Consider the following 57,671-nt stretch of genomic DNA (forward strand, 5'->3'; position numbering starts at 1 on the left):
GCCGTCGGCGCAACACAGCGTCGCATCTGACCCCTGCCAAAGACGCCCGAATCAGGGTAAAATGTCGCGCTTCCCCACATCTCGGGTATGCCGATGCTGCGCATCCAGGCTGAAGCTCTCACCTACGACGACGTCTCCCTCGTCCCCGCTCATTCCATCATCCTGCCCAAGGATGTCAGTCTGGAAACGCGCCTGACGCGCGACCTGCGGCTGAAGCTTCCGATCCTTTCGGCTGCCATGGATACCGTTACCGAAGCCCGCCTGGCCATCGCCATGGCCCAGCTCGGCGGCATGGGCATCATCCACAAGAATCTGAGCGTCGAGCAGCAGGCTGCCGAAGTCGCCAAGGTCAAGAAGTTCGAGGCCGGCGTCATCCGCGACCCGATCACCGTCGGCCCGGAAACCACCATCCGCGACGTGCTGGCCCTGACCCAGGCGCGCAACATCTCCGGCGTGCCGGTGGTGGACGGCGGCGGCCAGTTGGTCGGCATCGTCACTCACCGTGACATGCGCTTCGAGACCGAGCTGGACGATCCGGTCCGCCACATCATGACCAAGAAGGATCGCCTGATCACGGTCAAGGAAGGCGCGGCCTCCGATGAAGTGCTGCAGCTGCTGCACCGCAACCGCATCGAGAAGATCCTGGTCGTCAACGATGATTTCGCCCTGCGCGGCCTGATCACCGTCAAGGACATCCAGAAGAACACCGATTACCCGAACGCCGCCAAGGACACCGCCACCCGCCTGCTGGTCGGCGCGGCCGTCGGCGTCGGTGGCGATACCGACCGCCGGGTCGAGGCGCTGGTCGCCGCCGGGGTGGACGTGCTGGTGGTCGACACCGCGCACGGCCACTCGCAGGGCGTGCTGGACCGCGTCAGCTGGGTCAAGAAGCACTTCCCGCAGGTGCAGGTCGTCGGTGGCAACATCTGCACCGGTGAAGCCGCACTGGCGCTGCTGGACAGCGGTGCGGACGCGGTCAAGGTCGGCATCGGCCCGGGCTCGATCTGCACCACGCGCGTCGTCGCCGGTGTCGGCGTGCCGCAGATCACCGCGATCGATCTGGTCGCCGAGGCGCTGCAGGACCGCATCCCGCTGATCGCCGACGGTGGCATCCGTTACTCGGGCGACATCGGCAAGGCGCTCGCCGCCGGTGCCTCCACCATCATGATCGGTGGCCTGCTGGCCGGTACCGAGGAATCGCCCGGCGAGACCGAGCTGTTCCAGGGCCGCTCCTACAAGAGCTACCGCGGCATGGGCTCGCTGGCCGCGATGGAGAAGGGCTCCAAGGATCGCTACTTCCAAGATGCCTCCAGCGCCGACAAGCTGGTGCCCGAAGGCATCGAAGGCCGCGTGCCGTATCGCGGCCCGGTTGGCGGCATCATCCACCAGCTGATGGGCGGCCTGCGCGCCACCATGGGCTACGTGGGCTGCGGCACCGTCGATGACATGCGCACCAAGCCGAAGTTCGTCAAGATCAGCGGCGCCGGCCAACGTGAAAGCCACGTCCACGACGTGCAGATCACCAAAGAGCCGCCGAACTACCGCGCCTGATGCGGCATGAGCAAAGAGGAACGAGGAAGCTGATTCCCGTTCCTCTTTCTCTATCCGCCGCCGGTAACGACGCTGTGTTTCCCGTATTTACTCCTGCATTGCCCGGGCACCATGACCAACATCCATAACGACAAGATCCTCATCCTCGATTTCGGCGCCCAGTACACCCAGCTGATCGCGCGCCGCATCCGCGAGCTCGGCGTGTACTGCGAGATCTGGGCATGGGACCACAACCCGGCCGACATCGCCGCGTTCGGCGCCAAGGGCATCATCCTGTCCGGTGGCCCGGAATCGACCACGCTGCCGGGCGCGCCCGCCGCACCGCAGGAAGTGTTCGACAGCGGCCTGCCGATCTTCGGCATCTGCTACGGCATGCAGACCCTGGCCGCCCAGCTCGGTGGCGCCACCGAAGCGGCCGACCAGCGTGAGTTCGGCCATGCCGAAGTCAACGTCGTCGCCCCCGATGCGCTGTTCAAGGGCCTGAGCGACCACGGCGGCGAGCCGAAGTTGAACGTCTGGATGAGCCACGGCGACCACGTCTCCGTCGCGCCCCCGGGCTTCACCGTCACCGCCGTGACTGATCGCATCCCGGTGGCCGCGATGGCCAACGAAGAAAAGCGCTGGTACGGCGTGCAGTTCCACCCGGAAGTGACCCACACCCTGCAGGGCCAGGCGCTGCTGCGCCGCTTCGTGGTGGATGTGTGCGGCTGCGAAACCCTGTGGACCGCCGCCAACATTATCGACGACCAGATCGCCCGCGTGCGCGAGCAGGTCGGCGATGACGAAGTGATCCTGGGCCTGTCCGGCGGCGTCGATTCGTCCGTCGTTGCCGCGCTGCTGCACAAGGCGATCGGCGACAAGCTGACCTGCGTGTTCGTCGATACCGGCCTGCTGCGCTGGCAGGAAGGCGACCAGGTAATGGCGATGTTCGCCGAACACATGGGCGTCAAGGTGATCCGCGTCAACGCGGCCGACCGTTACTTCGCCAAGCTGGAAGGCGTGAGCGATCCGGAAGCAAAGCGCAAGATCATCGGCAACCTGTTCGTGGACATCTTCGACGAAGAGTCCAACAAGCTGAAGAACGCCAAGTGGCTGGCGCAGGGCACCATCTACCCCGACGTGATCGAGTCGGCCGGCAGCAAGACCGGCAAGGCGCATGTGATCAAGAGCCACCACAACGTGGGCGGCCTGCCGGAACACATGAAGCTGGGCCTGGTCGAGCCGCTGCGCGAGCTGTTCAAGGACGAAGTGCGTCGCCTCGGCGTCGAACTCGGCCTGCCGCGCAGCATGGTCTACCGCCACCCGTTCCCGGGCCCGGGCCTGGGCGTGCGTATCCTGGGTGAAGTGAAGCGCGAATACGCCGAGCTGCTGGCCAAGGCCGATGCCATCTTCATTGATGAGCTGCGCAAGGCGGACCTGTACGACAAGACCAGCCAGGCGTTTGCGGTGTTCCTGCCGGTGAAGTCGGTGGGCGTGGTGGGCGACGCGCGGGCTTATGAGTGGGTGATTGCGCTGCGTGCCGTGGAAACCATCGACTTCATGACGGCGCATTGGGCGCATCTGCCGTATGAGTTCCTGGGTACGGTGAGCAATCGGATCATCAATGAGTTGCGGGGGGTGTCGCGGGTGGTTTATGACATCTCGGGGAAGCCGCCGGCGACTATTGAGTGGGAATGAGTTGAAAGAACGAGGGCGCCGAAAGGCGCCCTTGTTGTTTGCTGGTAGTTTCACGGCCAATCTTGCAGTAGTTATCAAAATGTGATGCTTATGAGATCATCCGTGGCGTCGTGATGGAGGGTCGGAAGATGAGGGGGATGGGCTGCAGTACGCAGCAATGCTGCAGGATGGGTGAATCGATCGCTTTTTGAAAGCCACTAGGGTCCCTTCAGAACTCTGTACCAACTGTTCGGCTGAAGAATTGCGACTGGGATAGCGCCGCTCTTCCCGCAGCCCGAGTGGTGCTGATGCGTGGTTGGCTCCGACTTGCTTTACAACGACTCTCAGCCGCGGCGGCTGGAAGGATTCTCATGCTGGAGAAGATTGAACGACTGTTGTGTGAAATCAACGACACCAGCAGTAAGTTGATTCTGTTGGTCGGGTCCGGCCGCAGTGGAAAGACTCGAATGCTGTGTCAGCTTGCCAGCAAGTTGGGCACGGAGCGGTTGAATGTTGGCCTCGAGCTGGGGCGAAAAATGGCTGTCCTGCCCAAGAACAAGCGCGGTTTCTCGGCCGGAGAGTTGCTTCGAGAGATTGCAGGCAAAGAGCGCACTGGAGATCCGCTGTTGCTCGATAACCTCGAGTTATTGTTCGAACCTGACCTTCAGATCAGCCCACTCGAAAGCATTAGGCGGCTGGCGCATTCCAAGCGCGTTGTGGCCGTCTGGCCTGGCGAATTGCGCGGTGATCGCTTGGTCTATGCCGACATCAGCCATCCAGAACATCGTGACTACAGCCGCGACGGCGTAGTCGTACTCGAAATTTGACATTGCAGGGAAGTGGGGACTAGATGAATAAGAACATGAAATACGGAGATCTGATCCAGTTCGAGCAGATCGAGTCAGTCATTCAGCTGCTCGATGCCGGGCGCCCGGACGAGGCCAAGAAGCTCGTCGCGACCTATGTCATCTCCGACGACATGGCCGAGCGGATCTCCAAACTCATGGTTCCCCAGCTCAGCTTTGACGACTCCGTCGATCACAAGGGCGTGCTGATCGTCGGCAACTACGGCACCGGTAAGTCGCACTTGATGTCGGTACTGTCGTTGGTGGCTGAAGACGCGGCCTACGCACCGATGATCCGCCACCCCAAGGTCGCAGAGGCGGTTGCCCCGATTGCTGGTCGCTTCAAGGTGCTGCGCATCGAGGTAGGCGGGCTGCAGATGCCACTGCGCCAGATCATCACCCTGCAGCTTGAGCGCTTCCTCGAAAAGATCGGCGTCGATTACACCTTCCCGACCGCCGACAAGGAGCTCAACAACAAGGACTCCTTCGAGGAGATGATGGCCGCGTTCGCGGAGAAATTCCCGTACCAGGGCGTCCTGCTGGTTGTCGACGAGTTCCTGGAGTACCTACAGTCCCGTCGGGATCACGAACTGGTGCAGGACCTGGCCATCCTCCGTCAGATCGGCGAGGTCACCAAGCACCTGAAGTTCCGCTTCGTGGCTGGTGTGCAGGAAGCCATCTTTGACAGTGTGCGCTTCCAGCACGTCGCCGACAGCATGCGCCGGGTCAACGAACGCTTCACGCAGATCCTGATCGACCGCCAGGATGTCAGCTTCGTTGTCTCCGCGCGCCTGCTCAAGAAGACGGCCGACCAGCAGAACAAGATCCGCGAATACCTCACGCCGTTCGCCAAGTTCTATGGCTCCATGAACGAGCGGATGGACGAGTACGTGCGGTTGTTCCCCGTTCACCCAGACTACCTGAAGACCTTCGAGCAGATCCACTTCACCGAGAAGCGTGGCGCGCTCAAGACCATCGAGGCTGCCATGCTGGCCATCCTCGGCCAGGAAGTACCCACTGACAAGCCGCTGTTCATCAGCTACGAGAATTTCTGGAACACCATCAAGGCCAACTCGGTCCTGCGCGCTGACCCCAACATCAAGGACGTCATGCGCGTCTCCGAGGTGCTGGAGTCGCGGGTCCAGCAAGCGTTCACGCGCCCGGCCTACAAGGCAATGGCGCTGCGCGTCATCAACGCGTTGGCCGTGCACCGTCTGACCACGGGCGGCGACATCCATGTGCCGATTGGCCCGACGGCTGCCGAGCTACGCGACGCCCTGTGTCTGTTCCAGCCGGGCGTAGAGGACATGCCGGGCGATCCGGCCGAGAACCTGCTGTCGATGGTCCAGACCGTCATGCGGGAAGTGCTGAGGACCGTCAACGGCCAGTTCATCTCCAAGGCACCGGACACCGAGCAGTACTACCTCGACCTCAAGAAGGACATCGACTACGACGCGCAGATCGAAAAGCGCGCCGAAGCCCTGTCCGACGACGCACTGGACCGCGCCTACTACAGCGCCGTCAAGGCGCTGATGGAGTGCAGCGACGACCTGCGTTACCCCGGCTTCCAGATCTGGCAGTACCAGCTCGAATGGCAGGAGCGACGTGTCGAACGCATGGGCTATCTGTTCTTTGGGGCGCCGAACGATCGGCCCACGGCCCAGCCTGAGCGCGACTTCTACGTCTACTTCATCCAGCCCTTCGACAAGCCGAAGTTCGCCGACAACAACCTGTCGGACGAGGTCTTCTTCCGCCTCACCGGGCTGGACGACGATCTCAAGCGACACCTGTCGTCCTACGCGGCGGTACTTGATCTGGCCTCCACCGCCAGCGGCGGCGCCAAGGCCATCTACCTCTCCAAGGCACAGGATTTCCTGCGCGCCATGAGCAAGTGGCTGCAGGAAAAGCAGATGACGGCGTTCGAGGTCACCTACCAGGGCAAGAAAAAGAACCTGCAGGAGTGGGTCAAAGGCGTGTCGCTGCGTGACCGGGCGCGGCTGGGCGCCGACGAACGCATCAACTTCCGCGATGTGGTGAACGTCATCTCTGGCCTGGTGCTGGGCCAGCGCTTCGTCGATCTCTCGCCGGAATATCCCACCTTCTCGGTGCTGGTCACCGAGGCCAACCGCAAGCAACTGATCGGCAATGCGCTGCGCGCACTGGCTGGCGGTACTCGCACCAAGGATGCGCTCGCCGTGCTCGATGCGCTGGAGTTGCTCGATGGCGACCGCGTCGACCCGGCCAACTCCCGCTACGCGCAGGAAGTGCTGAACCGCCTCAAGGCCAAGGGCCACGGCCAAGTGCTCAACCGCAGCGAACTGCTGTCGGGTACCTCGGACGTCGAGTATTTCGCGCCGATCAAGTACCGGCTGGAGCCGGATCTGCTGGTTACCGTGCTGGGCGGACTGGTCTACTCCGGCGACATCGTGCTATCGATCACCGGCGACAAGATCGACTCTGGCAAGCTGGCGCAGCTCGCAGAGCGTTCTCTAGACGAACTCAAGCAGTTCAAGCACGTCGAGGCGCCCAAGGAGATCAATCTCGCAGTGCTGCGCGCCTTGTTTGAGTTGTTCGAACTGCCGTCTGGCCTGGCCCAGAAGGCCAGCCAGGGCGATACCGAGCCAGTCATCAAATTACAGGAGAAAGTCAGCGCACTGGCACCGCGCGTGCTCAAGGCTGGCTCCGATCTGCAGCAAGGCAAGCTGGGCTTCTGGGGCCAGAACCTGCTGCGCGAAGAAGAAGCCAAAGATTGGCACGCCCGGCTGGATTCGCTGAAGAAGTTCACCGATTCGCTGGCGCCGTACAACACCGTCGGCAAGCTGAAGAACCTGCGCGTCACACAGGAAGACCTGGACGGCCAGAAGAAGAATCTGGAGATCCTGGCCGCCGTCGAGCGCCTGCTCGAACTGGTGATGGGGTTGGGCAGCACGGCGTCCTACCTCTCGCAGGCCGAGATGGTGTTGCCCGCCGAGCACCCGTGGGTCACGCAGGCCGAGACGGCCCGCAAGGCACTGCAGGAAAAGTTGAGTCAGGACCGTACAGCCGAGCACGCCGCCGAATACCGGCAAACGCTCAACCAGCTCAAGAAGGACTACATCACCGCCTACATCGCCAGCCACAGCAAGGGGCGGCTGGGCGTGGCCGAGGACAAGACGCGCAACGCCCTGCGCAAGGACGATCGTCTGCTGGCACTGCGTGTGTTGGCAGGCGTGTCGCTGATGCCCACCAGTCAGCTCACCGCGTTCGAGGAATCGCTCAACGGTTTGAAGAGCTGTTCCTCGCTGGATGAGCCGACCCTGGTCACGGCCGCCGTCTGCCCGCACTGCCAGTTCCGCCCCTCTGCCGAGCAGTTGGAACTGATCCCGGCGGCCAACCGCCTGCACAAGCTGGACGACGATCTGGATCAGTTGGTGGCCAACTGGCAGCAGACCCTGCTGGAGAACCTGGAAGACCCTTTCACGCAGGACAGCCTGGGTCTGTTGCCGCCCGCATCCAAGAAACTGATCGACGCCTTCCTGGCCTCACGCAAGCTGCCAGACCCGATGACCACCGAGTTTGCGAATGCAGTGCAGGAGGCGCTGTCGGGGCTGGAGAAGATTACAGTCAAGGGCGACGAGATCAAGCAGGCGCTGCTGCGAGGCGGCTCGCCGGCCACGCCGGACGATCTGCGCAAGCGCTTCGACACGTTCATGAACGAGCGCTGCAAAGGCAAGGATGCCACCAAGCTGCGCTTCGTGATCGAGTGACGCGACGTTATCACCCGACCATGACAACAAGAATTTGAGGGACGACTGAATGAATGATCTTTTCCAGAACCACGCGGCCAAGTCAGGTCCGGTTGAATGCCTCGGGCAGACGTTCCCGAGCGACGAGACTCGCCGCGAGCACTACCTGAAGCTGCTCGCTGAGAAACTCAAGGACCCTGAGTTCCGGAAGATCGAAGGTTTCCCTATTGGGTCGGACGAAGACATCCTGACGCTTTCAGACCCGCCGTACTACACGGCATGTCCGAATCCATTCATGGACACATTTGTCGAGGGACACTGCACCAACTATGACTCATCGACTCACTACAAGAAGGAGCCTTTTCTAACAGACGTTAGCGAAGGGAAGAACGATCCGATCTACAACGCACACAGCTATCACACCAAGGTTCCCCACAAGGCGATCATGCGGTTCATCCTGCACTACACCCAGCCGGGTGAAATCGTGCTTGATTCCTTCTGTGGCACTGGGATGACCGGCGTCGCGGCACAGCTTTGCGGCGATAGGAACGTTGTCGAATCACTTGGATATCGGGTGGAGTCAGACGGAACGGTCCTTCAAAACCTTGGTAATAACGGGAAAAATGAATGGGTGCCGTTTTCCAAACTCGGAGCACGAGCTGCACTCTTAAATGAACTTTCTCCCGCTGCATCTTTCATTGCGTCGAATTATAACTCTGAACTTGACGTAAACAGATTTCAACTAGAGGCAAAGCGGATACTTCAAGACGTCTCCGATCAGTGTAGCTGGATGTACGTGACGTCGCATTCTGATGGTAGGACGGTAGGCCGCATAAATTTCACGCTCTGGTCCGATGTTTTCAGTTGCCCTGACTGCGCTGGTGAGATTGTGTTTTGGGACGTGGCTGCAGACAAGGAGGCTGGAAAGGTTCTTGATAGGTTCTCGTGCCCTCATTGCACGACGGTTCTTGAGAAGAAAGGGCTCGATCGCGCCTGGATATCATTCATTGATGGTGCGACTGGACTCACTGTTCGCCAAGCAAAACAAGTCCCCGTCCTTATCAATTACACGGTTGGTAAGTCCAGGTTTGAGAAGAAGCCTGACCAGCAAGATTTGAACTTGATAGATCGTGTTCTGGCAGAGCCGATAACAGACTGGTTTCCTTCTGATCGGATGATCGAAGGAGGGGAGACTCGGCGAAATGACCCTGCTGGCATCACCCATGTACATCATTTTTATACCCGAAGGAACCTAATAGTTCTCGCTCGATTCCGAGAGCGGATATTCTCTATGCGAGGCACGGAGGCCAGCCCTGGGTTGGGCCTGTGGTTCACGTCTAGCCACGTTTGGGCCACCCGACTTAATCGACTGTTAGCCTCTAATTATTTCGGCGGCGGCGGCGGCGTCATCGGGCAAACATTACAAGGAACTCTTTACGTTAGCTCCTTAGCTGTCGAAACGAATTGCATTGAACGGTTTTCTCTTCGAACTAGTTCGGTTCCTTTCACCGCTCATGGGGGTTCCTCTCTGGTCTCAACCGGCAGCGCAGAGCGTATTTCGGCGCCTGATAACTCCGTCGACTATGTCTTTGTAGACCCTCCTTTTGGGGCAAACATCATGTACTCGGAGCTCAACTCGTTATGGGAAGCCTGGCTAAAGGTCAGAACAAATCCGTCGTCAGAGGCCATAGAGAGCAAGGCGCAGAAGAAGTCGCTCGACGACTACCGAGCGTTGATGACAAAGAGCTTTCGCGAGGCATTCAGGGTATTGAAGCCTGGTCGATGGATGACGGTTGAGTTTTCGAATACGAAAGCAGCCGTGTGGAATGGGATTCAAACTGCTCTTCAGGAAGCAGGATTTGTGGTGGCAAACGTCGCTGCGCTTGAAAAATCCCATAAGGGTTACAGGGCAGTCACTACTACAACTGCGGTCAAGCAGGATCTAGTGATATCTGCGTACAAACCAAATGGCGGGCTTGAAGAGCGATTTAGAGAAATAGGCGGGACAGTCGATTCAGTGTGGGATTTCGTGAGGACACACCTTGGCTATCTGCCGTCAGTAAGGATAAGGGCGGGAGAGCTTGATTTTGTGGCGGAGCGCGATCCGAGAATCATCTTCGATCGAATGGTTGCGTGGTTTGTCCGTCACGGTACGCTGGTGCCAATGTCATCGCAGGAATTCCAAGCTGGTCTGGCGCAACGATTCGTTGAGCGCGACGGCATGTTTTTCTTGCCGGAGCAGGCGGCGGACTACGATAAGAAGCGTTTGCAAGTCGCGACTGCACCTCAAATGGAGTTGTTCGTGTCCGATGAGCGCAGCGCGATTGACTGGCTGTCCGACTTCCTGAAGCGGCGCCCTTCCACCTATCAGGAAGTCGGCCCTGAATTTATGGGTCAGCTTGGTGCGGGTTGGAAGAAGCACGAAAGCAAGCCGGAACTCTTGGCCTTGCTGGAGGATAACTTTCTGAAGTGCGACGGCACTGGTGATGTGCCGAGCCAGATCCACAGCTACCTCTCGACCAACCACAAGGATCTGCGCGGGCTGGAGAAGAATAGTCCCGCACTGGTGGCCAAAGCCAAGGATCGTTGGTACGTGCCCGATCCGAACAAAGCACAGGACTTAGAGAAGAAGCGCGAGAAGGCACTGCTCAAGGAGTTTGATCACTATCGAGCGTTCACTGGACGCCGGCTGAAGGAGTTCCGCCTGGAAGCGCTGCGCGCTGGCTTCAGAGCCGCGTGGGGCAATAAGGACTACCAGACGATCATCGACATCGCGAAGAAGGTGCCTGACGAAGCGCTACAGGAAGACGAGAAGCTGCTGACGCTCTATGACCTGGCGCTGACCCGTACGGAGGACTGGATCTGAACATGGCCGGCGGCGGCGGGTTCACCATTGGCGATTGGTGCTGGTTCGCCCGGCAGGAATCGCCCTGCCGGGTGATCGAGAGGCAGGACGTGTGGGGCGAAGTGGCCTACCGGGTCTGGCTGCCCGCCAAGGACACGGTCGTCCGCGCGCGGTCGGTGGATCTGGCCTCGCTGGAAAGCGTGCGCTCGAGCGTGGAGCAGATCCTGCACACCACTGCGGCGGCCAAGCTGCTGGATGCGCTGGAGGACAACCTGCTGCTGGCGCCGATCCAATCCAGTGTAGTGCCGCTGCCGCACCAGCTTTACGCACTGAACCGCGCCATCAGTCGCGACCGTATCCGCTACCTGCTGGCCGATGAGGTGGGTCTCGGCAAGACCATCGAGGCCGGCTTGGTGCTGCGCGAATTGAAATTGCGCGGCCGGGTGAACCGCATCCTGGTGGTGGCGCCCAAGGGTCTCGTGCGCCAGTGGCAAGCCGAAATGCGCCTGCACTTCGGCGAGAAGTTCCAGTTCATCGAGCCATCCGAGCTGGCGGCCTTCCGCCTGTGGCGCAGCGGCGGCGCGGGCGAGGAAGAGAACCTGTGGCGCATGCACGACCAAGTGATCTGTTCGCTGGATTCGGTGAAGCCGATGGAAAGTCGGCGCGGCTGGAGCTTGGAGCAACTCAATACCTACAACCGCGAGCGCTTCGAGGACCTGATCGCAGCGTCGTGGGATCTGGTCATCATCGACGAAGCCCATCGCATGGGCGGCAGCACCGAGCAGGTGGCCCGCTACAAGCTGGGGGCGGCATTGGCCGAGGCATCACCCTATCTCTTGTTGCTATCGGCCACGCCGCACCAGGGCAAGACCGATCAGTTCATGCGCTTGATGCAGTTGCTGGATCGAGAAGCTTTCCCGGACGAGAGCAGCGTCAGCCGCGACCGGGTACGCCCCTTCGTGATCCGTACCGAGAAGCGCGCATCGATCAACGCCGAAGGTCAGCCGCTGTTCAAGCCGCGTGTTACCCGGCTGCAGGCGGTAGCCTGGCAGGCCCGACACGGCTCGCAGCAGCGGCTCTATGGGGCGGTGACCGACTATGTGCGCCACGGCTACAACCAGGCGATAGCAGCCAAGCAGCGCCACATCGGTTTCTTGATGATCCTGATGCAGCGGCTGGTGACCTCCAGCACGGCAGCCATCCGCACCACGCTGGAAAAGCGCCAGGCCTTGCTTGATGCGCCGCAGCCGCAGGCCAACCTCTTCGAGAGCACCAGCGCCGACGAGTGGGCGGACCTCGACGGCCAGTCCCAGGTGGATCTGACCATGCAGTCCAGCGGCTGGGAGTTGGAGAAGTCAGAAGTCGAGATGCTGTTGGGGCTGGCGCGGGAAACGGAGGCCGCCGGCACTGATGCCAAGGCTGAGGCACTGCTGGAGCTGATCTACAAGCTGCAGCAAGAGGAAGGCGACCCGGCCCTGAAGGTACTGATCTTCACCGAGTTCGTGCCGACGCAGGCGATGCTGGCCAACTACCTGGAGAGCCGGGGCTTCTCGGTAGCGACGCTCAACGGCAGCATGGACCTGGAAGCGCGCACACGGGCACAACAGGTGTTCTCCAAGGATGTGCGCGTGCTGATTTCGACGGATGCCGGTGGTGAAGGTCTGAACCTGCAGTTCTGCCACGTCATCGTTAACTTCGACATGCCGTGGAACCCGATGCGGATCGAGCAGCGCATTGGCCGGGTAGACCGTATCGGGCAAAAGCAGGTGGTTCGCGCCATCAACTTCGTGCTCGAAGACACCGTGGAGCACCGCGTGCGTCAGGTGCTGGAAGAAAAGCTGGAAGTCATCGCACTGGAGTTTGGCGTCGACAAGGCGGCCGATGTGATGGATTCGGTCGAAGCCGACCCCATCTTCGACGAGCTGTTCGTGCATGGCCTGCAGAACCCGGATGCCATAGAACAGGAGTGCGACGCGGCGGTGTCGCAGCTCCGATTCACACTGGCGGAGTCGAAGAAGAACAGCGATCTGCTCACCGCAGAGCACGATCTGGACGCCGACGATGCCCGCAAGTGGCGCGACCACCCTGCCCAGTTCTGGCTGGAGCGGGCCATCACAAGCGGGTTGGCTGCGCGCGGCGGCTCGGCAACGAAGGTTGGAAAGGCGTGGCGGGTGAAGTGGGCGGACGGCAGCGAGTCAGCACAGGCCTGCTTTGACGCCCGCACGGCGGATGAGAACTCGGAGTTGGAATGGGTCACGATGGAAGACCCACGCGCTCGGGCGGTGATCAGCGAGCTGCCGCGCTTTGTCGCCGGCCTGCCGCTGCCGGTGATCCGCGTGACCGGGCTGCCAGATTCGGTACGCGGCATCTGGTCGCTGTGGGAGATCAGTCTGTTGGCTGAAGGCTTGAGTCGGAAGCGCTTCCTTCCGGTGTTCATCAACGAGGAAGGCCGTCCCTTTATACCGACCGCCAAGCGAGTCTGGGATCTGCTGCTGACTGAAATCGTGGACATCCATGCCGTGACAGGTTCAGAGGAGTCGATGAAGTGGTTCGAGGCATCGCAGGCGGCTGCAAGCACCCAAGGTGAACGAATCTTCACCGAGCTGCTGACCGAACACCGCGCCCGGCTGAAGGATAAACGCGAGCGTGCGGTGTATGCGTTCGAGGCCCGAGGCCTGGCTATTGGGCGTATCGGCCTGCCCGCTGTGCGTGAGCACCGGCGCAAGCGGCTGCAACAGGAACACAACGCACGCGTGGCCGCCATCGATGACATGGGGGCCAGCGTGCCAGATTTGAATGCCGTGATGATGGTGCGCATCGGAGGTGATGCATGAGCCGTTGGACGGAGCGCATCCTGAGCCACTTCACGGCCGACCTCACCCGGCTTTGGGTGGCGTGCGACCCTGATGATGTGTTGCTCGACGAGAAGGTATTGACCGAGCTGCGCGGTCGCGGCTTCGAGCTGATGTTGTACGAAGACCCGTTTGTCTTCCGCGCGGAATATGAGGAACGCTACCGCGCGGCATGGGATCGCGGTGAGCAAGGGCCAGCGCCCTCGCTGGTGCTGCATCTGCGTAGCGCCGACGCGAATGCGTTGCCGTGGGACATCGTGCATCACGGTCGTGTGGTGCGCCTCAGCCTTGCCGATCTATTCCCAAAGCTGTCTTACAGCGCGGTCCAGCAAGTCGAGCCGGAGCATCTTGCGGGGCTGTTTCATGCCCACCAGACGGAATTGCAGAGTGCACGGGGCGAGAACGAGTCGAAGGACTTCATCCTGGAACACGTCTATCAACTGGCGCCGAGGTCGATTCGCAACCCGGTGGACTTCTGGCGTGAGCTGTTACGGCTTCACTTTGCCAACCGCTCGTTGCCACCCCTGTTCGCCCAGCACGCGGCAGACATCATTCAAGGTAAGGGACTGTTTACCGACCAACCCGTCGCCACCTGGCTGGCGTCAAAAAGTGGGCTGCTGCGCGTGGTGCAGGATGCGTGGTATCGCTACTTCAAGACACTTGGACTGGATGGCACGCGCACGGGCGAACCGCCACCGCCAGACTACGTCGCCAAGATCGAGATTCCGTTCGATCACTCCGATGTGCAGGTGTTGGTCGACTCCATGTTCCTCGACGGCAGCTTGCATCCGCTGGCGGTGCACAGCGTCCCGGCGGGGATGCCGAGTTGGATCAAGGCGGGGATTGTCCAGGACCCAGCGGCATTGCAGACTTTGGTACTCAAAGGCATTGATGGCCTGATCGAGACGACGCCAACTGCCGCGTCCTCGCACAAGGACTGGAGCGAGTTCGCCAAGCGTTACGGTGAGATCCTGGCCCGCACGCATAGCCTGCCCGGTACGGAAGGCAGCGAACACTTGCCTGCGATCCGGGATCGCATCAAGACATTGCAGGCGCAATCGGACGAGCGACTGCAGGCCTGGGTCGCAGCCAAGCACTACGCCGACCTGATTCTGCAGCCAGTGACCAAAGGCCCGGTGATGGTTCACCACGTACCGCGCTTTTTGCGCCATCGTCGGTCCGCAGGGGAAACCAAGGTGGCTCTGCTGGTCTTCGACGGACTGGCCTTCGACCAATGGGTACAGATCCGCGAGCGCCTTGTCGCTACCACCAAGCGATTCGCGTTCGACGAAGGAACCGCGTTCGCATGGGCGCCGACCGTGACGTCGGTTTCGCGCCAGGCGCTGTTCTCCGGCCTGAAGCCCCGCGAGTTCGACGACTCCATCGACCGGACGGACAAGGAGGAGTCCTTGTGGAAGACGTTCTGGCAGAACGAAGGCGTCAACTCGAATGAGGTGATGTACCGACGCGCGCTGCGCCAGATTGATCAACTGGACGTGCTTGAGGCGGACTTGAACGACCGGCGCCCGAAGGTGGTGGGCCTGGTCATCGATGAGGTGGACGATCGGCTCCACAAGGAGCGATCCAAGAAGGACGTGGCGATGTGGGTCGGCAACTGGCTGACGACCGGTTTTATCGACCGGTTGTTCTCCCTGCTGCTGGACAAGGGGTACCATATCTACCTCACGGCGGACCACGGGAACGTGGAATCGACCGGGATCGGCAGGCCCAACCAAGGCGTGATTGCAGAGACGCGCGGAGAGCGCGTGCGCGTGTATCGAAGCGAGCCACTCCTGGCCGATTCCGCCGCTGCTTATCCCTCCACAGTCAGGCTGGATATCGCTGGGCTACCCGCGGGCTTCATGCCTCTGTTTGCAGGTGGAAGAACTGCCTTTGTGCCGGAAGGCGAGCAGGTGGTGGTCCATGGCGGAGTGTCGGTCGAAGAGCTGATCGTGCCCTTTGTGAAAGTCAGTTATGTAATTGATACCGAATGAATTCATCAACCCCAAAAATTGGCTTTGATCGGTTCATTCAGCTTGATTGGGCGGCTGCTGCACTGAACGTTCGTGCAGGCCTGGCTGGACTAGCTGATCTGAATGCACTGCTTGATGCCGCCGAACTTGGAATGGAAGCCAAGAAGAAAACGCGCACTGTCCTGAATCGCCTGTGGCTGGAGCCACGCTCTGAACTTACTGACTTCGCGGATCGCGGCGCAGCCATACACGAGATGCAGCCAGACATTCCCGTCTCAGCGCTCTGCTGGGGAATGTCCGTGGCGACGTACCCTTTCTTCGGCAAGGTCGCCGAGTTTGTAGGCCGCCTGTCCGCTATTCAGTGCGACTGCGCGTCTGCCGAGGTCCATCGACGCATGAGTGAAGCTTATGGGGAGCGCGAAGGTACCCGGCGTATGACTAATATGGTCATCCAAAGCCAGGGGAGCTGGGGCGCGGTTGAGCGCGTGGAGAAGGGTAGGCGTGTGATCAGGCTTGCGCCTACTGTGATCGACAACGACGAAGTCACGGCATGGTTAATCGAGGCGGCAGTGCGCTACTCCAGTAAGCCAGTTTCGCTGTCCAGTCTGCAGTCGCTGCCAGTGCTCTTTCCGTTCGCCCTGACGCGACCACTTGGATACGTGGTGTCGAAGAGTGCCAACCTCAACATTTGTGCGGAGGGGCCTAGTGCTCAATTGGTTGCCTTGCGCTAGGGGCGCGATTACTCATGCGTCGGTTGATGCATCGAAAATCGTTCCATCGTCCGCGCTAGTGACCCAGCCCGGAAGAGCCGGGCCAGCGTAGAGTTGAGACTTCGCCCAGCATGAACCCTGTGGATCACAGGGAATCAGGCGATGAAGAAACCCCGTTTTGCCGGTGAGCAGATTGCCCACGCGCTCAAGCGGGTGGCGCTGGGCATGGCGATCGGTGTGCCACAAGATTGGCATTGCGGATGCGACGTACTACAGTCGATGGTCATAAAGAAGCTCCTATGCCTGCCCAGAAGCGTGCTTGGGTGAGGTGGCTGTAGGATCGATTTGGTAGCAGTGAGCGGCATGCGTTGCGGATCGTGTCAATGTCGCGCCCGGCATTTTCCTGAACGCCCAAGGTGCTTGACAGTAGTGCTATTCGTCGGTCGATGCGTCAGATTATTCAGGCACGGATTCACTACGGTTGTGAGCACGTGTTGGTGGTGCGGCGCCGGAAGGCTGGTGAGTCAGCCATAAGCGCCTGCATCTGATTTACAAGCAAGATGACTTGTCTTTACGGCGTTGCCGGCCGCGCAGCGGCCGCAGCAGCCGTCTCCGATAACCGATCATGGTTGCCACGGCACCCAATACCCTGCGGGGCATGGACATTGTTAATGACGTCCTGTTCGGTAGATGTCTCTTCCGGCGGCTATCGGTCTTGATAGATTCACGCTTGGGTTCCTGAAGATCGTCGTGGATCATGGAGATCGTCGTGGATCATTCCTTGCGTGCAGAAGATGTGGCCGAAGTGGAGGCGCGGCTGGTCGCTCATAGGTGCAGGCTGGATGCGATCAATGTAGACAAAGGCAGTTGGTTTTCCGGCAATGTCAAGACCCGGTGGGCTTATGAGAACGGCGTGGAGCTGGATTTCTCCCGGCGTGGTACGCCGACGGACAATGCGATGGTGAAAAGCTTCAACTGCCGACTGCGCAGGAATCTGAACGAGCGTTGGTTCTTGTGGCTGGCCGATGCAAGGAGCAAAATCGAAGCATGGCGGCGTTTCTGTAACGAGAAGCGCACCCAGAGTGCACTGGCATGGAAAATTCCTGCGGAATTCGCCCGAGCGCAAGGGTCCCACGCGAATTCCCTAGTGCCAAAACATGGCGGAATCTCTACCAGTTTATGGTCCTGCTATTGGGGGTGGCTCAAGATGGGCTAAATCTCTACCAATCGGTGTTCCTGCTATTAGGATGGTCAGTAATATATTGTCTCTACCACAGTGATGGCCGTCAGATGGGGTGCGATAGAGGTTGCACATGGGCAGAAGAGGAAATGGCGAATGCAGGTGGATGTCGACGCTGTTAAGGCTGCAATAATCGAGCAGATTGAAAAAGATCGCGCGGCTATCAACCGAACGATAAAGGAGATTCAAGAAGAGCTTTCAGTAGCACCTTACGGTGGCAAAGTTGCGCTCACGCATGAGCAGCGATATAGAAAGCTGGCGCTAACCTACTACCTCAAGAAGAACCAGTCAGCGATAACAGAGATCGATCGTTTCGCCGAATATTCCTTGGGGTTCGCGGTAGATTGCTTTCGGGAGAGTTTTCAAGGGGGCGTGGCAATCGCATTCGCGCTCGATCAGAGCTTGCTGTCATTGAACACCTTCCTGCTAGATCAGCTTAACTATAGCTATCGAAGACGTCGGACGAGACTTGATATCTATCACCCTGATGATTTGCAGGAGATTGACCATCGATTTCTCTCGTTGCCAGCTCCTGTCTATGCTGAAGTTTTTCCAGTAATCAAGGTCGCTTATCAGAATCGCCATCGCTCGGATGAGTACCTGGAGTTGGCCGAAACCTATATCGAGAGCTACGTGCTTCCCGCACTATCCGCGAATTCTCGCAGTAATGCTTATCTCTTTAGAAAGGCTGAGATCATTGATCATATCGTTGATCGGTTTGCAGTACGCGATTACATTTCGCTCTCTTATCTCGTTCCTCCGCTGATAGAGGGAACCTTTCATAGCATCTGCGGGAGTTTGGGGCTGCGCGCAGCAAAGCTCATGAAGGCTGCCCTGAATCAGATTGTCGAGCGTATCAAGGAGCATACGGATGCCATCGGCATGGAGTACCTTCTGTTCCTCATGCCGATGCGCCGAAATCTCATAGCTCATGGTCGCGAGCTCGATGTGACATATCGCGAATTCGCGGTTGGATTTTTGGTGGATATCGACCTGCTTTTGATGGTTGCCAAGCATCCAACCCTTCCATGGAATGCTCTTCTTTATATTGTGAGAAATCCGAGTGTTGGAGGGATTAAGTGTATTTTCACGTTCATGAATGAAGACTTGCCACTACACGTCTCAGACGAGTGCCGTAAGTTGGGGATTGGTTGGAGTCCAGTACGTTCTGGATCGAGTTGGACCTGCAGTTGACCGAAAGAGATATACGCCAGAAGGAGACAGAGCGATTCGTCAAGAAGTTATTGAGTCGATCGAGTGAATTGGCTGCACCAGATACTGCGTCAAGGATTACGGAACAGTGCCGTGGGTTTCTGAGAGAGACCCTGCCGGCGGCCAAGGTGCGCCTGGATGCCAAAAAATGCAGGATGGACAAAATTTATAAGACGATCAGAATTCAAATAAATCCCCAAGGCGTATGACAAATAGAGGCGTTGCCGGTCGCTTGACGTGCCCCGGAAGTCCATTATTTTTTTTGGAGGCAGGTCTCTAATTCGGGAATTTACCCGGCCCTACTGGCGAGACAACCCTCGCACTTGTGCTCTCGAAGGTTGAGGGTGGGCGGAGCCATTGGTCTGTGTTATTGAGGGGGCAAATTCGTGTCTGAACGGCAGCAGCTTCTCTGCCTCGCCGGTGCAGTAGGTAGAGGGGTAGTAATATCGGATTTCGACCCAAAGCGGACATTGGCACGATCACTGAGTCCGTTGTGGGGTCCGGTAATGCGCCGGCTTGTTAGTGGATCACTGCAGCTCTAAGATCGAAGAGCATCAAGGGAAAGCCCGGCATGCGGAACACTTTGAATAAGTCGTATGGCCTGGCTCTGGGGTCCTATCAATAGATGGTTAGAACTCATGGCAATCAAAATCAGCCTTCGTCGAGATACATCGTTCAGCCCGTTTCGGAAAGAGCTTATCGATCTTTGTCGAGCGCGCGGACTTGGAGATCTAATTCTCTGCTCCGGTTACATTTGGGAGGGAGGCGCTTACAGTGTCCTTGACGATGACCTGCTTGAAGCGATCAAGCTTGGAATTGGTTCCAATCAGGTAATTTGTGTGGCCGGCAAACTGGCAAGGAAGCCAATCGATTGGCACCTGCACTACAACAAATTTTTTTCTAAGATTAGTGGGGCAGGTATAAAAGTTGCTGCACATGTGGCGCCTAAGAGGAACTGGCATGCAAAGATTGCCATGCGTTTAGACACCAAAGGTCAACCCGTGGCCGCGATTGTGGGAAGCAGCAACCTTACAGGTCCGGCCTACGGCGAGAATAGGTACACGTGGAACTACGAGTGTGACGTTACCATGTGGTCGCCCGTAGTTCGAGGTGGCGAGTCCGGCATGGAAAGGAATGACGATCAAGATCCGTTCACTTTTGCAGTAGTGGACCTTGACGATAGTTTTTCGCAGCCCAGTATCGACTCGCGCCTACAAGTTTTATTCGATGACATTTTTAGAGAGCGCGAGTCATTTGTAGACTTGGCGAACTATTCTGGTGAATAAAGGAAATGAAGCCAGAGAGTTCGTTAAAGGCGGATTCGGTTTTCAGTTCTGCTTGATTTTGGAGCTGCGAACGCCCGCTCGTAGCCTGAAGTGGACAATGGGTTCGTTAGCAGGCATCTACGCTGCCAAGGGAAATCACTCCGGCCTAACCTCCCGACAAGCCCACTCAGCCAACACCCGGCAAGCCAAAAACAACCCATCAACCACCCCCTCATCCAAATGCCGCTCTGGCTCCGCTGCCACCCGGCAGCGGTCCGCCGAGTGCAGCACCTCCAGCACCGTCAGCAGCCCGACCAACGCGCGCTCGGTCTTCGCCAGGCTCACGCGGCGCCCGGGTGAGACGTCGTTCTCCGGCCAAGGCAGTCCATCGGCGCCCTCGCAGCCGCGCATGCGCTTGAGGATGCCGATGAGGGAGTTCAGATCGGGCAGGGGAGTGTCGTCGTTGATGGGCTCAACAACGGTGTACGAGGAAAAGGTGTCGGATTCGTTCATGGCGTTGGCTTCCGTGGCTGTGCTTAACAGCGCCACCGCGAAGAGGTGGCGGACGATGCGTGGCTGCAAACCGGGATGAAATAGCACCATAGATCGGTGGGCCCGAGGGCCCCCACGCACCGCCCGCCAGAAAGGCCGACGGATTGCCCGCCGGCACCGGTTAAGGACGGTGCCGACGGGCAAGCGCAAACTACAGGTGCATCTCTCATCACGGGTTTGCAGACCCGCTGCCAACCGTTTTCGGTGGCGCGCCATGTTGTTTACGCGGCCGCTTCGAATGCCAATAGAAATTCGCCAAGGAATCGTCGAATCCGAGAGCGAAGAACTATTGTTGCATGCGACATTCGTGCAGCACGCGACGCCAGTAGACGCATTCGCGCAGGTGCCCTGTCGATTGCGAGTCAAAGTGGCGCAATCGCCCATGCCACCAGCGAATAGCGCGACAGCCTTCTTTGCAACAGTTCTTAGTCCGCCTCCCCATGCAACGGCGCCCGATCAGCCGCGCATCCTGAAAAGCGGTTCAAACCCGAGATCGCCAGCGCGCCTCGCGGCCTCAACAAGTGCGATCCTCAACCGCATTCCCCACCAGCAACTCAATCATCGCCCGCGCCGCCGCCGATTGCCGTCGATGCGGCGCGTAGATCACCGAGAACGGTCTCGACCGCCCACGCAGCTGCGGCAGCACCTCCACCAGCTCCCCACGCAGCAACCGCTCCCGCACGATGAACTCATAGCTCTGGCAAATCCCAATCCCCTGTTCTGCCAGCGACACCACGCCCAGCACATCGTCGGAGGTCTCGATGGACGAACGCGGCAGCCAGTCCACGTCGCGCCCGCCGTCGCGGAAGATCCACGGCGCCAGCCGCCCGGTGCGCGGCATCACGAAGGGCAGGCACAGGTGCTGCTGCAGATCGTCCAGCGTCTGTGGCGTGCCGCGGCGCTGCAGGTAGTCCGGCGTGGCCACCAGCAGCAGCGGCGCGTCTTCCAGCTTGCGTGCCACCAGCCCGCTGTCCGGCAGCTGGCCCAGGCGGATGGCCAGGTCGAAGCCTTCGGCCACCAGGTCCACGTTGCGGTTGGTGATGTTCAGTTCCACCTGCACCTGCGGGTACTGCTGCGCAAAGCGCGCCAGCACGGGCGGCAGCCGGTAGTGGCCATAGGTGGTGGGCACGCTCAGGCGCACGCGGCCGGCCAGCGCGCCGTCCTGGCCCTGCACGTCGCGCTCGGCGTCGTCCAGCAGGCCGAAGGCGGTGCGCACCTGTTCCCGGTAGAGCCGCCCGGCGTCGGTCAGGCCCACGCGGCGGGTGGTCCGCTGCAGCAGCTGGCGGCCCAGCCGCGCTTCCAGGCGGGTAACCGCGCGGCTCAGCACCGAGGGCGTGGTGGACAGCGCCACCGCTCCGGCCGTGAACGAGCCGTGCTCGACCACCGCCAGGAACACCTCCACATCGCCCAGGTAGTCGAACTTGCGGCTCATTTGGCTCTCCGGGGAACAGATGTTTTGCGATGGGGCCAATTTATCGCCGCTGGGGCGATGAATAAAGTGGCGGCCATTCCCCAATAGGAGCTCCCGATGAACCTGATGACCCGGCTGGCCGCAGCGCTGGCCCTGACCCTGGCCGCCAGCGGCGCGCATGCCGCCAACGTGCTGGTGGTGCTGTCCGACGAAAATCACCTGGACCTGAAGGACGGCAAGGTGTTGTCCACCGGCTTCTATCTCAACGAGTTGATGCAGCCGGTCAAGCTGCTGCTGGACGCGGGCCACGAGGTGACCTTCGCCACGCCGCAGGGGCGGGCGCCGACGGTGGATGCGTCCTCGGTGACGCCGGCGTACTTCGGCAACGATGCTGCGCAGTTGAAGGTGCACAAGGACCTGCTCGAAAAGCTGGCGCTGACCTCGCCGACGGCCTCGCCGGTGGTCAGCCTGGCGCGCATCGAGCAGCAGGGTTACGCGCGTTTCGATGCGGTCTATATTCCCGGTGGCCACGCGCCGATGCAGGACCTGCTGAAGAGCCCGGCGCTGGGCCGGCTGCTGGCCGACTTCCATCAGCGCAAAAAGACCACCGCGCTGGTCTGCCATGGGCCGATCGCGCTGCTGTCCACGCTGCCGGATGCTGAGGGTTTCGTGGCGAAGCTGGAAGCGGGTGCGACGCCGGCCATGCCGAAGTGGATCTACAGCGGCTACCAGATGACGGTGATCAGCAACCAGGAAGAAGAGCAGGCCAAGCCGCTGCTGGGCGGCGGTGAGATGAAGTTCTACCCGCAGACTGCGCTGCAGCGGGCCGGTGCAAGGTTCAGCAGCAACACCACGCCGTGGACGGGGCATGTGGTGGTGGACCGCGAGCTGATTACCGGGCAAAACCCGGCTTCGGCGCTGGAGGTGGGGCAGCGGTTGGTTGAGCAGTTGAAGAGCAAAGAGAACTCGGCACTGGATTCCAGCAGGCACCAGAAGCAGGAGCCTGGCGGCCGGTCATAGCGCCATGTTGCACAGGCCGGTACACGCGCGTGCCGCAGCGTTTGCCGCCAACAAAAAACGGCCCGCAATGCGGGCCGTTTGTTTTGGTGCCTGTAAAGCGTCCGAGCATGCCTCGGACCTACAGACCCACCTCAGATATGCAGCGCATGCCCCAACGCACGCAGCGCCGCTTCCTGCACCGCCTCACCCAACGTCGGGTGCGGATGGATCGTCCCGGCGATGTCTTCCAGCGTGGCGCCCATCTCAATCGACTGCACGAAGGCAATGGACAGTTCCGACACCTGCACGCCCACGGCCTGCCAGCCGAGGATGCGGTGGTCGCTGCTGCGTGCGACGACGCGCACGAAGCCATCGGTGGATTCCAGCGACATCGCACGGCCATTGGCAGCGAACGGGAACAGCGCGACCTTGGTCTCGATGCCCTGTGCCTTGGCTTCGTCCGGTGACAGCCCGACCACCACGATTTCCGGATCGGTGAAGCACACCGCCGGAATCGCGGCCGGCACGAAGTGGCGCTTCTTGCCGCTGACGACCTCGGCGACCAGTTCGCCCTGCGCCATCGCCCGGTGCGCGAGCATCGGCTCACCGGCGACATCGCCGATCGCCCACACGTTGCGCATCGAGGTCTTGCACTGGTCGTCGATCTTGATCGCCTTGCCGGTCAGATCCAGCTGCAGCGATTCCAGATTGAAGCCGTCGGTCTTCGGGCGACGGCCGACCGCGACCAGGATCTGGTCGGCGTCCAGCGCGATCTCGTTACCGTCCTTGTCGCGCACGCGCAGCTGGCCGTTGTCGGCCAGGCCGAGCACGCTGTGCCCGGTCAGCAGCTTCACGCCGGACTTCTCCAGGTGCGTGGCGACCGGCTTGGTCAGTTCGGCGTCGTAGGCCGGCAGGATGCGTTCCTGGGCCTCGACCACGGTGACCTCGCAGCCCAGCTTGCGGTACACCGTGCCCAGCTCCAGGCCGATGTAACCGCCACCGACGACGATCAACTGCTTCGGCAACGAGGTCGGCGAGAGGGCTTCGGTGGAGGAGATGACCTTGCCACCGAACGGCAGGAACGGCAGTTCCACCGGCACCGAGCCGGTGGCCAACAGCAGGTGCTCGCAGGTGATGCGCAGCGTGCCGCCGTCTTCCGCGGCACCGGCGATCTCGACGGTCTTGCCGTCGACGATCTTCGCCCAGCCCTTGATCAGCTGCGCGCCGTTCTTCTTCAGCAGTGCGCTGACGCCACCGGTCAGCTTCTTGACGATGCCGGCCTTCCACGCGACGGTCTTGGCCAGGTCCAGCGACGGGGCCTGCACGCTGATGCCCAGCGGCGAGGTGCCTGCCGCATAGGCGGTGACCTTGGCGAATTCCTCTGCGGCATGGATCAGCGCCTTGGAGGGAATGCAGCCGATGTTGAGGCAGGTGCCACCCGGATTGACGCCCTCGACCACGATGGTCTTGACGCCGAGCTGGCCGGCGCGGATGCCGGCGATGTAACCGCCGGGACCGCCGCCGATGATCAGCAACTGGGTTTGAAGGGTATTGGACATCGCTTACTCCACGAACAGCAGGGCCGGGGTTTCCAGGCGCGTACGGATCGCCTGCACGAACTCGGCCGCATCCATGCCATCGACGATGCGATGGTCGAACGAGGACGACAGATTCATCAGCTTGCGCGCCACCACCTGGCCCTCGCGGAACATCGGGCGTTCGATGATGCGGTTCACACCGACGATCGCCACTTCCGGATGGTTGATGATCGGGGTCGACACCACACCGCCCACCGCACCGAGGCTGCTGATGGTGATGGTCGAGCCGGAGAGCTCCTCACGGGTCGCCTTGCCCACGCGCACGGCATTGGCCAGGCGCGCGATCTCGGTGGCGGTCTGCCACAGATCCAGCGACTCGGCATGCGCGACCACCGGCACCGACAGGCCGACCTCGCTCTGGGTCGCGATACCCAGCTGCACGCCCTCGTAGCGGGTCACGATGTTGGCCTGGTCATCAAAGCGGGCGTTCATCTGCGGGAAGTCGCGTGCGGCCAGCACCACGGCGCGTGCCAGCAGCGGCAGCAGGGTCAGCTTGCCGCGCTCCTTGGCCCAACGTTCGTTGAGCTTGGCACGCAGGGCTTCCACTTCCGTGACGTCGATTTCTTCCACATAGGTGATGTGCGGAATGGTCGTCCAGGACTGCTGCATCTTCTGCGCGATCTTGCGGCGCAGGCCGATGATCGGCACCTGCTGCTCGCCGGTGCGGCGCGCGTAGCTGCTGCCGCCGGCACTGCCACCGACCGGCTGCGCCTTGCCACCGGCTGCGGCGTAGGCATCAAGATCGGCCTGCAGGATGCGGCCGCCCGGGCCGGTGGCCGGCACGTAGCGCAGCTCGATGCCCAGGTCCCAGGCGCGGCGACGCACGGCCGGCGAGGCCAGCGGGGCTTCACCGGCGTTGAGCACGCCGTTGGTGACCGCGCCACGCGCGTCCTGCTTGGCGGCGCAGGCAGGTGCGGAGGCAGCGGCGGCCTTGGCCGGCGTCGCAGCCGGTGCGGCCTCGGCGGCGGTGGCAGGTGCAGCGGCCGGTGCAGCCGCCTTGGGCGCAGCAACCGGTTCGGCCGGCGCGGCAGCAGCCGGTGCACTGGCAGCACTGGCATTGCCGGCGCCTTCCACTTCCAGGCGGATCAGCTCGCTGCCGACGGCCATCATCTGGCCGGGCGTGCCGCCCAGCGAGACCACGGTGCCTGACACCGGCGAGGGGATTTCGACCATGGCCTTGTCGGTCATGACCTCGGCCACGACCTGGTCTTCGGCGACCGGGCCGCCGACCTCGACCTTCCAGGTGATCAGTTCGACTTCGGCGATACCTTCACCGATGTCCGGCATCTTGATGACGTGATGTCCCATGGTTCAGTCCTCCAGCACGCGCTGCATTGCATCGATGACCCGGGACGGACCCGGGAAGTAGTCCCATTCCTGCGCGTGCGGATACGGGGTGTCCCAGCCGGTAACGCGTTCCACCGGGGCCTGCAGATGGTAGAAGCAGTGCTCCTGCACCAGCGCGACCAGCTCGGCGCCGAAGCCGCAGGTGCGGGTGGCTTCGTGCAGCACGATGCAGCGGCCGGTCTTCTTGACCGAATTGACGATGGCGTCCAGGTCCAGCGGCCACAGGCTGCGCAGGTCGATCACTTCAGCATCGATCCCGGCATCTTCGGCGGCGGCCTTGGCCACCCACACGGTGGTGCCGTAGGTGATGATCGTCAGTGCCTTGCCTTCGCGGGCGATGGCGGCCTTGTCCAGCGGCACGTTGTAGTAGCCCTCCGGCACCAGGTTGTCCGGGTACTTGGACCACGCGGTGACCGGGCGGTCGTGGTGACCGTCGAACGGGCCGTTGTACAGGCGCTTGGGCTCCAGGAAGATCACCGGATCGTCGTTCTCGATCGAGGCGATCAGCAGGCCCTTGGCGTCGTACGGGTTGGACGGCATGACCGTGCGCAGGCCGGTGGCGTGGGCGAAGATCGCTTCCGGGCTCTGGCTGTGGGTCTGGCCACCGTAGATGCCACCGCCGCACGGGGTGCGGAACACCAGCGAGGAGGTGAAGCTGCCGCCGGAGCGATAGCGCATGCGCGCCGCTTCGGACACGATCTGGTCGTAGGCCGGGTAGATGTAATCGGCGAACTGGATTTCGGCGACCGGGCGCAGGCCGTAGGCGGCCATGCCGATCGCCGCGCCGGCGATGCCGTTCTCGGAAATCGGCGCATCGAACACGCGCTGCTTGCCGTACTTGGTCTGCAGGCCGTCGGTGCAGCGGAACACGCCGCCGAAGTAGCCCACGTCCTGGCCGAAGACCACCACGTTGTCGTCGCGTTCCAGCATCACGTCCATCGCCGAGCGCAGCGCCTGGATCATGGTCATCGGCGTACCGCCGGTGTTGTTCTGTTCAATCCCGCTCATGTGTTCAGACTCCCAACTGCTGACGCTGGCGACGGAGGTGTTCGGGCATGTCCTTGTAGACGTCTTCGAACATGAGGGCCGCGCCGGGACGGTTGTCGCTGCCGAGCAACCCGTGGGTCTCGGCTTCCTTGAGGGCACGCAGGATCTCGGCATCCAGTTCGGTGCGCAGTTCGTCGTGCTGCTGCTCGCTCCACAGGCCGCGCTTGATCAGGTGCTGCTTCAGGCGGTCGATCGGATCGCCGAGCGGGAACTGCTGGGCATCATCGGCGGGGCGGTACTTGGACGGATCATCCGAGGTCGAATGCGGCCCGGCGCGGTAGGTCACCCACTCGATCAGGGTCGGGCCGAGATTGCTGCGGGCGCGTTCGGCGGCCCAGCGCGAGGCGGCGTACACGGCCAGAAGATCGTTGCCGTCCACACGCAGCGACGGAATGCCGTAGCCCACGCCGCGCGCGGCGAAGGTGGTGTTCTCACCGCCGGCAATCGCCTGGAAGGTGGAGATCGCCCACTGGTTGTTGACCACGTTGAGCACGACCGGTGCGCGGTACACGTGCGCGAAGGTCAGCGCGGCGTGGAAGTCGCCTTCGGCGGTCGCGCCATCACCCACCCATGCGGTGGCGATGCGGGTGTCGCCCTTGATCGCCGAGGCCATCGCCCAGCCCACGGCCTGGATGTACTGGGTGGTCAGGTTGCCGGAGATCGAGAAGAAGCCGTAATCCTTGTACGAATACATGATCGGCAGCTGGCGGCCCTTCAGCGGGTCGGCCGCGTTGGACAGCACCTGGCAGATCATGTCGACCAGCGAGACTTCCTTGGTGATCAGGATGCCCTGCTGGCGGTACGTCGGGAACTGCATGTCGTCATCGCGCAGCGCCAGGGTCTGGCCGACGGCGATCGCTTCCTCACCCAGGCACTGGATGTAGAACGAGGTCTTCTTCTGGCGCTGGGCGATCAGCAGGCGGGCGTCGTAGGCGCGCGTCTTGAGCATGGCGTGCATGGCACGCAGCAGCACGGCGTCGTCGATGTCGGCGGCCCACGGGCCCACGGCGTCGCCGTTGTCGTCCAGCACACGGATCAGCTGGCCGGTCAGCGGTGCGGTCTGGCTGGCGCTCACATCCACGGGCGGCTTGTCGACCGCGCCGGCGGGGCTCAGCTTCAGATAGGAAAAGTCGGTGGCCTCGCCGGGACGGGCGCTGGGCTCGGGCACGTGCAAACGCAACGGTTCACGCGTGGCGGGGATCTGGGGTGATGACATGTCAGGGGCCTCGCTGGGCTTGGGTCATGGAGCTACAGGCATACCGCAGGCGGGGGGCAACGGTAATGGCGATGTTGGCGCGCCGACATCCGGGCGGGATCTCGTCGCGAAGCGGGTAAGGGCCAGCGCTTGCAAGGCGGCTGGGGCCATGGCGCATTGCACCCGGTGTGAAGTCTAGAGGCACAGCGGCTTATCGTAAATTTGTTTAATTGCGTATGAGGTATTGTTTATTCAGATATCTTCATTCCGTGGGAGCCCGTGCATGCAAATCCCCGCCAACATGACCCTGCGCCAGCTGCGGTACTTTGCCGAAGCGGCCGAGTTGGGGCAGTTTTCGCAGGCTGCGCGCAAGCTGCACGTCTCCCAGTCGGTCATCACCACCGCGGTCGCCCAGCTGGAAACCTCGCTGGGGCTGAAGCTGTTCGACCGCATGCCGCACGGGGTCGGATTGACCGCCGAGGGGCACCGCTTCCACCAGCATGTGCGGCACATCCTGGATACGTTGCAGGACGCGCTCAGCGAGCCGATGTTCCTGGCCAACACGCTGCCAGGCCGGGTGAGGATCGGCGCCTCCTACACGGTGCTGGGCTATTTCCTGCCGAGCCTGCTGGCGCGCTTCAAGCGCTCCTACCCGCAGGTGGAGGTGGATCTGGTCGACATGGACCGCGCGGCGATCGAACAGGGCGTCGGCAGCGGTGAGCTCGATTTCGGGCTGTGCATCATCTCCAACATGGCCGAGCCCTATGTGCTGCGGCGCCAGGTGCTGATCCGCTCGCGCCGCCAGCTGTGGCTGGCCGAGTCGCATCCGCTGCTGCAGCTGCCGGTGATCAGCCCGGCCGACGTCGAGCCGTACCCGTACATCATGCTGATGGTCGACGAAGGGCAGGAGTCGGCGATGCGCTACTGGCGCTCGGTCGGGCGCGAACCCAACGTGGTGTTCCGCACCTCGTCGCTGGAAGCGCTGCGTGGCATGGTCGCCTACGGCTTCGGGGTCAGCATCCTGTCGGACATGGTCTATCGACCGTGGTCGCTGGAGGGGCGCCGGATCGACGTACGCACCCTCACCGATGCGGTGCCGCCGATGGAAGTCGGCCTGGTCTGGCGCCCGGACGAAGACCTGTCCGCGCCGGCACGCGCACTGCATCAGTTCCTGGTCTTTGCCTGTGGCGGGTGAGCGCCGAGCGCATCGGCCAGCGCAGGCCGCGGATCGGGCAGCTCGCCCACGGGCGCGGTGAAGGCCTGCCCATGGCGTGTCCAGATCTGCCACGCCGAGTACGCCAGCAGCGGCACCACATAGGTGGCCAGGATCGCATACGCCAGCAGCCGGTAGCCCTTCGCGATCAGCGCGACCAGTCCGATCCCATCGGCCAGGAACACGGCCATCAGCAGGATGGCGGCAATGATCGCCACGCGCATGCCGCGGCCCGGGGCGGCGCCGGTACGTTCCTTCCAGTTGACGCTGATGCGGCCGTCCACCGAGGCCATCAGCGTGACGCCAGTTTCGACCAGCGCGACCATGATCATCAGCCGGAACAACCACTGGAACCATGGCAGGCCGAGCTGGCCGAGCATCAGGTCCGAGGGCAGCGGCGCGTCGGCGATGTCCGGCAGGAACGCGATCATGCAGACGTAGAACACGATCGCCGGCAGGATCGCCAACGGGCCGGCCAGGGCGCCGGCGATCACCGCATCGCGCCGGCACAGCAGGTGGCGCACCACCAGCAGGATCGAGACCGCCGCGAACATGTTGTAGCCGGCGTAGGTCACGCCGTTGAGCACCCAGTCCTGGCCGAGCTCATGCGTGTTCGAAAGCTGCGCCATCGCGCCGCCGCCGAAGCGATACAGAATCAGGCACGCGGCAATGGCGTAGACCAGGTACATGAACGCCGACATCAGCTTGAACATGCGTTCGACGGCGTTGGTCCCGGCCTGCACCACGCCGGTGATGATCGCCACCAGCACCAGCGTGCCGACGATCCGTGGCCAACCGAACATGGTCGCGGCGAGTTCGCCGGCGGCCGCGCCGAATACCGCCAGCACCACCACAATCAGCGCCAGGTAGGCCACTTCGAAGGTCCACCAGCCACGGCCCAGCAGATGCCGGAAGAAGGTGCGGTAATCGTTGGCCCGGATCGCCCGGGCCAACAGGAACGTCAGGATGCAGATCACGCTCCAGATCAGCATCGACAACACCATCGCGGCCAGGCCGCCCCAGGGGCCCGATGGCAGGAAAAACTCCGCCAGCTCACGGCCGGTCGCGTATCCGCCGCCGATCACGGCGGACTTGAACGCCAGGCCGGGCAACAGGTACCGCTGGAACCGGCTGGCGGCGGCGGTCACTTGCGCGCGGCCGTCGGCTGCAGCAGGTAGAAGTCGCGCACGGTGCGGGCGATCTCGGCGATCACACGCTCACGTTCGCTGCGCGGGGCATTGCTGGCTTTGACGAACACGGAGATCGCGAACTGGCTGCCATCGGGCAGGGTGACCACGCCGACATCATTGACGGTGCCGGCCACGGTACCGCTCTTGTCGGCCACCTTGGTGCCCGGCGGCAGGCTGCCACGCAGGCGCGCGCTGCAGGTCCGGCAACGTTCCATGATCTGCACCAGCACCTCGGTGCTGGCCGGGCTCAGGGCCTTGCCGGTGAACAGTCTGGTCAACAGGGTCGACATCGCGCGTGGCGTGGAGGTGTCGCGCGGGTCCTTGTCGAAGGCCTCGTTGCCGGCTTTCGTGCGCTTGACCACCTCCGGATCGAGGGTCAGTTCGGCGACGCGCTCCTTGGTCAGCGGCTCATCGCCGAGGCCGAAGATATCGCTCAGCAGCTGCCGGGTGTTGCGATCCAGGCGCTGGCCTTCGATGCCCTGCGCGCGCAGCCAGGCGGTGACCGCGGCCGGTCCGCCGGCCTGCGCCACCAGCACGTCGGTGGCGGTGTTGTCGCTCTGGGTCAGCATGACCTCCAGCAGGTTGTGCACCGACAGGCTCACACCGTCATGGATGAAGCGGTCCGCGATGACTTCCGAATCGACATAGAACGATTTCGGCACCGGCACCATCGTGGTCAACGCCAGTTCGCCGGCATCCACCTTGGTCAGGATCACCGCCGCGACCGCCACCTTGAACGTGCTGGCCATCGGGAACCCTTCATCGGGATTCAGATGGACCTGCTCGCCCTTGCCATCCAGGCGCCACGCCGAGACACCGACCTTGCCGTCGATCAGGGTGGCCAGCCGCGCGACCTCGGTTTCCACCGGGCTGGTCTTGCCGGCGCTGAACGCGGCGAGCGGGCTCAGGCCCAGCAACGCCGCCACGCACAGGCTCAAGGTACGGGATGTCATCTTCATGCGATGCAGGCCTCCAGCAGGCGGTTGAATTCCCCATCTTGCCGCATCGGATCGGCCACCGGCAGACCAAGACGCGCGCTGACTTCGGCGCAGGCGGCCGTTGCCGCGGCGTCGGTCATGCCATGGGTATTGAGACTGACGCCGACGCAGCGGATATCCGGATTGGTCCGGCGCCCGAGTTGCACGGTCAGCGCGATCACTTCCTCGATGGAGGGCAGCGGGTAGTCCGGATAGCCGAGCACATGCTTGCGCCCCGGCTGGTGGCAGACCACGAACACATCGGGCTGGCTGCCGTGCAGCAGGCCGAGGCTGACACCGGCGTAGGCAGGATGGAACAGCGAGCCCTGGCCTTCGATGACATCCCAGTGATCATCGGCCGCGTTCGGGCTGAGCAGTTCGGCGGCGCCGGCGGAGAAGTCGGCCACCACCGCGTCCATCGGAATGCCGCTGCCGGCAATCAGGATGCCGGTCTGGCCGCTGGCGCGGAAGTCGGCATCCACGCCGAGGCCGCGCAGGCCACGCGCCAGGGCCAGGGCGGTGTACTTCTTGCCCAGCGCGCAGTCGGTGCCGACGGTCAGCACGCGCTTGCCGGTGCGCTTGCGGCCGTTGCCGACCGGAATGCCACGCGGCGGCACGCGCACGTTGATCAGTTCGCGCCCATGGCGTTCGGCTGCGGCCGCCAGTTCCGGAATGTCACCCAGCTTCTGGTGCATGCCGCTGACCAGGTCCAGCCCGTTTTCCAACGCATCGACCAGGGCCGGCAGCCACTGCGGCGGAATCACGCCACCGCCGTTGGCCACGCCGATCACCATCGCACGTGCACCGGCCGCGCGCGCCTGGGCCGGCGTCATGCTCGGCAGGCCGGTGCTGATCGGGCAGCCCGGCAGGCTCCACTCGGCCACGCACACTTCCGGGGCCCAGTCGTGCAGGCCGATCGCGGTCTTGGCGAAGCCGGCTTCGGTGGTGTCGCCCAGGAACAGCAGGTACGGCTGGGGGAGGGCGGCAAGGGCCTGCACGGCGGCAGTGGGCGTCGAGCTCATGGCGGATCCAGTGGTCGGGGGAGAGAAGAGAGCAGGGGAAGCATTCACGAGGGGCTCGCTGTTGTTTGACCTGGTTGGATCTGTATAAGTCCTAATCAGAGAATATGCAACCTAATTAGGATTATTCCATTTCTCTTCCGACGGGTGGTCCGGCGGCAGCTCGGGGCGCCGCCATGGCAGGTGGCTGGACTCAGTAGCGATAGTCGATGGACATGCCGATCGTGCGCGGCTGCAGCGGTACGCCGGTCACCGCGACATAGCGGTTGAGCGCGTCTCGCACCGAGCCGGTGGAGACGTACGCGCGTTCGTCGGTGGCGTTGCGCGCATACAGGCGGACCGTCCACGTCATGTTGGTCAGCTCGGCATGCAGGTCCAGCGCGTTGTAGCTGTCGATGTCGTACGCCCCGGCCACGCGCTCGCCGGTGACCCGATAGCCGGCACCGACCCGGCCCCGCCACTGGTCGCTCACATCGACGTCGTAGTCGATCGTGCCCGACCAGCTCAGCCGCGGCGTCATCGGCATGCGGCTGCCCGAGACCAGGCCGCTGGAGGCCGGTACGTCGCCGATCGTCGAATCGATGTAGGCCGCATTGAGGCCGAGTGTGAGGCGCTCGGCCGGCCGCACCATCAGGCTCAGTTCCGCCCCCTGGCTGCGCGCGCTGCCGGCGTTGCCCATCCAGCTCAGGCCGTTCTCGGAGACGCGCACCTGGATGTCGTCCCAGTCGATCCGGAACAGCGCCAGGTCGATCATCGCGCGGCGGTCCCAGAAGTGCGATTTGAAGCCGAGCTCCAGGTTGTCCAGGGTGTCGGCCTTGGTCATCGGCACCACGCCGGAGGTCGATACGTTCGGTCCGCCCGGGCGGTAGCCGGTGGCGTAGCGCGCGTAGATCATCGTGCTGTCGTTGAGGTGCCAGCGCGAGGCCAGCTTCCATGTGGTCACGCTGTCATCGGCGGAGTCGGCCAGATCGATCGGCCGCGGGCCGTACAGCAGGCCGGTGCTGTGCTGCTCGAAATCCTGCTGGTTGCGCGCATGCCGCACACCGGCAGAGACATCGACGCGCGGGCTGAACTTGTAGGTGACGTCGGCGAAGATCGCCTGCTCGTCATAGGTGCCGGGCAGGCTGGCGGTGCCGGGATTGAACGGCAGCGGGATGCCGTTGGCATCGTAGGCACTGACCTGCTGGCGGTTGGCGTTCTTCTCGCCGGTGAAGAAAGTGCCCAGCAACCATTCAAAGCGCTCACTCTCCTTGGAGCTGAGGCGGAACTCCTGGGTCCATTTGCGGGTGCCGAGAAATACATCGAACTGCGCCTGGCCGGCCGGGTACGGGGTCAGCAGCGGCCATGCCACGCCATAGACCAGCGTGGAGTCCTGCACCTCATCCATGCGGGTCTCGGAGAAGCTGGTCGCGGAGACGAAATCAACGTTGCCCAGATCCCAGTCCAGGATCGCCGAGTAGTAGTCGGTCTCCATCCGGTACGGGGTCGCCCGCTGCAGGATGCCTTCGAGCGGGCCGCGGATCGGCTCCAGCGTCGGATAGGTCAGGCCCACCGCGCTGGAGTTGTCGGCATCCACGATCTGCGACAACGCCTGCACGCGCAGGTTGGCGGTGTCGCTGATGCGCCAGGTCAATGCCAGCCGGGAGGCGAGCTGGTAATAGCCGTTGCTGTCCTTGGCGTTGTCGCCGGTGAGGTCGGGCTGGTCCACATAGCCGGGCGTGCCCTGGCGCGACAGGCTGGCACGCAGCCCCAGCTTGCCTTCGATCAGCGGCACGTTGAACGAGGTGCGCACGCCGGTGCCCACGTCGCCCGCTTCCTTGGTGGCGTTGACGTCCATGCCGGCGCGGAACTCGAAGCCGTCCGGATCGGCGGCCTTGGTGATGTACTTGAACAGGCCGCCCATCGAGCTGGCGCCATACAGGGTGCCCTGCGGGCCGCGCAGCACTTCCACGCTCTGGATGTCATACGGCAGCAGATCCAGCGCGTAGGTGGTCGCGCGCTGCTTGTTGCTGCTGGGGCCGATCGGGGTGTCATCGATGTAGGTGCCGATGATCGAACCGCCGCCGAGGGGCGCGACACCGCGCAGCGCCATCGTGGTCTGGCCCGGCGCGCCGCCACTGTCGACCTGGAAGCCGGGCACGTAGGCGGCGAAGTCGTTCAAGCGGGTCGCACCGAACGCTTCCAGGCGTTCTTCGCTGATCACGCTCACGCCGGCCGCCACCTCCATGACGTTCTCGCTGCGCTTCTGCGCGGTGGCCACCACGCGGTCCAGCTCCACGACATCGGGGGTGCTGCGGCTGTCATCGGCGTCGGCATCCTGCGCCATCGCGGTGGTGGCAAGGCCCATGCAGCACAGGGTGATGGTGGAGGCGAGGATCGAGCGGTTGATCGGCTTGCGCATGTGGCGGTCTCTCCGGAATCAGGGACGGGGTCAGGCAGAAAACACGGTCGCCAGCCACGGCTGGTACAGCCGCGTGGCGTCAGTCCGCAGGGGATTGGGTGGGGGCTGCGTTGTTGGCGAGCAGTGGCCGTGCCCGACGCTCCAGGCGCAGCAGCAGGACCGCAACGAACAAGCAGGTGCCCGCCATCAGGGCGAAAAACACCGTGCTGGAAAGCGTCGACCACAGCGTGCCGACCGCGCCGGCCAGCAGGTTGCCGCCGAACGAGGCCAGGAACCAGAACGCGATGATGGTGGCACCGAAGCCCACCGGCGCCAGGCGGGCGAACAGGCCCAGCCCCACCGGCAGGATGAAGAGCTCGCCGAAGGTGAAAATCGCGAAGAACAGCGCGGCCCACAGCCAGCCGACCTTGGCCGACGGTTCACCGCCGAGCACCGCCACCAGCGCGAACGACAGCCCGACCACCGCGGCACCGATGGCCATCTTGGTCAGTGCGGCCGGCTCGCGGCCATCGCGTGCCTGGCGCGTCCAGCGACGCACCAGCAGTGGCGTGATCAGGAACACCAGCAGCGGATTGAGCGAGAAGAACCAGGTCATTGGCAGGGTGAAGTCCGCGGTGAGCACGCGGTCCACCCCGGTGTCGAGCCAGATCGCGATCGTGTTGCCGATCTGCTCGTAGGCCAGGCGGAAGATCACGATCAACCCGGCGATCATCGTCATCAGCTGCAGCAAGGGCCGGTAGGCCGGCTGCCACAACGCCGAGAACGGCAGCGTGGCGCGTTCGCTGCGCGGCGGATCCGGCGGCAGATGGCGGCGGCCGGTGATGTAGATCACCAGGCCGAGCAGCATGCCGATGCCGGCCGCGGAGAAGCCAACGTGCCAGCCATACACCTCACCCAGCGTGCCGCAGATCAGCGGGGCGAGAAACGCACCGAGGTTGATGCCCACGTAGTACACATTGAACGCCGAGCCACGGCGCGGATCATCGCGCTGGTACAGATCGCCGACCTGGCCGGGCAAGGTCGGCAGGAACAGCCCGTTGCCGAGCACGATCGCCAGCAATGCCGGATACAGCAGTGCATCGAAGGCCATCAGGAAGTGGCCGAACGCCATGATCGCGCCGCCCAGGATCACGGCCCGCCGCTTGCCCAGCCAGCGATCGGCGAGCATGCCGCCGAACACCGGGCTGAGGTAGGCCAGCGCCGTGTACAGGCCGTAGACCATCGAGGCCTGTTCCTGCGAGAACAGCAGCTGCTTGGTCATGTAATAGACCAGCAGCGCCCGCATGCCGTAATAGGAGAACTTCTCCCACATCTCGGTGAGGAACAGGATGGTCAGGCCTGGCGGTTGCCCGAACCAGGCCTTGCGCGGTGCATCGAGGGTCATCGGGCAGGGCGTCCGTAGGTCAGAGCTGCAGACCGGTGCTGATCAGGCGCTGGGTAATGGCGACGAACGCCACCACCAGGCCTGCCAGTGCGACCACCCAGGCACCATGGCGGCGCACACGCGGCCAGCTGGCCGGCGCACGGACCGCCACCCACACCAGGGCCATGGCGGCGAACACGCTCAGCCACGACAGCGCCTGCACCAGGATCAATGGGCCGTTGGTGTACGACGAGATCGCGCCCGGGCCAGCGATCGATTTCACATACAGCGCCCAGGCGACGACGGTGCCCAGCTGCGTGGTGATCGACAACGTCTGCAGCCAGCGCAGGCCGCGGCGTTCTGCCGGCGCGCCGACACGGTAGTAGCGGCGCACGAACACGCCCCCGATGCGCAGTACGGCCGACAGCGTCAGCAACCCCAGCGCGACGAACAGCGCCGGGCGCAGCCACGCCGGCGAACGCCAGCCCGGCATCGGTTCAAAGCCGAACACCGAGGCGAACGGGCCACCGGAGAAGTACACCGGCCGGCCGTCCTTGACCTTCACTTCCAACAGGCCGCGGCCGTTCTCCTGCTGCCACAACCACGGCGACACCTCGCGCCAGCGCAGCAGCTGGCCGTTGAGGCCCTTCTGGCCATCGACGGTGATCGTGCCGTCCTCCTGCGGGTGCACACGGATCGGTGCAAACAGCGTCAGCATGCGCAGATACGAACTGTCCGAACGGCGCGTGCTCTGCCAGCTCGTCCCGGCCAGCGCAGCGGCGTGCTCGCGCGCCATCGCAGCATCGACGCCCGGGCCGGCGCGTTCGATCGGCAGGGTCGGCAGGAAATTCTCGACGAAGCGCTCCCACACCTGGGCGCGCAGGGCAGAACCGGCCGCATCACGCCCCACGCTGTTGGTGGAAACGAAGACGCCGATGTTGCGTTCCGGGATCATCCACAGCCACGAGTAGAAGAACAGCATCGTGCCGCCGTGCGAGCGCGTGTCGTAGCCCCCGGTGTCCGAGGCCATCCAGCCCAGGGCCATGCGCGGCAGATGCGGCAGGATCGCCGGCTGCGGGGTCAGCATCTGTGCGTTGGTCTCGGCGCGCATGATGCGCTGGCCGTCGAGCTCACCATGATTGAGCGTGGCCATCATGAAACGTGCCATCGCCGAGCCGGAGGCATACAGACCGCCCACGCCCGGCGCGGTGTTCTTCTCGGCCGGGTAGCTTTTGCCCGAGCCCAGCAGATAGCCCTTGGCGGCGTGCGGCAGCAGCTCGGCCGGCAGCTTCTGTTCGAAGCTGGCGTACTGCATGTCCAGCGGCTGCAGGATGTGCTGCCTGGCGTAGTCCTCGAAGCGCTGGCCGCTGACCCGCTCGACGATGTACGAGGCGATGCCGGTGGCGTAGTTGGAATACGCCGGCGTGGTGCCCGGTGCGGAGATCTGGTTGGGCACCCATTCCTTGAGGTAGTTGTCGCGGTTGGCCGGATGGTCCGGGCCGAGCACGATCAGGTAGCGCATGCGCTCTTCCAGACCGCTGGTGTGGGTCATGATCTGGCGCAGTGTGATCGGCTCACCCTTGGCCGGGACCTTGATGTCCAGGTAGGTGTTGATGTCGGTGTCCAGGTCCAGCTTGCCCTGTTCCACCAGCTGCATCACCGCGGTCCAGACGAACAGCTTGGAGATCGAGCCCGGGCGGAACAGGGTGGTCTTGGGATCCACCGGCGTGCGCTTTTCAACATCGGAGAAACCAAAGCCGCGCTCGGTGACGACCTTGCCGTTCTCGACCACGGTGACCACGGCGCCGGCGAGATCGCCCTGCGCCATCAGATAGGGCACCAGGCCATCCAGGAACGTATCGACACGGGCCGCATCCAGCGTGCCGGTGGCGGCCGGTGCGGGCGTGAGGGTGTCCGGCGTCTCGGCAGCCACCGGTGCGGCGGGTGTCGCGACGGGCGTGGGTGCCTGCGCATGCAGCGGCGAGAACGCGGCGGTGGAGGCCAGCAGCAGGCCGCAGATCAGGGGGCGCCAGAGACTCATGCCTGCACTCCCTTGCCCCACACGGCATCTTGGCAATGCACCAGGCCCTCGTCGTAACGCAGGCCCGGCACGCGATCGTCGCGCAGGAACAGCGGGCCATCCAGATCCACCACGTCGCAATGCTGGCCCACGATGAAGGCCGGGCCCATCGCCCAGCTGCTGCCGATCATGTTGCCGACCATCACCTGCATGCCCAGCGAGCGCGCCTTGCCGACCATCGCCAGGCTTTCGGTGAGGCCGCCGGCCTTGTCGAGCTTGATGTTGATGACGTCGAACAGGCCTGCCAGCGCTTCGATCTCTGAAGCGTCCTGCACGCTTTCGTCGGCGGCGAACGGCAGCGGCCGCGCGAAGCCGTTGAGCTCGGCTTCGCGACCGCGCGGCAGCGGCTGTTCCAGCAGCTTGATGTCGTTCTCCAGCAGCACCGGAATCAGCGCATCGAGCACATCCACGCTGTAGCCCTGGTTGGCGTCCACGCCCATCCACACCTCCGGGCGCACCTTGCGCACCGCGCGCACGCGCTCGATGTCGATATCCAGGTCACCGCTGAGCTTGAGCTTGAGTGCCTTGGCCGGCGCATAGCGTCCGGTGGCGATCGACTGCATCGTCGCCGGGTCATCGGCGCCCAGCGTCCAGGTGGTCAGCAGCGGCCGGGTCTGTGAGAGTCCGGCCAGCGCCCAGGCATGCTTGCCGGTGCGGCTTGCTTCCAGATCCCATAGCGCGCAGTCCAGCGCGTTGCGCGCACCGCCGCGGGGCAGCAGCTGCTGCAGTTCGGCGCGGGTGATGCCGGCTTCGATCCGCGCACGCAGCAGTTCCAGCGTGGCCAGCATCTGCTCGGGCGTGTCATTGAAGTAGTACACGCCGCTGGCTTCGCCACGGCCGCGATGGCCGTCCTCTTCCAGTTCCACGCGCAGCACCGGCGCGTTTTCGAACACGTAACCGCTGATCCGGAACGGGGCCAGCAACGCAAGCGAGTCGATCTGCAGGGTCAGTTTCACAGGATGTCTCCAGCCCCACGGCGGGGCCATGGGTCAGTAGTTGAGAGCGAAGTCGGCCAGGCCCATCAGGACCAGGGCGTAAGCGAGCACGCAGGCCGACAGCAGCAGCAGCGCGGCCCACAGGCGCGCCAGCCAGCCGCGTCCAGCGCGGACCGTCTGCACCAGATTGCAGGCCGTTGCGCCGATCCCGCCGATGATCGCGATCACCGTGGCGATGCCCAGCCCGATCACCGCCGGATCCAGACGATCATCCAGGCGCGCGAAATCGGCCGACGCCCAGGCCATCACGGCCATCGCGGCGGCAGGCACCAGCAGCAGGAGCCAGCAGGCGGCGCGGCTCAGGCGATAGGCCAGCACGGTGCTGCGGGGCCAGCCCAGCACGCGGCCATGGCGGCGGCGGACGAACGCGGCGATCGGCCACGCCAGCGCGGCCAGTGCCAACACCGCCACCGCAGCGGTCAGCAACGGCTTGAGCCACAGCGCCGAGCGGTAGCCTTCCGCGACCAGGAACACGTTGAACGGGGAGGAGGAATCCACCGCGAAGCCGACCGGCTTGCCGTCCTTGAGGATGGCGGCCAAGCGCAGTTCGCTGTTGTTCGCCTGCCACAGCCACGGTCCGATCGGCTTGAAGGTGGTCGGCTGCCCGTTGGGCTGCTTCAGGCGCGGCAAGCGCAGGCTGCCATCGTCGAGGGCTTCCAGGCGCGTCTGGGTGAGGATGCCGGTGCGGCCGATGCCGGTCTCGGCGCGACGCGAATCGAGATAGCTCGGTGCGGCCAGCTGGCGGGCCTGCGCCTTGGCCAGCGCCGCGTCGACGGCCGCTGCCGGGGCCGCGGTGCCCGCCGGGAAGTAGCGGTCAGCGAAGTTTTCCAGCAGTTCACGCCGGATCGGGCCGGTGATGCCATTGGCGCCGGCGCTGTTGAGCGAGACGAACAGGCCGACATCGTGATCGCGGAACAGGAACAGCTGTGAGTGGAACGAGTAGGTGTCACCGGCGTGTGACACCACGCGCTGGCCGTTGACATCGATCTCGTAGAAGCCGAGCGCCATGGTGTTCAGTGGCGGCGCGAAGCGGGTCTGCGGGGTCAGCATCAGCTGGCTGGTCGCGGCCTTCAGGATGGCGGTGTCGTGACCGCCGGCCGCACTGAGGTGCGCGATCATGAAGCGCGCCATGTCGCTGCCGGTGGCCGAGAGGGCGCCGGCCGGCGCGGACGGGGTCACTTCGAACTCACGCGGCTTGCCCGAGCCGAGGGCATAGCCCTTGGTGACCAGGGCGCGCAGCGCCGGCGGCAACGGCTGGCGGAAGCTGGCGTGCTGCATCTGCAGCGGCACGAAGATGTGCTGCTCGACATACTCGGCGAAGGGCTGGCCCGACACGCGCTCGACGATGTAGCCGGCCAGGCTGGTGCCGTAGTTCGAGTACGCGGGCACGGTACCGGGCGCGAAGATCTGCGCCGGCACGCGGCGCTTGAGGTACGGCCCCAGTTCAATGCCACCGGCTTCGGCCACGGCCTCGCTGGTCCACATGTACTTGATGTTGGCCTCGAAGCCGCCGGTATGCGTCATCAGCTGGCGCAGCGTGATCGGCAGGCCGCGTTCGGGCACCTTGAAATCCAGGTACTGGTTGATGTCCGCGTCCAGATCCAGCTTGCCCGCTTCCACCAGCTGCATCACCGCGGTCCAGGTCATCAGCTTGGAGACCGAGGCCATCCGGAACAGCGTGCGGTCCGGATCCACCGGCGTCTGCTTGGCCACATCGGAGACGCCGTAGCCGCGGCGGACCAGGATCTTGCCGTCCTTGACCACGGTGACCACCGCACCGGCGATATCGCCGCGTGCGATGGCATACGGCATGAAGCCATCCAGCCAGGTGGTCGCATCGTCGGCGGTCAGCCGGGCAACGGAATCCACGCCGGCAGGCGGTGTGGCCGCCTGGGGTGGGGAGGATGGCCGCTGTGCGTCGGCCTGGAAAGACAGCAACAGCCCACAGCACAAGCCGACAAGCCCTGACAACGCACGCATGTGACGATCCCCTTCAAACCATCTCAATCAGACAACAATATTCCTGATCAGAGAAATGTCAAATGCGCGTGATCGCGATTGGATCGCGCAAACCGGGCTGAATGTGACGATTGGATGCCCAGCGCAGGCCGTTTTTTGACCATTGAGAACGTTTTCAGGGCGCAGAGAAGCGCTTAACGCGGCGAACGCGACAAGAAAGCATCCTGATCAGGATGGCATTCATCTCTACGTAGTATCGTATCGGCAACTTCACCAGCAATAGCCCAAAGGTCCTGTCGATGAGCCCCAAAAGCCCGACGCTCGGAACCCTGCTGCGCGGTCTGCGCACCCGCCAGGGATGGACGCTCAAGGAAATGAGCGAGCACACCGAAATTCCGCTGTCCACGCTGTCCAAGATTGAGCATGACCGCTTGACCTTGACCTACGACAAGCTGCAGCACCTGTCCCAGCGCTTGAACCTGCGCATGTCCGAGCTGTTCTCCGAGCCGGAGACCGACAGCGCGCCCAAACCGGTCACCGCGCGGCGCAGCCTCGGCTCGCTCGACAAAGCGCTGCGGGTGCAGACCGACAACTACGACTACTACTATCTGTGCACCGAACTGCGGCGCAAGCGGATGATCCCGATCCTCACCAAGGTGCGGGCCAAGACCACCGCCGAGTTCGGTGAGCTGGTCCGCCACCCGGGCGAGGAGTACGTGCATGTGATCGAAGGCCGCATCCAGGTCCACACCGAGTTCTACGATCCGGTGGTGCTGGAGACCGGGCAGGGCATCTACATCGACAGCCAGATGGGCCACGCCTACATCGTCGATACCGGCTGCGAGGAAGCGGTGCTGCTGGCCGTCTGTGCCAGCGCGGACGAGGATCTGATGGAATCGCTGATCACCCTGCATGAGCAGGAGGGCGGGGTCTGACCTTCCCCAGTCTCACCACGTCGCCTCCAGCCGGCGGAACGGCTGCGTGAGCAGTACACCGCGTGCGTCGTAGTCAGTGAGCCTGCGCCCATCCACCCGCACGGACGTCGGGCGTGTCCGGCTCGGCCACCACACGCGCACCGCGGTGTCCTTGCGCAGTCCCTTGCCCAGCGTGACCTGCAGCGCTCCGTCGCGCTGCCGGGCCTGCAGCGCCAAGGTGCCATGGGCGGTCGGCAGGCGATCCACGGCCAGCCCATCGCCGACCAGCCATGACGGCGGGGTGCCCGGCAGCAGTGACAGTGCGTCATCGTCTTCGCGCATCAGCATCCCGAACAGCGTGCGCCCGTATTCGGCACCGATCCAGGTATGCGGCATGTCGCCGAGGTAGCGCGGAAAGCGCAGCCGCGAGTGCACCACCTCGGCCAGTACCTGCCATTCCAGCGGGCGGCGGTCGTGCAGCAGGCCCTGCAGCAGTTCGTCGGCCGCCTCGGGCTGGTCCAGGTGCACGTAGCTCAGCACGTTGCGGATTTCATACGGCGTGTAGGCGTACAACGCGCCCGGCTCGCCGCGCTTGCGCACATCCTGCAGATACCGCGCGAACGTGGTGCGCAGTGCCTCCGCCGGCAGCACATCCTGTGCGCCGGTCGGGTCGAGCGCGATCGACACACCGGTCGGGTCGCCATCGCCAAGGTCGGCCGAAGAGGGAATGAAGTCGATGCCCTTCCACGCCATCGTGGCGCGGATCGAAGCAGCCAGCGCATCGTGCAGGGCGGCGTACTGTTCGCGCGCCCATGCGGCGGTTTCGTGATCGCCGAGGGATTCGGCCAACCACGCGCCGTCATGCCAGCCCTTCAGGCCCCAGTAGTCGTCCCAGTAGCTGTGCGTGGGCGACGGGTAGCCCTCGTGGCTGATCGATGGCGCCAGGATGCCGGCGAAGCGTTCGGGCGCGGGCTGGCTGGCCATGTAGCCCGGCACCAGCGTGCGCTCGCGCAGTTCCTGCAGGAAGCGCATCGCTGCTTTCACCTTGGGCAGGTAGGCGCGCACCGATTCCGGGCCGCCATCCAGCCGCGCGACGTCGGCGACCAGACTGATGTACTGGCCTTGGCTGTCGTACTCGATATCCGAGCCGAAGCCGGTGTTGACGCTGCCATCGTCGTTGAGGATCGGCGAGACCAGGCCGTTGGCGTGTACACCGTGCTCGCTGTACCAGGCCAGGTAATCGCGGGCGACCTGGGATTCGCCCATGCGCAGCAGCACCGCCGAGGTGGCCATGCCGTCACGGATGAAGGAGCGGTTGTAGTTGCGCGGGCCGGGCTGCATCGCCGGGCCGGTCTGGTTGATCAGCATGTAAGCGGCCTGCGCGCGCAGCATGTCCACCAATGAGGGATCAGGCAGGCGCAGGCCGACCTGGCCCAGGCGCGCCTGCCAGTCGTCCGATGCACGTTTGGCCAGCGTGTCGTACGCGGCATCGGGTGTACGCGGAACGCCGGCCAGATCCAGCGCCGGGGCGTCGGGCAGGGCGCCATCCGCGGCCGAGGCGGCGGTCCCAAGCGGGAAGGCGACCACCACCGAGTGGCTGGCACCGGGCGCAAGCTGCACGCGGTAGGCCAGCGCCGCGGAGGCCAGACCATCGGTATCGCGTGCCTGCGTGACGGCGGGCAAGGTGCCGTTGGCGATCGCTGCGGTGATCTCGCTGCTGCCGTCCGGGCCGAATGGTGCCGCGCCGGCCGCATCCACCGGCGTCAGCGACTGCAGCAGGGCGCGACCATTGATGCGTACGCGTTGCCCCTCGATGTCGACTTCGCGGATCGGTGAGAGGCCACCGTTCTGCCACGGCGGATTCATCTGCATCGGCCGCACCGCCAAGGTCAGGGTGCCGTCGACGGGCGCACTGCCGGTGTTGCGCAGGCGGTGACGCACGAAGGTGACCGGCTGGCCATCGAGCTCGACCGCAAACGCTTCGCTCTGCAGTTCCAGCCCGGGTTGTGGCGACCAGGTGGCCGAGGGCATCGGCTTCCAGCCGTCGCGCAGTGCGTGCTGCACCGGTTGGTCGGCGGCGCCTGCGGCAACACCGTCGGCATTGCGCCAGATCGGCTGCACCAGCGGCGCGCCCTTGAAGGCCTCGATGTTGCCGTACTCGTCAAAAATCGATTTCTGCCGGCCGGCATGGATGCCGACTGCGGTCCAGTAGGTCTGCTGCAGGTGCAGCGAGGCCGGGAACAACGCGCGCTGCGCGCCACTGGCGGCAATCTGGTAACGCTTCATGGGCGTCATCACCGCCTTCGGCCCCAGCAGGCGCAGGCGGTCGACCTGTGGCGCGTCGCCCTCCACCGTCAGCCGCAGCGCCGTGGCGCTCACCGCCGCAGTGCCGGCCAGCCAACTCTGCTGGCGTGCAGCAGCCTGCGGATCGCGCGCAAGCTCCACCCAGCTGCCCTGCGCATCACGCGCCTGCAGCCGTGCGGCGCCATGCGCGCCTGTCCAGTGCACGGCCAGGCCGGTGGTAGCCACGGCACGCGGCAAGGTGATCTCAAGCGTGTGCGTACCGTCCTTGCCACGTGGAATCGTGACCGCGCTGCCGCCTTGCCACAGCGCCGCGGCCTGGGCTGCATCCACCCCGACCACGCGCGCACGGGTGGTGCTGTCCAACGGCTCCAGTTCGAAGATCGACACGCCCCAGTCCGACGTGCGCTCCGGGCTCGCCAGGCGAAGGTAGCGGGCCTGGCGCGGCGCGAAGTAGAGCGTCTCGATACCGCCGAGCGAATCGCGCATGGTGTAAGCCGGCTGCCACTGCTGGCCGTCCAGCGAGGTCTGCAGGGTGTAGCCCTCGGGATTGGAAACGTCCCAGGTGATCTGCGCGCCGCTGAGCGTGCTCGGCGTGCCCAGGTCCACCTGGAACCAGTGCCCGGGGCTGAAGGCGCCGCCGGTGACTGTCTTCGGGTCGCCATCGATCAGGTGGCTGACCGCCATCGCCGGCACCTGCTGCGAGGAACTGCTGGCCTGCCACTGGCTGCGCGGCGGCAGGGTCTGGGCGGCAGCGCCGAAGCTCAGCGCGAGCGCAGAGAAGAGCAGGGTAGCGGCCATGACGCGGCGCGGCCGGTGCACAACAGTCGAACGGTCAGCATGCAGCCCCATCAACGTGCTCCTGATCTGAAACGACCCCGACGGCGGGGTAGAGGTCACGCTAGCAGGGGCTGTAACCGTTTACATGGCGCGTCGCAATATCGAACGCGGCATCAGGTGAGTGGATTTGCGATCGGCTCGCGCGCGTCAGCGAATGTCCGTGCGCAGGCTGCCGCGGATCTGATCGCGCCAGATCTCGGCGACGCCGGCCTCGTCGGCAAAGTGTGGCCAGCGCAGCACGCTTTGCCGGACCTGCTCAATGATGTCCCGGGCGCGGCGGGCATTGATCGAGGCGGTGGCGGCGCATGCGGCCAGGTCGGCCACGTCGAACCCCTCGCGCTTGCCGTTGATCGACATCTGGTGCCGGGCCGTCCAGTCGCCGTCCGGGTTGTACGCCCAGGTGATGTCGAACGCCGGGGACAGCGACCATTGGCCCTGCCGGTCCATCAGGTAGGCGATGTTCTTGACGTGGTCGTCCTGGTTGCGCGCGATCACGTTGAACACCATCCGCCGGAACTGTTCTTCCAGCTGCGCCATGGGCAGGCGCAGCTGGCGCATGACCAGCAACGCCTGCTCATAGGAGTACGCATCGGGATCGTTGAAGTCGAAGTGGGCCATTGCCGCCAGCGACTGCATATGGTGCTTGCCACCGGCCTCGGTGCGGTCGAAGCGTTGGGTCATGAAGTGGCGGCGGCCGCCTTCCTCCAGCAGCCGGCACTCGCTGATCTGGATGCCCGCATCCCGTGCCATCAGCGCGTACGCGTACTCGACCACGCCGTAACCTTTGGGGTCAGCCAGCTCCTTGTCGCGGTTGTTCTGTACGCCATCGAACTTGAGCAGCCAGTAGCTGAAGCCTGGCGCGGCCGCGGCCTGGCCCGATCGGACCTCACCGGTGCTTTCGTTCCAGGCGATCACGGCTTTGGCCCGTGCGCCACCGGCCGAGGTGCCCACGCGCAGAATGTCGCGCAGCGCATCGGCGCGTTCTTCATCACCGAAGGAGGCACGCAGATTGTCGCGGTTGCTCAGGACTTCGGTGGCCAGCGCGACCAGGGCATCGATCTGGATCTTGTGCGCCGTGCGCACGCGCGGACCATGCACGGGCGAGAACTCCAGCGCGCCCATGCCGCGCGTGCCGGTGTAGCACAGCCGCTCCACCGCGTTGAAGCTGTCCGGGGTGCGGCCCTGCGTGGCCAGCCACGCGTTGATCAGGGTGTTGCCGTACTTGTCCGGCAGGGCATCGGCGAGCAGGCCGGGCAGGCCATGGAAGCCCGCGGGGTTGAGCGAGGGGAAGCTGAAGACCCGCTCCGCCGCCAACGGCATGGTCAGAGGGGCGACTTCGATGCTGGAGCGTGCAAACGCCGGGTCGTAGGCAAACTGCGCGACCCGCTCGCCGTCGGCCAGTGTCACCGCGCCGATCCGGCTGCCCCACAAGCGCACCTCGGCCGTGGTACTCATTGCTCATCGCCCCACGTCCACGGCTTGGCCGGGGTCGACGCGGCCACCCCCGGTCGGGCACGCTGGCGCGGCTGGCCGCGGCGTTCCAGCAGGTCGATCGGATTGGGGCTGTCGCTGGGCAGCAGGGCGTCCAGCGCCTCCAGCCTGCCGAGGGCGCGCAGGTACCGGATCAGGTTGGCCAGTTGCGCGGGCGTACCGTCTTCGAGCCGCTGCACGGTGCGCTTGGAGACGCCGGCCGCATCCGCCAGCTGTTCCTGGGTGAGTCCCTGCGAAAGGCGCATGCGCGCAAGGCGTAGCCCGAGCTCCAGCAGCACCGCCTCGTCGGTCATCAGATGTGTGATTGTCATAAAGTGACCCTCCTGACGCTTTATCATCCTCTATTGGGATACGGCGTCAAGTATGGCGCTTTGTGGAGCTTAAATGATGTTTATATAAAGCGCCAAGTATGGCGTTTTATACGGCGATATGCACATAAAGCGCCATAAATGACGCTTAAAGACAGGGATATACACGCGCGTAAGTGGGGCCCCGAACCCGTGGCCGGCACGATGGGCACCGGTCCAGGCAGCAACATCGCCGCGATCCTGTCGAAATGCGGCCTACCTGGCCGGCGTTCAGTGCACGGCGTTTGCTAAAATTCGCAGTTCACTCTGGACGCTGCAAAAGAAGGACCTTGAATGAAGATTGCCGTCGCCGGTACCGGGTACGTGGGCCTGTCCAACGCGGTGCTGCTCGCACAGCATCACGAGGTGGTGGCGCTGGACATCGATCCGGCCAAAGTGGCGATGATCAATGCCCGCCAGTCGCCCATCGAAGATGTCGAGATCGAAGACTTCCTCGCCAACCGCGCGCTGAACCTGACCGCGACGCTGGATCCGGCGCAGGCCTATGAGGGCGCGGATTTCGTCATCGTCGCCACGCCGACAGATTACGACCCCAAAACGAATTACTTCAACACCGGCTCCGTGGAGGCGGTGATCGGCGATGTGCTGCGGATCAACCCATCTGCCGTCATCGTCATCAAGTCGACCGTGCCGGTCGGCTGCACGGCCGCGTTGCGGGCCAAGTTCAACACCGACACCATCCTGTTCTCGCCCGAATTCCTCCGCGAGGGACGCGCGCTGCATGACAACCTGCACCCGAGCCGGATCATCGTCGGTGAACGTTCCGAGCGCGCCGCGGTGTTCGCTGAACTGCTGAAGGAAGGCGCGATCAAGAAGGACGTGCCGGTGCTGTTCACCGACGCGACCGAGGCGGAGGCGATCAAGCTGTTCTCCAACACGTACCTGGCGATGCGGGTGGCCTACTTCAATGAACTGGACACCTACGCCAGTTCGCACGGGCTGGACACGCGCCAGATGATCGAAGGGGTGAGCCTGGATCCGCGCATCGGCGACCATTACAACAACCCGTCCTTCGGCTACGGCGGCTACTGCCTGCCCAAGGACACGAAGCAGCTGCTGGCCAACTACAGCAAGGTGCCGCAGAACCTGATCCACGCCATCGTCGAGTCCAACCGGACCCGCAAGGATTTCATCGCCGATGACATCGTGGCGCGCAACCCGAAGGTGGTGGGCATCTACCGGCTGGTCATGAAGGCCGGCTCGGACAACTTCCGTGCCTCGGCGGTGCAGGGCGTGATGAAGCGGATCAAGGCGAAGGGCATCGAGGTCATCGTGCATGAGCCGGTGCTCACCGAGCCGACGTTCTACCGCTCGCGCGTGGTGAACGATTTCGCCGCGTTCCTGGCCGAGGCCGACATCATCGTCGCCAACCGGCTGACGCCGGAACTGGCGGACGTCGCGCACAAGGTCTACACCCGCGATCTGTTCGGATCGGATTGATTCCCGGGGGCTATTCCCCCGGTTTGACGGCCGCCGTGGCGGCCTGCGATTTCGCCCGCCGTGCCAGCACCGCTTCACGGTGGGCGATATAGGCATTCGCGCCGAGGATGATGGCGGCGCCGATCACGGTCCAGCGGTCCAGCGTTTCATTGAACAGCAGCCAGCCCAGCAAGCTCACCAGCGGCAGCTGCATGAAGCTGATCGGGGTCAGCGCGGAGACCTCGCCCAGGCGCAGGGCGCGGGTCCACAGCAGCTGCCCCAGCGTGCCGAGCACCCCGGTGGCGACCAGCCAGACCCATGCCAGGCCGGTCGGCCAGACCCACACGAACAAGGCCGGGACCAGCGACAGCGGCACCCAGAACACATAGGTGTAGAACACCACCGTATCGGCGCTGTCCACCCGGGTGAGCTGCTTGATCTGGATCGCCACCAGCGAGCTGAGTACCGCCGCGCCCACGGCGACCAGGGTGCCCGGGGTGAAGCTGGTCGAGCCGGGGCGCACGATGATCAGCACGCCGATGAAACCGATGATCACCGCCGCCCAGCGGCGCAGGCGAACGGTTTCGCCCAGCCACAGCACCGCGGCGATGGTGACGAACAGCGGGGTGGAGTAGGAGAGCGAGATCGCCTGGGAGATCGGCAGGTGTCCGATCGCCCAGAACGCGCACAGCATCGAGGCCAGCCCGATCGCACTGCGCAGGAAGTAGCGCGGCAGCTGCTGCGTTCTCAGCGGCGCGCTGCCCGGGCGGATCAGCATCGGCAGCAGCGCCAGCAGGCCGAAGGCGTTACGGAAGAACGCCACTTCCTGGGTCGGCACGTAGCGGGTGGCGTAGCGGATCGCAATCGCCATCAGGCCGAAGGCCAGCGTACTGCCGAGCATCAGCAGGGCGGCCCGCAACGGCGTGGCCACCGGCAAGGCGGGGGCGGGATTCACCACTGTGCGCCGATCAGCCTCGGTTCCGGTTCGATCGGCACCCCGAACTTCTCCAGGACCGAGGCGGAAATCCGCCGCGCCAGCGCGAGCAGTTCTTCGCCGGTGGCCTGGCCATGGTTGACCAGCACCAGTGCATGGCTCGGCGCCACGCCGGCATCGCCATCGCGGTAGCCCTTCCAGCCGCAGCTCTCGATCATCCAGGCGGCGGAGATCTTGCGGCGGCTGTCCTCATCGGCCGGGAACACCGGCAGCTCGGGGAAATGCTGCAGCAATACCTCGACCTGCTCCAGCGGCAGGATCGGGTTCTTGAAGAAGCTGCCCGCGTTGCCGAGCACGTCCGGGTCGGGCAGTTTGCGGCGACGGATGTTGATCACCGCATTGGCCACATCGGCAGCCACCGGCAGCTCCACACCCATCGCCTCCATTTCCTCGGCGATCCCGGCGTAGCCCAGGCGCAGGCCGTGCAGCAGCGGCAGGCGCAGCTCGATCGCGGTGATCAGGTAGCGGTCCGGGTCGTGCTTGAAGATGCTGTCGCGGTAGGCGAACTGGCAGCCTTCGGCATCGAAGCGCACCCAGTCGTTCTCCTGCCGGTCCCACGCATCCACGGCCTGGATGAATTCGCCGACCTGCGCGCCATAGGCGCCGATGTTCTGGATCGGCGAGGCGCCTGCGGTGCCGGGGATCAGCGCCAGGTTTTCAAGACCGGACAGGCCGTTCTGCAGCGACCACATCACCAGCCCATGCCAGTTCACGCCGGCACCGGCGCGCACGATGGTGTGGTCGGCGCGGTGTTCCAGGATCTCGATGCCGCGGTTGGCGAACACCAGCACGGTGCCTTCCACGTTGCCGGCGATCAGCACGTTGCTGCCGCTGCCCAGCACCAGCAACGGTTGCTCGGCAACGCGCGGCAGGGCCAGCACCTCCGGCAGTACGGACGGGTCGAACACCTCCAGCAGCTGTGCGGCGGTGGCCTCGACGTGGAAGGTGTTGAGCGCCTTCAGCGAGGCGTTTTCAGTGATGGCCCAGGCCGTCATGGCGTCGTTCATAGCGGTGCCACCGCGCCGCGGCTGGGTGCCTCTCTGCGGCGGCGGATCGCCTCCACGCACTCGTGCACCAGCTCCGGGCCACGGAAGATCAGGCCGCTGTAGCACTGCACCAGTGCGGCGCCGGCGGCCATCTTCGCCACTGCGTCCGCGCCGGACTGGATGCCGCCCACGCCGATCAACGGCATCGACTCGGGTAGGCGCGCGCGCAGGCGGCGCAGCACCAGGGTCGACTGGCCCAGCAGCGGCGCGCCGGACAGGCCACCGGCTTCGTTTGCCCGCGGGTCACCGGCCACCGCACTGCGGTCGATCGTGGTGTTGGTGGCGATCACACCGTCCACCTTGAGCTCGCCCAGCACGCGCGCGGCGGCATCGATGTCGCGGTCGCTCAGGTCCGGGGCGACCTTGACCAGCATCGGCACCCGCTTGCCGTGCTTGGCTGCCAGGCGTTCCTGGCTTTCGCGCAGCTGCGAGATCAGCTGGCGCAGCGCGGTCTCTTCCTGCAGCTCGCGCAGGCCGGCGGTGTTGGGCGAAGAGATATTGACGGTGATGTAGTCGGCCAGCGGATACACCTTTTCCAGGCAGTGCTGGTAATCGTCGAACGCCTGCTCGTTGGGGGTGTCCTTGTTTTTGCCGATGTTGATGCCGAGCAGGCCGGTGCGGCGCTTGGCGCGCTCCACATTGCGCACCAGTGCATCCACGCCCAGGTTGTTGAAGCCCATGCGGTTGATGATCGCGTGGTGGTCCGGCAGCCGGAACAGGCGCGGCTTCGGGTTGCCGGCCTGCGGGCGCGGGGTGATCGTGCCGATCTCCACGAAGCCGAAGCCCAGCGCCAGCAGCGCATCGATGTGCTCGCCGTTCTTGTCCAGGCCGGCGGCCAGGCCCACCGGATTCGGGAAATTCACTCCGAACGCGGTGGTCGGCAGCGGGTCGATGCGGCGGCCCATCAGCGGCGTGGTGCCGGTGCGGTAGGCCAGGTCCAGCGCGTTCAGGCCAAGGCCGTGGGCGCGTTCTGCATCAAGGGCGAACAGGAATGGGCGGGCAAGCGAGTACATGGCGTTCAATCAGTCCAGCGTGCCGACAAAGGCACGGGTTTGGTATTCAAAGGCAATCTGGCCGTCCACCGCATGGGCGTCGAACAGCTGTTGCAGCGCATCGAGCATCGGCGCGTGGCGCGGGTGGCCAGCCTGCGGTGCATAGGAAGAGGACAGCAGGCGCCCGCGCAGGCCATCGAAGTCCATGCGCTGCACGTTCGGCAGGCGGGCCATGCCGCGCAGGCCCTCGCCGAACCACGCGCGCATGGTGTCATCGTCCTGGTAGCGCTCGGCCACTTCCACGTAGTCGGTGCCGAACTCCTGCAGCAGCTGCTCGTAGCCGATCAGGAAGGGCGAGGCATCGAGAAGGCGCGAGTTCCAGAACACCAGCGCCATGCCTTCGGGCTGCAGGATCCGCGCCCATTCGCGGCGCACCGCCGTGGTATCGAACCAGTGGAAGGCCTGCGCGGCGGCGACCAGGCCAACGCTGTTGTCGGCCAGGCCGGTGGCCTCGGCGGTGCCGTCGGCGACCTTCAGGCGCAGATAGTCAGGTGCAAGCAACTGTTCGGCGGCCTCGCGCATGGCCGCGTTCGGCTCTACCGCGATGACCGGGTGGCCGGTGGCCAGGAACAGCCGGGTGGAAATGCCGGTGCCGGCGCCGATGTCGGCGACCAGGGTCTCGGCAGGTACACCGATGTCCTGGTGCAGCCAGTCCAGCAATGCCGGGGGATAGTCGGGACGGTAGCGGACGTAGTCGGCAACCCGACTGCTGAAGCGTTCGGTCGAATCCGAGCGGCTCATGTGCACCTCACGATTGGGTAGCGGCAAACCAGGCCAGTCCGCCGAAGAACAACAGAATCACCACCAGGGCGAGCAGGCTGCCGATCACGATGATCCAGCCCAGGATCAGGCCGGCCAGTGCCATGCCGTCGCCTTCCAGCTCCAGCGGGCGACGGCGGATCTCGGCGCGGGCCAGGTGGCCGGTAATGATCGCCGCGACGCTGCCGATGAAGGGCAGGGCGGTCCAGCCGAGGATGCCCATGATCAGGCTGACCACGGCCATGGCACTCGTTTGTCGGGGCGGAAGGCTCATGCAGGTCCTGGTCGCGGTGGGGTGGTTCGATGATAGGGCCAGCGGCGGGTTTATCCCATCAGGACCTGGCCACCATCGACATTCAAGGTGTGCCCGGTGATCCAGCCCGCCAGGGGCGAGCACAGGAACAGCGCGGCGTTGGCGATGGCGGCCGGCTCGCCGAAGCGGCCGAACGGAATCTTCGCCAGGGTGTTTCGATACAGCTCCGGGTCCTGTTCGCGCCGGCGCGCCCACAGCCCGTCCTCGAACTCGATCGAGCCCGGGGCGATGGCGTTGACGCGGATCCGTTGCGGCGCAAGGGCCAGGGCCTGCGAGGTGGTGTAGTGCATCAGCGCGGCCTTGGCTGCCGCATACGGCGCGCCACCCGGGCGCGGCTGCTGGGCCGCGATCGAAGCCAGGTTGAGAATGCAGGCATCGCTGGATTGCTGCAGCCAGGGCAGTGCCAGCCGCGAGGCCCGCACCGCCGACATCAGGTCGACGTTCAAACTGGCTTCCCAGCCCGCCTCATCGTCGGCCATGCCGTAACCGGTCGCATTGTTGACCAGCACGTCGATACCGCCCAGGGCCTGGGCGGCATCGTCCAGCCAGCGGCCGATGTCGTCCAGCCGGGAGAGGTCGGCACTGGCGGTATGCACGGCCATGCCGAGCGCCCCGGCATCCGCACGCAGCGCTGCCAGACCGGCCTCGCCGCGTGCGCAGACCGAGACGCCGGCGCCTGCCGAAGCAAACGCCAGCGCCATGGCGCGCCCGATGCCCTTGCTGCCACCGGCAATCAGTACCCGGCGCCCGGTGAAATCCAGGCGCGGGCCAGCCGGCAGCTGGGGCACGGCAGCCATCACAGGTCGAACTTGATGCCCTGGGCCAGCGGCAGCGAGTCGGAGTAGTTGATGGTGTTGGTCTGGCGGCGCATGTAGACCTTCCAGGCATCCGAGCCGGACTCGCGGCCACCGCCGGTATCCTTCTCGCCACCGAACGCACCGCCGATCTCCGCACCCGAGGTGCCGATGTTGACGTTGGCGATACCGCAATCCGAACCCGCGGCCGAGAGGAAGCGCTCGGCGGTCTTCAGATTGGTGGTGAAGATCGAAGACGACAGGCCCTGCGGCACGCCGTTCTGCATGTCGATCGCCTCGTCCAGCGTGCTGTACTTCATCACGTACAGGATCGGGGCGAAGGTCTCGTGCTGGACGACCTCGTCGCTGTTCTTCAGGCCGGTCACGATGGCTGGCAGCACGAAGTTGCCGGCGCGCTCGATGCGGGTGCCACCGGTCTGCACGGTGCCGCCGCTGGCCTTGGCCTTCTCGATCGAGGCCAGGAACTGCTCCACGGCGCCGTCGCTGTTGAGCGGGCCCATCAGGTTGGCCGGGTCGGTCGGATCGCCGATCTTGCCTTCCACCTGCTTGTACGCCTTGATCAGCGTGGCCAGCACGTCGTCATGGATGGATTCGTGCACGATCAGGCGGCGCGTGGTGGTGCAGCGCTGGCCCGCGGTACCGACCGCGCCGAACACGATGCCCGGGATCGCCAGCTTCAGATCGGCGGTTTCATCGAGGATGATCGCGTTGTTGCCGCCCAGTTCCAGCAGGCAGCGGCCCAGGCGGTGGGCGACCTTCTCGGCGACCTGGCGGCCGACCTGGGTGGAGCCGGTGAAGCTGATCAGCGGCACGCGCTTGTCGGCCACCATCTTTTGCGACAGCTCGGTGCCGGCATCGTTGATCAGGAAGAACAGGTCCGGGAACCCGCCCTCGCGCAGCGCCTCATTGCAGATGCGCATCGAAGCGATCGCGGTCAGCGGGGTCTTGTTGGATGGCTTCCACAGGCAGATGTCGCCGCAGATCGTGGCCAGGAACGAGTTCCAGGCCCACACCGCGACCGGGAAATTGAACGCACTGATGATGCCGACCAGGCCCAGCGGCTGGTACTGCTCATACATGCGGTGGCCGGGGCGCTCGGAATGCATCGTGTAGCCATAGAGCATGCGGCTCTGGCCCACGGCGAAGTCGGCGATGTCGATCATCTCCTGCACTTCGCCATCGCCCTCGGGCTTGCTCTTGCCCATTTCCAGCGCGACCAGCGAGCCCAGGGCGTCCTTGTTGGCGCGCAGGGCTTCGCCACACAGGCGCACGGCTTCGCCGCGGCGCGGGGCCGGGGTGGTGCGCCAGACCTTGAAGGCCTCCTGGGCGCGGGCCACGATGGTTTCGTAGTCGGCGTCGGTGGTCGCGTAGACCTGGGCGATGGCTTCGCCGGTGGTCGGGTTCACCGGGGTGATCACACCGGCATCGGTGGCCGAGGACCACTCACCGTTGCCAAGGTAGGTGCCAGCGTTGGTCGCGTCGAGGCCGAGGGCCTTGAGCAGGTCAGAGGACATGCAAACTCCTGTTGCGTTGCGTTTGTAAGGCGCTGGCCGCTGGCAGGGTGGGGGGCGGCAAGCTGAACCCCGAATGGTAACAGAGGGGGGCAATGCCTTATCTGGTGGTGCAGCGGCGTTTGGCGCGCGGGTCAGCCTCGGGGCGGCCGGGGCCCCGAATTCATATTTGCATTGCCTCAGAGAGGGTGGCGTCCGGACCGCCCTCCCATGGCTCACGCTGCCTGGATGGAGGCGTCGCCGTGAATGTGATGCGGGGACCAGCTCGGCTGATCACGGTGCCAACGCCACGCACTCTCGATGATCGGCCCCAGCTCGGTCCAACGTGGCGTCCAGCCGAGGAGCTCGCGCGCCTTGTCACTGGACGCTACGAGGCGTGCGGGGTCTCCGGCGCGGCGTGGCGCAACTTCGTAAGGGATTGCAACTCCGGATACGGAGGCGGCGGTCGCAATCACGTCGCGGACGGAGAAGCCTTGGCCGTTACCGAGATTGAAGGTGTGTGCACCTTCGTGGCGATCCATGAACGCCAGTGCCAGGGCATGTGCCTGAGCGAGGTCCTGGACGTGGACATAGTCGCGCAGGCAGGTGCCGTCGGCGGTGTCGTAATCGTTGCCGAAGATCTTCAGCGACGGCCCCTGTCCCAGCGCGGCTCTCAGGACGTTCGGGATTAGGTGCGTCTCGCAGGCGTGGGCTTCACCAATGCCATGTTCGGGCAGGGCGCCTGCCGCATTGAAGTACCGCAGGGCCACCGAGCGCAGTCCGTAAGCATGCGCCGCATCTGCCAGGAAACGCTCTGCCATGAGCTTGCTGGCGCCGTAAGGATTGATCGGTGCCTTGGGGTGCTCTTCGTCGATCACGTCTGAAACCGGGTTGCCGAAGACAGCTGCGGTCGACGAAAACACCAGCTTATTTACCTCGTGACGGCGCATGGCTTCGAGGAGGTTGAGCGTGCCGGTGACGTTGTTGGCGTAGTACGCGTAGGGCTCGGCGACTGACTCGCCTACCAGCGACTTGGCACAGAAGTGCATCACAGCGTCGAAACTGCGTCCGTGAAGAGCGCGTTCGAGCGCCGCTGGATCCAGCAGGTCGGCCTCGATCAGGTCGCCCCAGCGCACGGCACCTCTGTGACCGGTAGAGAGGTTGTCGAGCACGGTCACTGTGTGGCCATGCTCGGCGAGCCATTGCGCCATATGGCTGCCGATGTAGCCGGCGCCGCCGCAGATGAGGATGTTGGACGAATTCATGGGCGCAACTCTAGGCGGCAGCGACGGTTGAATGAAAGCCCTGTTCGATGCTACGGGGCAGATGCAGAAGAAGCCGTGCTGGCGCCGTCGACGATGTCCCGCCAGCTATGTCAGGACTCTGACTCGCAAGAGGCAGAGGCGACGCGCTCATCTATGTCATTGTTTTTTCTAGTGTCATGAACTAGTTCAGTTAGATGCGCGATCATTTTTGTGAGAAATCTGTAAGATTGGTGTCGTTTAGTGAACAAAAATTCGCTCGAGGTCTTGTGGAACGACGGGGAGGTCGATTGCACAGGCAGGAACGGGGAACCGTTCCAGCGGGCATTCCTGATGGAGAAGTTGCCTTTGCTACATGGATCCGTAGAACAGTCGCCCGCGCGGTTTGGACGCCCGCGCGTGACAGCCGAGGCGCGCGCTGCACTAGATGTGGGGCTGCGGGTGGGGGATCTGCTGCTGGTGCCAAGCGCTGCGGTGTTTACCCATATCGCAACGTTCGGCTGGCTTCCGCCTACGCACCCGCAGCGGGTGGTGTTCGGGGCGGTGCTGCTGTGCACCCTGGTTTGTTTTGGCTTCGCGCCGGTCTATCGAGAGTGGCGCAACCGCGGCCTTCTCGCCGATCTGTGGACCCTGTTCCTTGCCTGGACGGGTGTGTTCGCCCTTTTCTCCATGTACTCGGTTCTGATCGACATGGCCGATACGGTGCCTGCATCCTGGCTGGTCGGCTGGTACTCGTCTGGCCTGGTCGCCATGAGTGCCACCCGTAGCGCCATCCGCTTCCGGCTGCACAGGTTGCGGGAGAGGGGGCTGGATCGTCAGCGCGTCCTCCTAGTTGGCCTGCGTGCGCCGGCATTGAAAGTGCATCGCCTACTGCGAAGTCGCCCAGAGATCGGCAAGGAAGTTATTGGTTACTTTGCCGGTCCTGATGACATCGCACTCCGTCGCGAAGGCGCGGACGCGCCGAAGCGTTTGGGAGAATTGGATGGCCTTGAAGCCTTTTTCGAAGCCCATCGCGGCCAGATCGAGCAGATCTGGGTGTCGCTTCCGCTCGGGGGGCGTGCGCAGCTAAAAGACGTACTCCGGTTGCTGGAGCGCTATCCCGTGCAGGTGCGGCTCGTGCCGGATATCACTGGCTTGGGGGCGCTCAATCCAGGCGTGCATCAGGTCGGTACCGTGCCAATGGTCGGTGTGCGCCAAGGCGTGGTGGAGCCGCGGTTCATCATCATCAAGCGAATTGAGGACCTACTGGTCGCTAGCATTGCAGTTGTTGTGCTGGCGCCGTTGTTGGCCGCCTTGGCTCTTGGCGTCAAGCTGAGCTCGCCTGGGCCGGTATTGTTCCGTCAGCGGCGCCATGGGCTGGATGGCAAAGAATTCTGGATGCTCAAGT

At 64.0% G+C, this 57,671-nt stretch carries 41 protein-coding genes and 1 pseudogene (1 of these 42 running past the window's edge); 17 read left to right on the forward strand and 25 right to left on the reverse strand.

Annotated features, from left to right (window positions below):
- Positions 1 to 93 precede the first annotated feature (93 nt).
- The 12 genes from guaB to BIZ42_RS19640 all read left to right on the forward strand — a co-directional run bounded on the left by guaB (position 94) and on the right by BIZ42_RS19640 (position 19,895).
- The gene (gene guaB, locus BIZ42_RS17690) at positions 94 to 1,551 is read left to right on the forward strand and encodes an IMP dehydrogenase (RefSeq protein ID WP_046273777.1); all 1,458 of its coding nucleotides are present in this window, start codon (positions 94 to 96) and stop codon (positions 1,549 to 1,551) included.
- Between the two features lie 111 nt (positions 1,552 to 1,662).
- Positions 1,663 to 3,228, forward strand: coding sequence for a glutamine-hydrolyzing GMP synthase (gene guaA, locus BIZ42_RS17695; RefSeq protein WP_070427206.1), 1,566 nt, complete (start codon positions 1,663 to 1,665; stop codon positions 3,226 to 3,228).
- A gap of 350 nt (positions 3,229 to 3,578) precedes the next feature.
- Positions 3,579 to 4,034 carry a BREX-3 system P-loop-containing protein BrxF gene (gene brxF, locus BIZ42_RS17700; protein WP_070427207.1) on the forward strand — a complete coding sequence of 152 codons (456 nt, stop codon included), beginning with the start codon at positions 3,579 to 3,581 and terminating at the stop codon, positions 4,032 to 4,034.
- A 35-nt stretch (positions 4,035 to 4,069) separates the two neighbouring features.
- Positions 4,070 to 7,798 carry a DUF6079 family protein gene (locus BIZ42_RS17705; protein ID WP_070427208.1) on the forward strand — a complete coding sequence of 1,243 codons (3,729 nt, stop codon included), beginning with the start codon at positions 4,070 to 4,072 and terminating at the stop codon, positions 7,796 to 7,798.
- A 49-nt stretch (positions 7,799 to 7,847) separates the two neighbouring features.
- Positions 7,848 to 10,643: a DNA methyltransferase gene (locus BIZ42_RS17710; RefSeq protein WP_070427209.1), complete on the forward strand. Its 2,796-nt coding sequence runs from the start codon at positions 7,848 to 7,850 to the stop codon at positions 10,641 to 10,643.
- Between the two features lie 2 nt (positions 10,644 to 10,645).
- Positions 10,646 to 13,456 (forward strand): helicase-related protein, encoded by a 2,811-nt coding sequence (locus BIZ42_RS17715; protein WP_070427210.1) that lies wholly within the window; start codon positions 10,646 to 10,648, stop codon positions 13,454 to 13,456.
- Entirely contained in the window at positions 13,453 to 15,468 is a 2,016-nt protein-coding gene (gene pglZ / locus BIZ42_RS17720) for a BREX-3 system phosphatase PglZ (RefSeq protein WP_070427211.1), read from the forward strand. Before BIZ42_RS17715 ends, pglZ begins: the two co-directional genes overlap by 4 nt.
- On the forward strand, positions 15,465 to 16,178 hold the full coding sequence (locus tag BIZ42_RS17725) for a hypothetical protein (RefSeq protein WP_070427212.1): 714 nt from the start codon (positions 15,465 to 15,467) through the stop codon (positions 16,176 to 16,178). Before pglZ ends, BIZ42_RS17725 begins: the two co-directional genes overlap by 4 nt.
- Before the next feature lie 141 nt (positions 16,179 to 16,319).
- Positions 16,320 to 16,484: a hypothetical protein gene (locus tag BIZ42_RS19635; RefSeq protein ID WP_156785778.1), complete on the forward strand. Its 165-nt coding sequence runs from the start codon at positions 16,320 to 16,322 to the stop codon at positions 16,482 to 16,484.
- 430 nt (positions 16,485 to 16,914) lie between these two features.
- Positions 16,915 to 17,373: an integrase core domain-containing protein gene (locus BIZ42_RS19400; RefSeq protein ID WP_083279893.1), complete on the forward strand. Its 459-nt coding sequence runs from the start codon at positions 16,915 to 16,917 to the stop codon at positions 17,371 to 17,373.
- 120 nt (positions 17,374 to 17,493) lie between these two features.
- A complete protein-coding gene (locus tag BIZ42_RS17730) occupies positions 17,494 to 18,591 on the forward strand; it encodes a hypothetical protein (protein ID WP_070427213.1) in 1,098 nt (365 codons plus the stop codon).
- A 656-nt stretch (positions 18,592 to 19,247) separates the two neighbouring features.
- A complete protein-coding gene (locus BIZ42_RS19640; protein ID WP_156785779.1) occupies positions 19,248 to 19,895 on the forward strand; it encodes a hypothetical protein in 648 nt (215 codons plus the stop codon).
- A 135-nt stretch (positions 19,896 to 20,030) separates the two neighbouring features.
- Here the strand turns inward: BIZ42_RS19640 and BIZ42_RS17735 are convergent, their stop codons facing one another.
- Both BIZ42_RS17735 and BIZ42_RS17740 read right to left on the reverse strand, forming a co-directional pair.
- Positions 20,031 to 20,387 carry a hypothetical protein gene (locus BIZ42_RS17735; RefSeq protein WP_070427587.1) on the reverse strand — a complete coding sequence of 119 codons (357 nt, stop codon included), beginning with the start codon at positions 20,385 to 20,387 and terminating at the stop codon, positions 20,031 to 20,033.
- A gap of 553 nt (positions 20,388 to 20,940) precedes the next feature.
- Positions 20,941 to 21,858 (reverse strand): LysR family transcriptional regulator, encoded by a 918-nt coding sequence (locus tag BIZ42_RS17740; RefSeq protein WP_070427214.1) that lies wholly within the window; start codon positions 21,856 to 21,858, stop codon positions 20,941 to 20,943.
- Between the two features lie 96 nt (positions 21,859 to 21,954).
- Between BIZ42_RS17740 and BIZ42_RS17745 the strand changes: the two are divergent.
- Positions 21,955 to 22,791, forward strand: a pseudogene (locus tag BIZ42_RS17745) (type 1 glutamine amidotransferase domain-containing protein); the annotation flags it as partial.
- A 197-nt stretch (positions 22,792 to 22,988) separates the two neighbouring features.
- Here the strand turns inward: BIZ42_RS17745 and lpdA are convergent.
- From lpdA to BIZ42_RS17765, 4 genes are read right to left on the reverse strand one after another with little or no spacing between them, the layout of a single operon-like run.
- A complete protein-coding gene (lpdA, locus tag BIZ42_RS17750) occupies positions 22,989 to 24,395 on the reverse strand; it encodes a dihydrolipoyl dehydrogenase (RefSeq protein WP_070427216.1) in 1,407 nt (468 codons plus the stop codon).
- A 3-nt stretch (positions 24,396 to 24,398) separates the two neighbouring features.
- Positions 24,399 to 25,742: a dihydrolipoamide acetyltransferase family protein gene (locus tag BIZ42_RS17755; RefSeq protein ID WP_070427217.1), complete on the reverse strand. Its 1,344-nt coding sequence runs from the start codon at positions 25,740 to 25,742 to the stop codon at positions 24,399 to 24,401.
- Between the two features lie 3 nt (positions 25,743 to 25,745).
- Positions 25,746 to 26,789: an alpha-ketoacid dehydrogenase subunit beta gene (locus BIZ42_RS17760; protein WP_070427218.1), complete on the reverse strand. Its 1,044-nt coding sequence runs from the start codon at positions 26,787 to 26,789 to the stop codon at positions 25,746 to 25,748.
- A 4-nt stretch (positions 26,790 to 26,793) separates the two neighbouring features.
- Positions 26,794 to 28,044: a 3-methyl-2-oxobutanoate dehydrogenase (2-methylpropanoyl-transferring) subunit alpha gene (locus BIZ42_RS17765; RefSeq protein ID WP_070427219.1), complete on the reverse strand. Its 1,251-nt coding sequence runs from the start codon at positions 28,042 to 28,044 to the stop codon at positions 26,794 to 26,796.
- A 262-nt stretch (positions 28,045 to 28,306) separates the two neighbouring features.
- Here BIZ42_RS17765 and BIZ42_RS17770 point away from each other — a divergent pair, with 262 nt between their 5' ends.
- Complete coding sequence (locus BIZ42_RS17770) at positions 28,307 to 29,218, forward strand: LysR substrate-binding domain-containing protein (protein WP_070427220.1); 912 nt, start codon at positions 28,307 to 28,309, stop codon at positions 29,216 to 29,218.
- On the opposite strand, the gene BIZ42_RS17775 is transcribed toward BIZ42_RS17770, so the two are convergent.
- The 8 genes from BIZ42_RS17775 to BIZ42_RS17810 all read right to left on the reverse strand — a co-directional run bounded on the left by BIZ42_RS17775 (position 29,188) and on the right by BIZ42_RS17810 (position 41,130).
- On the reverse strand, positions 29,188 to 30,384 hold the full coding sequence (locus tag BIZ42_RS17775; RefSeq protein ID WP_070427221.1) for a hypothetical protein: 1,197 nt from the start codon (positions 30,382 to 30,384) through the stop codon (positions 29,188 to 29,190). The two genes, BIZ42_RS17770 and BIZ42_RS17775, sit on opposite strands and share 31 nt — an antisense overlap.
- Positions 30,381 to 31,385, reverse strand: coding sequence for a class A beta-lactamase (bla, locus tag BIZ42_RS17780; protein ID WP_019183071.1), 1,005 nt, complete (start codon positions 31,383 to 31,385; stop codon positions 30,381 to 30,383). The genes BIZ42_RS17775 and bla overlap by 4 nt, the downstream gene beginning before the upstream one ends.
- The gene (locus BIZ42_RS17785) at positions 31,382 to 32,425 is read right to left on the reverse strand and encodes a DUF1611 domain-containing protein (RefSeq protein ID WP_070427222.1); all 1,044 of its coding nucleotides are present in this window, start codon (positions 32,423 to 32,425) and stop codon (positions 31,382 to 31,384) included. The genes bla and BIZ42_RS17785 overlap by 4 nt, the downstream gene beginning before the upstream one ends.
- 190 nt (positions 32,426 to 32,615) lie before the next feature.
- Positions 32,616 to 34,823 carry a TonB-dependent receptor gene (locus tag BIZ42_RS17790; RefSeq protein ID WP_070427223.1) on the reverse strand — a complete coding sequence of 736 codons (2,208 nt, stop codon included), beginning with the start codon at positions 34,821 to 34,823 and terminating at the stop codon, positions 32,616 to 32,618.
- Positions 34,824 to 34,902: 79 nt separating this feature from the next.
- A complete protein-coding gene (locus BIZ42_RS17795; protein WP_070427224.1) occupies positions 34,903 to 36,207 on the reverse strand; it encodes a peptide MFS transporter in 1,305 nt (434 codons plus the stop codon).
- A 19-nt stretch (positions 36,208 to 36,226) separates the two neighbouring features.
- Complete coding sequence (locus tag BIZ42_RS17800; RefSeq protein ID WP_070427225.1) at positions 36,227 to 38,227, reverse strand: serine hydrolase domain-containing protein; 2,001 nt, start codon at positions 38,225 to 38,227, stop codon at positions 36,227 to 36,229.
- Entirely contained in the window at positions 38,224 to 39,222 is a 999-nt protein-coding gene (locus BIZ42_RS17805; protein ID WP_083279894.1) for a dipeptide epimerase, read from the reverse strand. Before BIZ42_RS17805 ends, BIZ42_RS17800 begins: the two co-directional genes overlap by 4 nt.
- Before the next feature lie 33 nt (positions 39,223 to 39,255).
- Entirely contained in the window at positions 39,256 to 41,130 is a 1,875-nt protein-coding gene (locus tag BIZ42_RS17810) for a serine hydrolase domain-containing protein (protein WP_172838061.1), read from the reverse strand.
- 389 nt (positions 41,131 to 41,519) lie between these two features.
- Between BIZ42_RS17810 and BIZ42_RS17815 the strand changes: the two genes are divergently transcribed.
- On the forward strand, positions 41,520 to 42,155 hold the full coding sequence (locus BIZ42_RS17815) for a cupin domain-containing protein (protein WP_070427228.1): 636 nt from the start codon (positions 41,520 to 41,522) through the stop codon (positions 42,153 to 42,155).
- Positions 42,156 to 42,167: 12 nt separating this feature from the next.
- Here the strand turns inward: BIZ42_RS17815 and BIZ42_RS17820 are convergent, their stop codons facing one another.
- The 3 genes from BIZ42_RS17820 to BIZ42_RS17830 form a co-directional block, all read right to left on the reverse strand.
- A complete protein-coding gene (locus tag BIZ42_RS17820; RefSeq protein WP_070427229.1) occupies positions 42,168 to 45,287 on the reverse strand; it encodes a discoidin domain-containing protein in 3,120 nt (1,039 codons plus the stop codon).
- A gap of 135 nt (positions 45,288 to 45,422) precedes the next feature.
- The gene (locus BIZ42_RS17825) at positions 45,423 to 46,730 is read right to left on the reverse strand and encodes a HipA domain-containing protein (protein WP_070427230.1); all 1,308 of its coding nucleotides are present in this window, start codon (positions 46,728 to 46,730) and stop codon (positions 45,423 to 45,425) included.
- The gene (locus BIZ42_RS17830) at positions 46,727 to 47,077 is read right to left on the reverse strand and encodes a helix-turn-helix transcriptional regulator (RefSeq protein ID WP_070427231.1); all 351 of its coding nucleotides are present in this window, start codon (positions 47,075 to 47,077) and stop codon (positions 46,727 to 46,729) included. The genes BIZ42_RS17825 and BIZ42_RS17830 overlap by 4 nt, the downstream gene beginning before the upstream one ends.
- 330 nt (positions 47,078 to 47,407) lie before the next feature.
- Between BIZ42_RS17830 and BIZ42_RS17835 the strand changes: the two genes are divergently transcribed.
- Positions 47,408 to 48,574, forward strand: a complete 1,167-nt coding sequence (locus BIZ42_RS17835) for a nucleotide sugar dehydrogenase (RefSeq protein WP_070427232.1) — start codon at positions 47,408 to 47,410, stop codon at positions 48,572 to 48,574.
- A 10-nt stretch (positions 48,575 to 48,584) separates the two neighbouring features.
- Here the strand turns inward: BIZ42_RS17835 and BIZ42_RS17840 are convergent, their stop codons facing one another.
- From BIZ42_RS17840 to galE, 8 genes are all read right to left on the reverse strand, one after another.
- The gene (locus tag BIZ42_RS17840) at positions 48,585 to 49,472 is read right to left on the reverse strand and encodes a DMT family transporter (RefSeq protein ID WP_026069760.1); all 888 of its coding nucleotides are present in this window, start codon (positions 49,470 to 49,472) and stop codon (positions 48,585 to 48,587) included.
- A gap of 32 nt (positions 49,473 to 49,504) precedes the next feature.
- Complete coding sequence (murB, locus tag BIZ42_RS17845; protein ID WP_019183057.1) at positions 49,505 to 50,554, reverse strand: UDP-N-acetylmuramate dehydrogenase; 1,050 nt, start codon at positions 50,552 to 50,554, stop codon at positions 49,505 to 49,507.
- Positions 50,551 to 51,606, reverse strand: coding sequence for a quinone-dependent dihydroorotate dehydrogenase (locus BIZ42_RS17850; protein ID WP_070427233.1), 1,056 nt, complete (start codon positions 51,604 to 51,606; stop codon positions 50,551 to 50,553). The genes murB and BIZ42_RS17850 overlap by 4 nt, the downstream gene beginning before the upstream one ends.
- Positions 51,607 to 51,615: 9 nt before the next feature.
- A complete protein-coding gene (locus tag BIZ42_RS17855) occupies positions 51,616 to 52,386 on the reverse strand; it encodes a class I SAM-dependent methyltransferase (RefSeq protein WP_070427234.1) in 771 nt (256 codons plus the stop codon).
- A gap of 7 nt (positions 52,387 to 52,393) precedes the next feature.
- Positions 52,394 to 52,678: a DUF4190 domain-containing protein gene (locus BIZ42_RS17860; RefSeq protein ID WP_019183054.1), complete on the reverse strand. Its 285-nt coding sequence runs from the start codon at positions 52,676 to 52,678 to the stop codon at positions 52,394 to 52,396.
- Between the two features lie 50 nt (positions 52,679 to 52,728).
- Positions 52,729 to 53,514: an SDR family oxidoreductase gene (locus tag BIZ42_RS17865; protein WP_070427235.1), complete on the reverse strand. Its 786-nt coding sequence runs from the start codon at positions 53,512 to 53,514 to the stop codon at positions 52,729 to 52,731.
- On the reverse strand, positions 53,514 to 55,046 hold the full coding sequence (locus BIZ42_RS17870; RefSeq protein WP_070427236.1) for an aldehyde dehydrogenase family protein: 1,533 nt from the start codon (positions 55,044 to 55,046) through the stop codon (positions 53,514 to 53,516). The genes BIZ42_RS17865 and BIZ42_RS17870 overlap by 1 nt, the downstream gene beginning before the upstream one ends.
- Before the next feature lie 212 nt (positions 55,047 to 55,258).
- Positions 55,259 to 56,287, reverse strand: coding sequence for a UDP-glucose 4-epimerase GalE (gene galE, locus BIZ42_RS17875; protein ID WP_070427237.1), 1,029 nt, complete (start codon positions 56,285 to 56,287; stop codon positions 55,259 to 55,261).
- Positions 56,288 to 56,617: 330 nt separating this feature from the next.
- Here galE and BIZ42_RS17880 point away from each other — a divergent pair, with 330 nt between their 5' ends.
- Positions 56,618 to 57,671, forward strand: the 5' portion of a protein-coding gene (locus BIZ42_RS17880; protein ID WP_070427238.1) for an undecaprenyl-phosphate glucose phosphotransferase. It continues 419 nt past the right edge of the window; the window shows 1,054 of its 1,473 coding nt (coding positions 1-1,054); the start codon lies at positions 56,618 to 56,620; its stop codon lies beyond the right edge, outside the window.

The sequence above is a fragment of the Stenotrophomonas sp. LM091 genome (assembly GCF_001806305.1).
GTDB classification, from domain to species: Bacteria; Pseudomonadota; Gammaproteobacteria; order Xanthomonadales; family Xanthomonadaceae; genus Stenotrophomonas; species Stenotrophomonas bentonitica_A.

Excerpts from the sequence above, each read along its gene's own strand:
- guaB (WP_046273777.1), top strand. The coding sequence starts at position 94 with ATGCTGCGCATCCAGGCTGAAGCTCTCACCTACGACGACGTCTCCCTC.
- guaA (WP_070427206.1), top strand. The coding sequence starts at position 1,663 with ATGACCAACATCCATAACGACAAGATCCTCATCCTCGATTTCGGCGCC.
- brxF (WP_070427207.1), top strand. The coding sequence starts at position 3,579 with ATGCTGGAGAAGATTGAACGACTGTTGTGTGAAATCAACGACACCAGC.
- BIZ42_RS17705 (WP_070427208.1), top strand. The coding sequence starts at position 4,070 with ATGAAATACGGAGATCTGATCCAGTTCGAGCAGATCGAGTCAGTCATT.
- BIZ42_RS17710 (WP_070427209.1), top strand. The coding sequence starts at position 7,848 with ATGAATGATCTTTTCCAGAACCACGCGGCCAAGTCAGGTCCGGTTGAA.
- BIZ42_RS17715 (WP_070427210.1), top strand. The coding sequence starts at position 10,646 with ATGGCCGGCGGCGGCGGGTTCACCATTGGCGATTGGTGCTGGTTCGCC.
- pglZ (WP_070427211.1), top strand. The coding sequence starts at position 13,453 with ATGAGCCGTTGGACGGAGCGCATCCTGAGCCACTTCACGGCCGACCTC.
- BIZ42_RS17725 (WP_070427212.1), top strand. The coding sequence starts at position 15,465 with ATGAATTCATCAACCCCAAAAATTGGCTTTGATCGGTTCATTCAGCTT.
- BIZ42_RS19635 (WP_156785778.1), top strand. The coding sequence starts at position 16,320 with ATGAAGAAACCCCGTTTTGCCGGTGAGCAGATTGCCCACGCGCTCAAG.
- BIZ42_RS19400 (WP_083279893.1), top strand. The coding sequence starts at position 16,915 with ATGGAGATCGTCGTGGATCATTCCTTGCGTGCAGAAGATGTGGCCGAA.
- BIZ42_RS17730 (WP_070427213.1), top strand. The coding sequence starts at position 17,494 with ATGCAGGTGGATGTCGACGCTGTTAAGGCTGCAATAATCGAGCAGATT.
- BIZ42_RS19640 (WP_156785779.1), top strand. The coding sequence starts at position 19,248 with ATGGCAATCAAAATCAGCCTTCGTCGAGATACATCGTTCAGCCCGTTT.
- BIZ42_RS17735 (WP_070427587.1), bottom strand. The coding sequence starts at position 20,387 with ATGAACGAATCCGACACCTTTTCCTCGTACACCGTTGTTGAGCCCATC.
- BIZ42_RS17740 (WP_070427214.1), bottom strand. The coding sequence starts at position 21,858 with ATGAGCCGCAAGTTCGACTACCTGGGCGATGTGGAGGTGTTCCTGGCG.
- lpdA (WP_070427216.1), bottom strand. The coding sequence starts at position 24,395 with ATGTCCAATACCCTTCAAACCCAGTTGCTGATCATCGGCGGCGGTCCC.
- BIZ42_RS17755 (WP_070427217.1), bottom strand. The coding sequence starts at position 25,742 with ATGGGACATCACGTCATCAAGATGCCGGACATCGGTGAAGGTATCGCC.
- BIZ42_RS17760 (WP_070427218.1), bottom strand. The coding sequence starts at position 26,789 with ATGAGCGGGATTGAACAGAACAACACCGGCGGTACGCCGATGACCATG.
- BIZ42_RS17765 (WP_070427219.1), bottom strand. The coding sequence starts at position 28,044 with ATGTCATCACCCCAGATCCCCGCCACGCGTGAACCGTTGCGTTTGCAC.
- BIZ42_RS17770 (WP_070427220.1), top strand. The coding sequence starts at position 28,307 with ATGCAAATCCCCGCCAACATGACCCTGCGCCAGCTGCGGTACTTTGCC.
- bla (WP_019183071.1), bottom strand. The coding sequence starts at position 31,385 with ATGAAGATGACATCCCGTACCTTGAGCCTGTGCGTGGCGGCGTTGCTG.
- BIZ42_RS17785 (WP_070427222.1), bottom strand. The coding sequence starts at position 32,425 with ATGAGCTCGACGCCCACTGCCGCCGTGCAGGCCCTTGCCGCCCTCCCC.
- BIZ42_RS17790 (WP_070427223.1), bottom strand. The coding sequence starts at position 34,823 with ATGCGCAAGCCGATCAACCGCTCGATCCTCGCCTCCACCATCACCCTG.
- BIZ42_RS17795 (WP_070427224.1), bottom strand. The coding sequence starts at position 36,207 with ATGACCCTCGATGCACCGCGCAAGGCCTGGTTCGGGCAACCGCCAGGC.
- BIZ42_RS17800 (WP_070427225.1), bottom strand. The coding sequence starts at position 38,227 with ATGAGTCTCTGGCGCCCCCTGATCTGCGGCCTGCTGCTGGCCTCCACC.
- BIZ42_RS17815 (WP_070427228.1), top strand. The coding sequence starts at position 41,520 with ATGAGCCCCAAAAGCCCGACGCTCGGAACCCTGCTGCGCGGTCTGCGC.
- BIZ42_RS17820 (WP_070427229.1), bottom strand. The coding sequence starts at position 45,287 with ATGGGGCTGCATGCTGACCGTTCGACTGTTGTGCACCGGCCGCGCCGC.
- BIZ42_RS17825 (WP_070427230.1), bottom strand. The coding sequence starts at position 46,730 with ATGAGTACCACGGCCGAGGTGCGCTTGTGGGGCAGCCGGATCGGCGCG.
- BIZ42_RS17830 (WP_070427231.1), bottom strand. The coding sequence starts at position 47,077 with ATGACAATCACACATCTGATGACCGACGAGGCGGTGCTGCTGGAGCTC.
- BIZ42_RS17835 (WP_070427232.1), top strand. The coding sequence starts at position 47,408 with ATGAAGATTGCCGTCGCCGGTACCGGGTACGTGGGCCTGTCCAACGCG.
- murB (WP_019183057.1), bottom strand. The coding sequence starts at position 50,554 with ATGAACGACGCCATGACGGCCTGGGCCATCACTGAAAACGCCTCGCTG.
- BIZ42_RS17850 (WP_070427233.1), bottom strand. The coding sequence starts at position 51,606 with ATGTACTCGCTTGCCCGCCCATTCCTGTTCGCCCTTGATGCAGAACGC.
- BIZ42_RS17855 (WP_070427234.1), bottom strand. The coding sequence starts at position 52,386 with ATGAGCCGCTCGGATTCGACCGAACGCTTCAGCAGTCGGGTTGCCGAC.
- BIZ42_RS17860 (WP_019183054.1), bottom strand. The coding sequence starts at position 52,678 with ATGAGCCTTCCGCCCCGACAAACGAGTGCCATGGCCGTGGTCAGCCTG.
- BIZ42_RS17865 (WP_070427235.1), bottom strand. The coding sequence starts at position 53,514 with ATGGCTGCCGTGCCCCAGCTGCCGGCTGGCCCGCGCCTGGATTTCACC.
- BIZ42_RS17870 (WP_070427236.1), bottom strand. The coding sequence starts at position 55,046 with ATGTCCTCTGACCTGCTCAAGGCCCTCGGCCTCGACGCGACCAACGCT.
- galE (WP_070427237.1), bottom strand. The coding sequence starts at position 56,287 with ATGAATTCGTCCAACATCCTCATCTGCGGCGGCGCCGGCTACATCGGC.